The 57,671-nt window shown below is 43.5% G+C and carries 59 protein-coding genes; 50 read left to right on the plus strand and 9 right to left on the minus strand.

Annotated elements, in window-relative coordinates; all coding sequences use genetic code 11:
• The first annotated feature begins 359 nt into the window (after nucleotides 1-359).
• The 12 genes from R7E78_RS09525 (at nucleotide 360) to R7E78_RS09580 (ending at nucleotide 6,626) form a co-directional block, all read left to right on the plus strand.
• Nucleotides 360-1,142, plus strand: a complete 783-nt coding sequence (locus tag R7E78_RS09525) for a ParA family protein (protein WP_041154764.1) — start codon at nucleotides 360-362, stop codon at nucleotides 1,140-1,142.
• Nucleotide 1,143: 1 nt separating this feature from the next.
• Nucleotides 1,144-2,334 carry a ParB/RepB/Spo0J family partition protein gene (locus R7E78_RS09530; RefSeq protein ID WP_140055747.1) on the plus strand — a complete coding sequence of 397 codons (1,191 nt, stop codon included), beginning with the start codon at nucleotides 1,144-1,146 and terminating at the stop codon, nucleotides 2,332-2,334.
• 12 nt (nucleotides 2,335-2,346) lie between these two features.
• Complete coding sequence (locus tag R7E78_RS09535) at nucleotides 2,347-2,619, plus strand: helix-turn-helix domain-containing protein (RefSeq protein WP_014386681.1); 273 nt, start codon at nucleotides 2,347-2,349, stop codon at nucleotides 2,617-2,619.
• Between the two features lie 141 nt (nucleotides 2,620-2,760).
• A complete protein-coding gene (locus R7E78_RS09540) occupies nucleotides 2,761-3,036 on the plus strand; it encodes a hypothetical protein (protein WP_014386682.1) in 276 nt (91 codons plus the stop codon).
• 17 nt (nucleotides 3,037-3,053) lie between these two features.
• Nucleotides 3,054-3,356 carry a hypothetical protein gene (locus R7E78_RS09545; protein WP_014386683.1) on the plus strand — a complete coding sequence of 101 codons (303 nt, stop codon included), beginning with the start codon at nucleotides 3,054-3,056 and terminating at the stop codon, nucleotides 3,354-3,356.
• Nucleotides 3,357-3,662: 306 nt separating this feature from the next.
• Nucleotides 3,663-4,097 carry a hypothetical protein gene (locus R7E78_RS09550; RefSeq protein WP_138221965.1) on the plus strand — a complete coding sequence of 145 codons (435 nt, stop codon included), beginning with the start codon at nucleotides 3,663-3,665 and terminating at the stop codon, nucleotides 4,095-4,097.
• A 56-nt stretch (nucleotides 4,098-4,153) separates the two neighbouring features.
• Nucleotides 4,154-4,312 carry a hypothetical protein gene (locus tag R7E78_RS09555; protein ID WP_153274585.1) on the plus strand — a complete coding sequence of 53 codons (159 nt, stop codon included), beginning with the start codon at nucleotides 4,154-4,156 and terminating at the stop codon, nucleotides 4,310-4,312.
• Complete coding sequence (locus tag R7E78_RS09560) at nucleotides 4,309-4,665, plus strand: hypothetical protein (protein ID WP_318057871.1); 357 nt, start codon at nucleotides 4,309-4,311, stop codon at nucleotides 4,663-4,665. Before R7E78_RS09555 ends, R7E78_RS09560 begins: the two co-directional genes overlap by 4 nt.
• Nucleotides 4,655-5,407: a hypothetical protein gene (locus R7E78_RS09565; RefSeq protein ID WP_138221967.1), complete on the plus strand. Its 753-nt coding sequence runs from the start codon at nucleotides 4,655-4,657 to the stop codon at nucleotides 5,405-5,407. Before R7E78_RS09560 ends, R7E78_RS09565 begins: the two co-directional genes overlap by 11 nt.
• A 17-nt stretch (nucleotides 5,408-5,424) precedes the next feature.
• Nucleotides 5,425-5,718, plus strand: a complete 294-nt coding sequence (locus R7E78_RS09570; protein ID WP_032073016.1) for a hypothetical protein — start codon at nucleotides 5,425-5,427, stop codon at nucleotides 5,716-5,718.
• A gap of 13 nt (nucleotides 5,719-5,731) precedes the next feature.
• Complete coding sequence (locus R7E78_RS09575) at nucleotides 5,732-5,935, plus strand: hypothetical protein (protein ID WP_014386690.1); 204 nt, start codon at nucleotides 5,732-5,734, stop codon at nucleotides 5,933-5,935.
• Nucleotides 5,936-6,149: 214 nt separating this feature from the next.
• Nucleotides 6,150-6,626: a hypothetical protein gene (locus R7E78_RS09580; protein ID WP_017086512.1), complete on the plus strand. Its 477-nt coding sequence runs from the start codon at nucleotides 6,150-6,152 to the stop codon at nucleotides 6,624-6,626.
• A 127-nt stretch (nucleotides 6,627-6,753) separates the two neighbouring features.
• On the opposite strand, the gene R7E78_RS09585 is transcribed toward R7E78_RS09580, so the two are convergent.
• The 8 genes from R7E78_RS09585 to R7E78_RS09620 form a co-directional block, all read right to left on the minus strand.
• A complete protein-coding gene (locus R7E78_RS09585) occupies nucleotides 6,754-7,470 on the minus strand; it encodes an LPP20 family lipoprotein (RefSeq protein ID WP_181382984.1) in 717 nt (238 codons plus the stop codon).
• A gap of 96 nt (nucleotides 7,471-7,566) precedes the next feature.
• Nucleotides 7,567-7,971 (minus strand): hypothetical protein, encoded by a 405-nt coding sequence (locus tag R7E78_RS09590; protein WP_017085193.1) that lies wholly within the window; start codon nucleotides 7,969-7,971, stop codon nucleotides 7,567-7,569.
• Between the two features lie 8 nt (nucleotides 7,972-7,979).
• On the minus strand, nucleotides 7,980-9,188 hold the full coding sequence (locus tag R7E78_RS09595) for a hypothetical protein (protein ID WP_140326759.1): 1,209 nt from the start codon (nucleotides 9,186-9,188) through the stop codon (nucleotides 7,980-7,982).
• Nucleotides 9,189-9,493: 305 nt separating this feature from the next.
• Nucleotides 9,494-10,255, minus strand: a complete 762-nt coding sequence (locus R7E78_RS09600) for a hypothetical protein (RefSeq protein WP_181382985.1) — start codon at nucleotides 10,253-10,255, stop codon at nucleotides 9,494-9,496.
• Between the two features lie 112 nt (nucleotides 10,256-10,367).
• Nucleotides 10,368-12,575: a DNA topoisomerase 3 gene (locus tag R7E78_RS09605; RefSeq protein WP_181382986.1), complete on the minus strand. Its 2,208-nt coding sequence runs from the start codon at nucleotides 12,573-12,575 to the stop codon at nucleotides 10,368-10,370.
• Nucleotides 12,576-12,878 (minus strand): hypothetical protein, encoded by a 303-nt coding sequence (locus R7E78_RS09610; RefSeq protein WP_014386701.1) that lies wholly within the window; start codon nucleotides 12,876-12,878, stop codon nucleotides 12,576-12,578.
• Nucleotides 12,860-13,636: a hypothetical protein gene (locus tag R7E78_RS09615; protein WP_128740496.1), complete on the minus strand. Its 777-nt coding sequence runs from the start codon at nucleotides 13,634-13,636 to the stop codon at nucleotides 12,860-12,862. The genes R7E78_RS09610 and R7E78_RS09615 overlap by 19 nt, the downstream gene beginning before the upstream one ends.
• Nucleotides 13,637-13,640: 4 nt before the next feature.
• A complete protein-coding gene (locus R7E78_RS09620; RefSeq protein ID WP_014386703.1) occupies nucleotides 13,641-13,880 on the minus strand; it encodes a hypothetical protein in 240 nt (79 codons plus the stop codon).
• Nucleotides 13,881-14,043: 163 nt separating this feature from the next.
• On the opposite strand from R7E78_RS09620, the gene mobH reads away from it, so the two are divergent.
• From mobH to R7E78_RS09735, 23 genes are all read left to right on the plus strand, one after another.
• Nucleotides 14,044-17,118 (plus strand): MobH family relaxase, encoded by a 3,075-nt coding sequence (gene mobH / locus R7E78_RS09625; protein WP_014386704.1) that lies wholly within the window; start codon nucleotides 14,044-14,046, stop codon nucleotides 17,116-17,118.
• 6 nt (nucleotides 17,119-17,124) lie between these two features.
• Entirely contained in the window at nucleotides 17,125-18,993 is a 1,869-nt protein-coding gene (traD, locus tag R7E78_RS09630; RefSeq protein WP_014386705.1) for a conjugative transfer system coupling protein TraD, read from the plus strand.
• A 48-nt stretch (nucleotides 18,994-19,041) separates the two neighbouring features.
• On the plus strand, nucleotides 19,042-19,587 hold the full coding sequence (locus R7E78_RS09635) for a hypothetical protein (protein WP_318057872.1): 546 nt from the start codon (nucleotides 19,042-19,044) through the stop codon (nucleotides 19,585-19,587).
• Nucleotides 19,544-20,173, plus strand: coding sequence for a DUF4400 domain-containing protein (locus tag R7E78_RS09640; RefSeq protein WP_014386707.1), 630 nt, complete (start codon nucleotides 19,544-19,546; stop codon nucleotides 20,171-20,173). Before R7E78_RS09635 ends, R7E78_RS09640 begins: the two co-directional genes overlap by 44 nt.
• A gap of 16 nt (nucleotides 20,174-20,189) precedes the next feature.
• Nucleotides 20,190-20,591 carry a hypothetical protein gene (locus R7E78_RS09645; RefSeq protein ID WP_014386708.1) on the plus strand — a complete coding sequence of 134 codons (402 nt, stop codon included), beginning with the start codon at nucleotides 20,190-20,192 and terminating at the stop codon, nucleotides 20,589-20,591.
• Between the two features lie 168 nt (nucleotides 20,592-20,759).
• The gene (locus tag R7E78_RS09650) at nucleotides 20,760-20,903 is read left to right on the plus strand and encodes a hypothetical protein (RefSeq protein ID WP_153274586.1); all 144 of its coding nucleotides are present in this window, start codon (nucleotides 20,760-20,762) and stop codon (nucleotides 20,901-20,903) included.
• Between the two features lie 157 nt (nucleotides 20,904-21,060).
• A complete protein-coding gene (traL, locus tag R7E78_RS09655) occupies nucleotides 21,061-21,342 on the plus strand; it encodes a type IV conjugative transfer system protein TraL (RefSeq protein WP_014386709.1) in 282 nt (93 codons plus the stop codon).
• On the plus strand, nucleotides 21,339-21,968 hold the full coding sequence (locus R7E78_RS09660) for a TraE/TraK family type IV conjugative transfer system protein (protein ID WP_014386710.1): 630 nt from the start codon (nucleotides 21,339-21,341) through the stop codon (nucleotides 21,966-21,968). The genes traL and R7E78_RS09660 overlap by 4 nt, the downstream gene beginning before the upstream one ends.
• A complete protein-coding gene (locus tag R7E78_RS09665) occupies nucleotides 21,958-22,908 on the plus strand; it encodes a type-F conjugative transfer system secretin TraK (protein ID WP_014386711.1) in 951 nt (316 codons plus the stop codon). Before R7E78_RS09660 ends, R7E78_RS09665 begins: the two co-directional genes overlap by 11 nt.
• A 3-nt stretch (nucleotides 22,909-22,911) precedes the next feature.
• Complete coding sequence (locus R7E78_RS09670) at nucleotides 22,912-24,261, plus strand: TraB/VirB10 family protein (protein WP_014386712.1); 1,350 nt, start codon at nucleotides 22,912-22,914, stop codon at nucleotides 24,259-24,261.
• Complete coding sequence (gene traV, locus R7E78_RS09675) at nucleotides 24,261-24,809, plus strand: type IV conjugative transfer system lipoprotein TraV (protein WP_014386713.1); 549 nt, start codon at nucleotides 24,261-24,263, stop codon at nucleotides 24,807-24,809. The genes R7E78_RS09670 and traV overlap by 1 nt, the downstream gene beginning before the upstream one ends.
• Nucleotides 24,810-24,823: 14 nt before the next feature.
• Nucleotides 24,824-25,198, plus strand: coding sequence for a TrbC/VirB2 family protein (gene traA, locus R7E78_RS09680; protein WP_014386714.1), 375 nt, complete (start codon nucleotides 24,824-24,826; stop codon nucleotides 25,196-25,198).
• A 94-nt stretch (nucleotides 25,199-25,292) separates the two neighbouring features.
• Nucleotides 25,293-25,667 (plus strand): TraA family conjugative transfer protein, encoded by a 375-nt coding sequence (traA, locus tag R7E78_RS09685; protein WP_109320306.1) that lies wholly within the window; start codon nucleotides 25,293-25,295, stop codon nucleotides 25,665-25,667.
• A gap of 207 nt (nucleotides 25,668-25,874) precedes the next feature.
• A complete protein-coding gene (locus R7E78_RS09690; protein WP_101905925.1) occupies nucleotides 25,875-31,295 on the plus strand; it encodes an Ig-like domain-containing protein in 5,421 nt (1,806 codons plus the stop codon).
• 155 nt (nucleotides 31,296-31,450) lie between these two features.
• The gene (locus tag R7E78_RS09695) at nucleotides 31,451-32,155 is read left to right on the plus strand and encodes a DsbC family protein (RefSeq protein WP_014386716.1); all 705 of its coding nucleotides are present in this window, start codon (nucleotides 31,451-31,453) and stop codon (nucleotides 32,153-32,155) included.
• Entirely contained in the window at nucleotides 32,152-34,602 is a 2,451-nt protein-coding gene (gene traC / locus R7E78_RS09700) for a type IV secretion system protein TraC (RefSeq protein WP_014386717.1), read from the plus strand. Before R7E78_RS09695 ends, traC begins: the two co-directional genes overlap by 4 nt.
• Nucleotides 34,603-34,616: 14 nt before the next feature.
• Nucleotides 34,617-34,940 (plus strand): hypothetical protein, encoded by a 324-nt coding sequence (locus tag R7E78_RS09705; protein ID WP_014386718.1) that lies wholly within the window; start codon nucleotides 34,617-34,619, stop codon nucleotides 34,938-34,940.
• Nucleotides 34,937-35,452, plus strand: a complete 516-nt coding sequence (locus R7E78_RS09710) for a S26 family signal peptidase (protein WP_069541826.1) — start codon at nucleotides 34,937-34,939, stop codon at nucleotides 35,450-35,452. The genes R7E78_RS09705 and R7E78_RS09710 overlap by 4 nt, the downstream gene beginning before the upstream one ends.
• Nucleotides 35,415-36,683, plus strand: coding sequence for a TrbC family F-type conjugative pilus assembly protein (locus R7E78_RS09715; protein WP_014386720.1), 1,269 nt, complete (start codon nucleotides 35,415-35,417; stop codon nucleotides 36,681-36,683). The genes R7E78_RS09710 and R7E78_RS09715 overlap by 38 nt, the downstream gene beginning before the upstream one ends.
• The gene (locus R7E78_RS09720) at nucleotides 36,680-37,384 is read left to right on the plus strand and encodes an EAL domain-containing protein (RefSeq protein ID WP_014386721.1); all 705 of its coding nucleotides are present in this window, start codon (nucleotides 36,680-36,682) and stop codon (nucleotides 37,382-37,384) included. The genes R7E78_RS09715 and R7E78_RS09720 overlap by 4 nt, the downstream gene beginning before the upstream one ends.
• A complete protein-coding gene (locus tag R7E78_RS09725; protein WP_014386722.1) occupies nucleotides 37,381-38,388 on the plus strand; it encodes a TraU family protein in 1,008 nt (335 codons plus the stop codon). The genes R7E78_RS09720 and R7E78_RS09725 overlap by 4 nt, the downstream gene beginning before the upstream one ends.
• 195 nt (nucleotides 38,389-38,583) lie before the next feature.
• Nucleotides 38,584-41,364: a conjugal transfer mating pair stabilization protein TraN gene (gene traN / locus R7E78_RS09730; RefSeq protein WP_014386723.1), complete on the plus strand. Its 2,781-nt coding sequence runs from the start codon at nucleotides 38,584-38,586 to the stop codon at nucleotides 41,362-41,364.
• A gap of 227 nt (nucleotides 41,365-41,591) precedes the next feature.
• A complete protein-coding gene (locus R7E78_RS09735; RefSeq protein ID WP_181382972.1) occupies nucleotides 41,592-42,920 on the plus strand; it encodes a hypothetical protein in 1,329 nt (442 codons plus the stop codon).
• 100 nt (nucleotides 42,921-43,020) lie between these two features.
• On the opposite strand, the gene R7E78_RS09740 is transcribed toward R7E78_RS09735, so the two are convergent.
• Complete coding sequence (locus tag R7E78_RS09740; RefSeq protein ID WP_014386731.1) at nucleotides 43,021-43,695, minus strand: DUF1845 domain-containing protein; 675 nt, start codon at nucleotides 43,693-43,695, stop codon at nucleotides 43,021-43,023.
• A 296-nt stretch (nucleotides 43,696-43,991) separates the two neighbouring features.
• On the opposite strand from R7E78_RS09740, the gene R7E78_RS09745 reads away from it, so the two are divergent.
• The 15 genes from R7E78_RS09745 to R7E78_RS09815 all read left to right on the plus strand — a co-directional run bounded on the left by R7E78_RS09745 (nucleotide 43,992) and on the right by R7E78_RS09815 (nucleotide 57,418).
• Entirely contained in the window at nucleotides 43,992-44,315 is a 324-nt protein-coding gene (locus tag R7E78_RS09745; protein ID WP_138221980.1) for a hypothetical protein, read from the plus strand.
• A gap of 165 nt (nucleotides 44,316-44,480) precedes the next feature.
• Nucleotides 44,481-44,702: a hypothetical protein gene (locus R7E78_RS09750; RefSeq protein ID WP_014386733.1), complete on the plus strand. Its 222-nt coding sequence runs from the start codon at nucleotides 44,481-44,483 to the stop codon at nucleotides 44,700-44,702.
• 261 nt (nucleotides 44,703-44,963) lie between these two features.
• A complete protein-coding gene (locus R7E78_RS09755) occupies nucleotides 44,964-45,281 on the plus strand; it encodes a hypothetical protein (RefSeq protein WP_138221981.1) in 318 nt (105 codons plus the stop codon).
• A gap of 372 nt (nucleotides 45,282-45,653) precedes the next feature.
• The gene (locus tag R7E78_RS09760) at nucleotides 45,654-45,830 is read left to right on the plus strand and encodes a hypothetical protein (protein WP_153274587.1); all 177 of its coding nucleotides are present in this window, start codon (nucleotides 45,654-45,656) and stop codon (nucleotides 45,828-45,830) included.
• Nucleotides 45,831-46,043: 213 nt separating this feature from the next.
• On the plus strand, nucleotides 46,044-47,015 hold the full coding sequence (locus tag R7E78_RS09765; protein ID WP_069541831.1) for an AAA family ATPase: 972 nt from the start codon (nucleotides 46,044-46,046) through the stop codon (nucleotides 47,013-47,015).
• A gap of 9 nt (nucleotides 47,016-47,024) precedes the next feature.
• Nucleotides 47,025-47,906, plus strand: coding sequence for a hypothetical protein (locus R7E78_RS09770; protein WP_014386737.1), 882 nt, complete (start codon nucleotides 47,025-47,027; stop codon nucleotides 47,904-47,906).
• 65 nt (nucleotides 47,907-47,971) lie between these two features.
• Nucleotides 47,972-48,976, plus strand: coding sequence for a phage recombination protein Bet (gene bet, locus R7E78_RS09775; protein ID WP_130268209.1), 1,005 nt, complete (start codon nucleotides 47,972-47,974; stop codon nucleotides 48,974-48,976).
• Nucleotides 48,977-49,036: 60 nt separating this feature from the next.
• Nucleotides 49,037-50,047 carry a YqaJ viral recombinase family protein gene (locus R7E78_RS09780; RefSeq protein WP_053309197.1) on the plus strand — a complete coding sequence of 337 codons (1,011 nt, stop codon included), beginning with the start codon at nucleotides 49,037-49,039 and terminating at the stop codon, nucleotides 50,045-50,047.
• Nucleotides 50,048-50,132: 85 nt separating this feature from the next.
• Nucleotides 50,133-50,276: a hypothetical protein gene (locus tag R7E78_RS09785; RefSeq protein WP_017085247.1), complete on the plus strand. Its 144-nt coding sequence runs from the start codon at nucleotides 50,133-50,135 to the stop codon at nucleotides 50,274-50,276.
• Nucleotides 50,277-50,721: 445 nt separating this feature from the next.
• Nucleotides 50,722-52,026: a DUF3150 domain-containing protein gene (locus R7E78_RS09790; protein ID WP_138221982.1), complete on the plus strand. Its 1,305-nt coding sequence runs from the start codon at nucleotides 50,722-50,724 to the stop codon at nucleotides 52,024-52,026.
• A 68-nt stretch (nucleotides 52,027-52,094) separates the two neighbouring features.
• Nucleotides 52,095-53,855 carry a VWA domain-containing protein gene (locus tag R7E78_RS09795; protein WP_138221983.1) on the plus strand — a complete coding sequence of 587 codons (1,761 nt, stop codon included), beginning with the start codon at nucleotides 52,095-52,097 and terminating at the stop codon, nucleotides 53,853-53,855.
• A 108-nt stretch (nucleotides 53,856-53,963) separates the two neighbouring features.
• Nucleotides 53,964-54,458, plus strand: coding sequence for a hypothetical protein (locus R7E78_RS09800; RefSeq protein ID WP_014386743.1), 495 nt, complete (start codon nucleotides 53,964-53,966; stop codon nucleotides 54,456-54,458).
• Nucleotides 54,459-54,738: 280 nt separating this feature from the next.
• A complete protein-coding gene (locus R7E78_RS09805; protein ID WP_138221984.1) occupies nucleotides 54,739-55,899 on the plus strand; it encodes a hypothetical protein in 1,161 nt (386 codons plus the stop codon).
• A gap of 66 nt (nucleotides 55,900-55,965) precedes the next feature.
• Nucleotides 55,966-56,463: a hypothetical protein gene (locus R7E78_RS09810; RefSeq protein WP_138221985.1), complete on the plus strand. Its 498-nt coding sequence runs from the start codon at nucleotides 55,966-55,968 to the stop codon at nucleotides 56,461-56,463.
• Nucleotides 56,464-56,527: 64 nt separating this feature from the next.
• Nucleotides 56,528-57,418, plus strand: coding sequence for a restriction endonuclease subunit M (locus R7E78_RS09815; protein ID WP_014386748.1), 891 nt, complete (start codon nucleotides 56,528-56,530; stop codon nucleotides 57,416-57,418).
• Nucleotides 57,419-57,671 lie beyond the last annotated feature (253 nt).

The raw sequence follows: 57,671 nt of genomic DNA on the forward strand, positions 1-57,671 counted from the left end.
GTATTACGTCAGGTCTAGACGCCCAGTAATTTCAGAGAGCCCAGTAGCTATTGAGGATTTGGCTGACAATAATCCAATCCAGAACCAAGAAACTAAAGAAGACTTGCTAACCGAAAAAAACAAGCGCAAGGTAATATTGGATTGAGACAGGATGCACATTGTTCTGTCGATACAGTTCACCTAAACATTGATGATTTTTCTCGCGGCCCTTTGAGGCCGTTTTTTTATCTGTAATTGTTATGTTAGTACCACGATATGACATTGCAGTATCATAAAGTGAGTGTTAGAATCTTTCACATGTGAAAGTGGCGATGTTTCGTCACTAGGAATCTCATTTGCAATCGGAGAGCGAGGTAAACATGGCAAAAGCTATCGCCTATGCCAATCAGAAGGGAGGCGTGGGTAAAAGTACTATCTGTATCCAGCAAGCCTTCGATTTGGCAGAAAAAAAGAAAAAAGTCCTGGTACTGGATTTCGATGGTCAGGGTAATACATCTTCACGTTTGGCTCCTCGTGTGGAGTTGGAAGATGGCAGCTACGAGCCAGTATATAGCGGTACTAAAGTAGCTGAATTGTTCCTTGATAACTGCTCAAGCATTCAAGTAACGGAGTGTCCATGTGGTGTTGATTTGATTTACACGCCCAAAAACGATCCGGATTTGTTTGAGATGGAGGCAGTGCCATTGGAACAAGCAATGAACCCAGCTCGACATTTAAAAGAACTAATCAAAGACTATGATTACGTGTTGATTGATTGCCCACCGAGTCTTGGCCGTAAGCTGGTTGCTGCACTGATGATTGCGACGCATGTTGTATGTCCTGTAAAACTATCTGGCTTTGCGGTTGATGGTGTAGAGGGCTTGCTGACGACCATTATCGGTGTTCAGCAACAGCACAATCAAAACTTAGAAATCCTGGGCATTGTCATCAATGATATGGATCGTTCAGTGAACCACAACAAATCGTTTACTGAGCTGAAAAAAGCTATCCCAGAGTTGATCTTTAGTAACATTATTCAACACCGTCCACCGCTTGATTCTGCAACTACAGATGGAGTTCCAGTATGGTCTCTTCGCTATGGTCATGTAGCAGCAAAAGAAGTGCGAGCGGTGCTGGACGAGATTGTAGAGAAGGTAGGTTAAGATGAAACTAAATAACCTAAAAAACCTCAACCAGTTAGCTCAAGCCGCCCAAAAAAAGCAGCCAGATGGTAAGGTAATTCTGACGGTTCCTGTTGATGAAGTTATTTCAAAAGAACAGGTTCGTAAACGGTTCCGTAATATCGAGGAACTGGGTGATTCAATTTTGGAAGAAGGCCAGCAATCCGCGATTGTGGTCTACCCGAAAAATGAAGACGGCAAATATGTCATTCAAAAAGGCGAACGTCGCTGGAGAGCATGTAAAGCCAAAGATATTCCAACAATTGACATCGTTGTTAACGAAAAAGAACAAACGGACTTGGACGAAACAGCGGGAGAATTGATAGAGAATATTCAGCGCGATGATTTGACTGCACTTGAAATTGCTAATGCTTTACAAGTATTCATTGATAAAGGGTGGCAGCAAAAAGACGTTGCAAAACGTATCGGTAAGAACACAATTTTTGTTTCAACGCACCTTTCATTATTAAAAATGCCTGACTGCGTTCGAGAATTATACGATAATGACATTACAGCTGATACGGAAACACTCAATAACTTACGTTTGCTATTCGAACTGAATGAAGAGCGCTGCCGGGCTGTCTGTGCCGTTGCTATGAGTGATGGCATGACACGTAAGCAAAGTCGTGAGTTGTTGAATGATGCAAAACGTATCAAGAATGGTGATGAACCAACTTCAAATGAAGATGGTGCAGTAACCAATAACTCTGAGCAGGATAATAATTCGAATTCTGACTCAGAATTGGGTGAAGAGAAGGGTGGCAACTTTACACAAAGTGATGTGGAAAGTTCTGATGATACAACGGGCGATAATGTTGTTCATCAAGCTACGGGAGAGGAATTTACTTCTGATGATGCTTCATCTCAAGGCGATACAAACGCGCCGGGTGATAAGCAGGTTGATGAAAGTGATGATGCAACCGATGATGCCGAAGAAGAAGGCATTGAACCTCCTCTTGCAAAAGGTAAAGACTGGAAAGGGGCTGACCCACGTAAGTTAGTCATCACCGTGAATATTATCGGTGAGAGTGAAAATAAGCGTGGTGTACTGATGACAGATCGTATTGCTACTGAACCAAATGTGGTTTGGGTTAAGACTCTTGTTGGTGAGAAAAAGGAAGTAAAGCCAATTAAAGTAGCGGTGACTGACATCGAGCTCGTAAGCGTTGAGTAAGGTAAGTATGGAATGAAGTTATCTCAGGATATGAGTCGCAAGTTTGAACTGGTAAATGCGCTGTCTAAGTTAGATAAGCCCAGCTTGCACGATCTCCATTCAGAGACCAAGATTCCTGAGTCCACTATTAAACGCCAACTGGCGATGCTTCGTGATGAGTTTGATATGAAAATTATATTCATCCGTGAATCGAGGGGAGAGCGAGGAGCTACAGGCTACTATATGATAACGGACTGGGGTATTTTGGACCGAGAGAAGTTCATCTTGCGGCACGGAAAGCTCTGATTGTAATATCCAACCTCAAATTAGCCCTGGCATTGCGCCGGGGCTTTTTTATGCCTGTAGACTTTTAAAATTTTACAAGTATTATAAAATGATACTGTAATGTTGAGGAGGTAGCTCCTTTTAGTTTTTTGGAGGTCTCAAATGAAAGTTCTTCATCTCCCTGTGAAAGCTCTGTATTTCAGACAAATGCAAACCGGGGAAAAGAAGTATGAATATCGTCTTCAAACGGATTACTGGCGGAAACGTCTGGAGGGCCGCGAGTATGATGAGGTGCATATCAAGCTTGGCTATCCAAAATCTGGGGATACCGAGAAGATTTTAGTTCGACCGTGGAAAGGTTTTGAGGAGATGGTTATTACTCACCCTCATTTTGGTGATGCTCCCGTTAGCGTGTTCGCAATCAAGGTCAATGAGTAATAGGAGATGTACTGATAATGGATTCAGAATTGAAGCAAGAAAGCAAATTTTACCGGGACTTTGAAGATAAGTTGCTACACGTTATAGCAAAAGCCCATGTGATAAACCTGAGCTGTATGAGCAAAGGTGAAGCAATGCGACTGGTTGCTCATTTAGAAAACCTAAACCCTGAAAAATATCCAGAATTTTATGGGGTTAGCAAGTCGCTAATAAACGTTACGAGTTCAAATCTGATTGTTACATTGAACAACACTATTCAAAAAATGAGTTCAAGTCTGTCTGCGCGATTGGCTTTGATCAATCCTGAAAATACCCGCTAGTTTGTACAGAAAAGGGCAATTACTCCCATTGGTATATAGCGTAGGTAGGGGCATGATTGCCCTTGTATCTAAAAAAGTAGCGAGGCTCCGACAATGAATGAGCAAAAGAACCGGGCATTCTGTGAGCAGATGGCTGCGGCAACGGTAGAGCTTGGGACACAAGAGGCACTCTCATGTATGGCTAGGTACATGATAGCCATCGCACACGATAAGGGAATCTCATTACAGTTTGAGTGCGATCTTGGTTCTTTAGAAATCCAACCAAATGAAATACTGATAAAACACTAAAAATTACAGGAGTTGGCTATGAGCAATGCACTGAGCGTTATTACAAAACAACTTTCAAAAGAGTCTGATCCCGCGTTCTTAGAGTTTACAGCTCGGATAGTTGAATCTATTGAATTGGTTTTAGGTTATGAACCAACAGTTGAGAAAGTACGTGACTTGTTGGGAAACAAGAAAAAAACCGTAGCCTTGTTGAATTCTAGTCACAATGAGTCCGTTGTTAAGTTAGCTCTGGAGATCTCACAGTACGACGATAGACACTACGACACATTACTTTCGGCAGGTATGTCTGCTTTAAACCGATACTTGTCAAAGAATAGCGGTTCTGTTTCTGGTTGTATGTTCATGCCTGGCGATATCACTGCGAAAGAGTTGGCCGAACGATTTAACGGAGAATGGATGTTCTTTAGCGATGATAAGAAGCTTTCACTTACTACAGGAGAAATGTCGTATTAGATGGCTATAAATTGCATTCCAAAGTTAAGCGATTTTTTGTTTACGTGTTTATTGCTATGGCTGCACTGAACTTTATTCAGTTGATTGCCAATTTTTACTTACCAGAAGAGCTCTTAATTATCGCAAATGGATTCGCATTAATTTGTGCTGTTTTAAGCGTTATTGATAAGGCCCACTTGTGGGAAAAAACAAGCAGTGATGGGGAAGGCCAGTGAATCGACGTAGATTGTATTTTTTGATGGCGTTCTTGGGTTCGTTGGCATTAGTCAGTGCAAAATTGAAATGGCCTGGGTTCATTGTTGGTGGTATGAGTATTGGTTTTGCTCTTCGATGGTTTCTCATCCACCAGACTCTCAATCAAGATTCTCGCCCGTTAGAACGAATCGTAACGATCTCTGGAATAGGGCTTTTCATGGTTTTGTCCGGTGGCCTTTTTCATCTGGGGGATAATCCTGCCTTTATCGACCTTATGTTTATGTGGGGGTGTGCATCCTCGGGAGTTGCCTTAGCTGAACTGGTTAATGTGAGAAATCCGGAGCGAAGTGAGGGAACTCGAAGTGAGCACTAAGATATACAATGGGTTAATTCTGCGCAATACAACGTTAGAGCAGGCACTAACCAAATTATGCTCCTTGCGCTCTGGTTGCGTTGATACGGCCAAAAAATCCATCGCAAAACTGGGAGCTAGAAAGCTTGCATTTGATGCAGATATCTCGGCAAACGTAACCATGCTCCAAAAGGATAGAAGCTGCCAAACTCTGTCAGATCTGAGAACTATGTTTATCGAGGAAAAGCATAAAGTTTTGGTGGACGGTATTCGTAGTACGGATTGGGACTTCACTTTTAATGTCTGCTTAATTCCCTGGGGACAACATACATTAGGTTTGTACTACGTTGAAAACGATATTGGGTATCGCCAATCCTTAATCGACGTTGGATTTCAAGATTATCATTACCAAAACTCGACAGATAAACCTAACGATGTGACTGATTCAGAATGGAGACAAAGAGAACTCGCTTGGGAATCAGTGTTACCTGGTTGGACAAGACCAATAGAACGCGGTTTGTCTTACAGCGTGGTTGATTGGGATGATTACCAGAGTGCTGTTCATAGTAAAAGTCTGATCCAAGAAAACATCCCTTCACAAAGCATTAGACGCAAGCGAGTGGCGGTAAGTTTGACAGAGCTGGAGTTGACAGCGAGTTTTCCTACTTCATCTGCGTTTGAAATTGTTGAAAAAACCAGAGAGCTATATCCGGATAGAATTGATGACGTATTGCTCGGTGATGTAACGGTAGTACGTTTCTAAAATAGGGGGGGGGAGTAATGCTGGATTTTTTCTTTATAGGCCCATTAGTCATTGGTTTGGTTTGTTGGTTTAAAGCCCCAAATGAGGAATGGGAGTCACTCGCTAAAGATTTTTCAAAGCGCTGGGCGTTAAGCCTTATAGCTATGATCGCTGCTGCCGCGTTGGGAGGAATAACGATGCCAAATGGACCAGAAAGTAGTGAGTCAGCATGGCTCATATTTGTTGGAATCATTTGGTTTGTATGCATTGTTACGATGCTTTGGGTTGCCCTAACCACACTAATGCAAGCGATTAAATTGAAGAAACAATAATAAGGAACGGAGTATGGCTCACGTAGATCAATATATTGAAGATTGGTTAATGGTGTTCAGAGCTGCGGGTATAAGCGATGAAGTTGCCCAGGAGGAATTTGGCTTGTGGTGTGAAGGGCTCGATGGCGAAATTAGCAATGAGTACACCCAAAACGCACTATCTGTCATCAACGCAGCTGAACAGGCAATTGAAGAACTACAAGGAATTGCTGGGTGAGAAGAAAGCGTTCAAACTGGGTATCCGTAAGTCATTTAAGCGCCTATGCCGCTGATCCATCTAAATTTTGCCAGCACAGAGGACAAGCATACAACTCCGAGGCTGCAAACGCTGGATTAAAGGCTCACGCCCAAGCAGGAAGTGGTAACAGTCTTTTACCGTGGTTAGTGATTATTGTTGTAGCCATATTGGTTGCTATTAACTGGGATTTGTTATGACTGGGGAACTAGTGTTTTTGCTGGTGGCGTCAATCGGCCTATTGATGGTTATTCTCAGAGGGCTGTCCATTAAGAGGCAGTTCCATATGCCTTGGTACTGTATCGTGCTGGGGGCTGATATAGGCGGTTGGAAAAAGCCTTGGTTTATTAAACGCCGAGGAGTCTGCGGAGCCCCTGATGCAGTATTTTTTGATCCATTGCGTTTTAGATACATTGCAGGAGAATTTAAAAGCAGAGCGTTCAATGGGCGAATGACAATCCGCGAAAAGTACCAGCTCACACTTTATACCGGGTTAATTCAGCGATTCTGGCTACCTCAAGCACAGGGAGTCATAGCCTATGGTTGTGGGCGAGTATTGAAGCTGGACTATGATAAGACACTTTTTAAAAAGCTTATGGCTCTTCGAGGCGAAGTCAAATCTGCCAGAAAAAATTGGAGGCCAGTCGATCACAGACCTTTATATAAGCGATAGACATTATCGTCACGTCGTAAAGTGCCCAAGAGAAGTAAACTATGCTTTGGTGTTTCAATATGCTAGAAGTACAAAGAATAAGGCCAGAGTAATCTGGCCTTATTCTTTGTCACTATCAGATAAAGGTTCATGCATCTGGCTCAGTAATGACGCTATCTGTAACGTCTTGCACTTTATCGCTGGCCTTATCCAAAGTGAGCTTTGATTCTTCAATACGCGCCTGACGTCGTTTTTCTAACCTAATCTCAAGTTCATCAAATGCGTTTTTAATATCCGTGTTGGCCGCTTCACTTTTCTTTTGCTGGAGCATTGTGTTGAATTGGTCATAAGGAAGCTTCACGAGGACATAGGCGTTGATACGACCTTGTAGAGGGATGACTTCTTGCTCGATAACTCGAAAGCCCACAACAGGTACGTTGTCCACCAAAGTGTCAATTAATTGAGTGTACTGTTCTGTAAGGCCGCCATTGCCGTTGTCCTGGGTATAAGAGCGCTCATTACCTGAGAGTTCCTGTTGGTAAGCTTTAGCTAGAGCGTATTGCGCTTCGAGATTCGCTTTTTTGATCGCAGTATGCAGCTTTTGGCTATCTCCCATACCAACTGCATAAATGCCCTCAGAATCAGGCTGAGGAGGGCTTATGGCCCATTCTGGGACTGAGTTAACCATTTCCTTTGCTAGCTTTTGCTCTTGCTCCATCTTGTTAGCAGCTGCTTCTTGTCGAACTTGCTGAGCTTTAGCTTCTCGTTCAGCGATGTCAACAGAGGTGGGGCTATTAGAGCAACCAGCTAATGATAATCCGGCGCTGGCAGCTACAAGAGCTAATTTGAGTTTGTTTTTCATCATGTGTTCCTCATTACTAACCGCCAATGCGGCTTAAACGTCCAATAACTCATAGAATCATAATATGATTCTATGAAAAAGCAAAATACTTGATTTCCATTAACTGTTGCTGCCTAACCAAATACAAAAGTGTTCTTTGTTATCAATAGTGTATTTTCCCTGGGAAATGGTAGTTAATGCAGAAAGCTTTCGGCTGCTTCTAATTTCAATACGCTCAGTGAGTTGTTCTGAGGAAACATTTGAACCATCTAATTCCTTATCATTTTTTGTAAGAGTGCTGGTGGCAGTAACATGCCCACCGAACGATTGAGCCAAAGCGCCTTTGGCCTTTGTTTCTGCAATGAGTTTGGCAGTGTATGGATCGCTAGATATGGGGGCGCAAGCCGATTGAGTGTAGCGGTATGAGGGGTGAGAGTGCTTATTTAACCAATCGGGTGCATTTGATAGAGCATTTGGTGAGAGTAGTAGTATGACAACACAAAAAGTAGCTTTAATTCCATTCATGGTCTGCCTCATTTTTTTGATACCGGCTTTATAACTACATCAGCTGAAATGGTCGTAATGTAACTTAGCTCGGCTGCGGGAATGTTTTTCAATACCACTGGGTTCTCAACGTTCCTATGCACGTATTTGCGAGTAGCATCATCTGCTTTGAACTGAATTCGATGTATATAGCCATTTTGAGTGTTGAGAGTATCGAATGAATCCACAGTGGCAGATAAAGGGATATCTGCTGAGTAGCTGCCAACGGAGATACGGATGCTAATCGACTGGGAAGTTAACTCATCATAAAGGGATTTTGTGTATGCGACTTTTTGATTGTTTCCAGAGTTTTTATGTTTAGAAAGTGAAAGTTGAAAACTGTTTCGAGCCGCAGGTTCCACAACATCAAAGTGCTTGCCAAAAAATGATTTGGTTGGCCCGTAAGGCGTATTCCATGTGACGGACACCATCATGTTATATGTGCCATCACCATTGTCTAGAAACTCTGGTGTTCCAACAATAATCTCCGTGTTGTATTTGAAATAGTCAAAGATTTGCTCATGCAATGTTTGCTTCGCTCTGTCGAACTCTTTGTTATTCTGTTTTGCAATCTGGAATAGTGTGCCTTGAGCAAAAATCTGACGTACAGAGGTACGGTTTTGATCGAGTTTAAGTAACAAGCCATCTCGTTTATCAATTAAGTCAGTGCGTTTTGGAGACTGGCTATCGCTTGGATTAATTATGCCGTTAAGTCTTGATATCTCATCTCGAAGGTATTGGTTCTGCTCTTCCAGCCGTAGTATTGTTGATAGTCTGTCAGGGTCAGTTTTCAATTTAGAAAGGCCGTCTTGAACGGACTGTTTAGATAGTCTTATCACTGCTTTGGTAGTGAGAGTGACCTTTCCTGATTGATCCAAACTTCTCTGTTCTGTGGTGCTTAATACTTCAAGAAAGCCTGCCGTGAGAACGCGAATTTGTTGCTTTGTTATCTTGTTATCATCAACGACTAAGCTTTGTTCTACGTAAGTTCCAGCATAATCAGAAGCTGATTTTTTGGCTTGTTCAATAGATAGATTTCTTGCATCAATTAGAGTGTCGTTGTCCCCGAGAACGTATTTTTCCGTAACCTCAAGCGTCAAGTGTGATGGAGTATCTCCTAATGTTTTTATCTGTGATGCAATAACACTACTAGAAAGTAGCGTCAGCACAGTTGCAATTAAGTAGATTGATTTGTTCATCAGATACCTCGAAGCCTTTTAGTTAGTATCGTTTACTATCTCACGTTCTGGAACATGGGCTTATGTGGCATTGCGCCCAAAAAGGGCAGTTACAGGTGAATTTTGTAATAGTGCATGTAAGCTCTAAACGTCTCAATACTTTTTGTGTTGAGATACGGACAAGCGCTGTTAACAGGGTATTCTAGGTGCCTGACATTAGAATGGAGTAGCAGCTCACATTGGCGCTTTATCGGCAATGGGGTGGATTTAACCAGCGAACTCTTTCGCTGGGCTCGGTCTAACGACCGAGCACTTAATATACCGAATCAACTTGAAGATGCTGGCTTAAGAACCTGAAAATTATCATTAGTTTTTATTTTTTTACCTTGAAGGCGAGATATATCGAGCTGATTAGAAAGTGTTGTTTTATTTTTTTTAGTCGGCATTCCTCTACTGAAAACGGAACTATGATAGAAGAAATCACTTACAGCATTATTTTCTAAGACATAACTAATGGAGGGGGAGTCTATAAAATCCCTATATAGTATAAACTTAGGGACGTTAACGCTGTATTTAGTTTTTCCACTATGTCTAACAATTGAATTCACTACTCTTTTGGGTAAAAAATGCGTGTTATATATTAGGCTTCGAACTTCAAAATTATCATAGCCTAATGAGTGTAATTTTTTACATTCAGTCTTTAGGAGCTTCTTAATTTCAAATTCATATAGATCTAGGTAACACCTTGTAGATTTATTTAATATTCCTAAAAATAACTTTTCTACTCGTCTTACTTTACATTGTTTGTACAATGGCAGTGCTACAGCGACCCCTAAAGAACTCTTATTTGATAGTGCGTTCACAGGGAAATTGTTGTCGATTCTTGGTTTTTTGTATCTATCTACGCTATTCATGAAATCTGTCGTTGGAGTGGTTATTTCTCTACACTTTTCCTGTTTGAATTTAGCTAAGCTATATAAATAAAGGCTATTAATCACTCTTTGCCTATCATTATCCATCCAGCCTAGATTAAGATAGAGGGTGTGGTGTTTGAAAGCAGCTTTGGCGTGTTCTCGGTTATGATACATAATGGACCCTTAAAAATTTAAAATGCTAAATATCACTCTGTTTAATGGATGTTCTAGTGTCAGTGAGCCTATTTGATTATCAGTTATATACCGGGGCCGAAGCCCCGAGACGTTAGTCAAATAACTCTTCCAGAGATTTTTTCTTCCGAGAGTATGGCATCGTCGATTTACAATCAGGATACCCAGTACAACCCCAAAAAGAGCTAGCTCGCTTTTTACCTGGAGCCTTGCCTTTACGTAGGCGCATTGGCTTGCCACAGTCAGGGCAATCAGGACAATCCTCAGCAGCAATACGCTTTTCTGGTTTCCCACGATTGTCAGGAAAAGTCTTTTTACATGTCTCGTTCTGACACACCCAAAAAAATCCATTTTTCCCTTTTAGTCGCTTCAACTTACCACCACAATTGAAACAATCATGAGTAGGACCTTCCGCATTTTTGAAAGCCTTAGCTAAGATGCCTTCTGGTTGAGTTAGGGTTGGAGCATTCTGCTTGAGTTGTTGGATCATTTGAACAATCCAACCTGAGATTTGCTGCATAAAGACGGACATGTTTCCGTTCCCTGTCGCTATCTTCTCCAGTTCCTGTTCCCAAGCCGCCGTCATGCCTGGGCTTTTGATCGCTGCTGGTACGACAGCAATAAGTGCGTGAGCTTTATCCGTGGCGATAAGGAGCTTTTTCTTTCTCTGCAAGTACCCTTTATCGACCGCACCCTGAATAATGCCTGCACGGGTAGCTGGGGTGCCGAGGCCAGCGGTGTCTTTTAGGACTTGCTTAAACTTTTCTTCTGTGACAAAGCGAGCAATGTTTTCCATCGCGCTTAGTAGTGTGGCTTCGGTGAAATGAGGTGATGGCCGAGTCATTTTGTCAGTGATTACCGAATCATTGATCAAGGCTGGTTCACCCTGGCTAACTTTCGGTAATTTCTCTTGCTCTTTTGGTCCATCAAGATCATCGCCTTCATCTTGAGGGGATGATTCTGCATCATTGTTGAATAGTACTTTCCAACCTTGACGTAAATGTGTTTTGCCGTTGGCCGTGAACGAATGATTGCCGCATTGAACATCAATTGTAGTTTTGTTGAATTCAAAAGGACTGTAGAACTGGGCGATGTAGAAACGACGAATTGCATCGTACAGATTGAACTCTTTTTCGCTCATGGCACTTATGTTGGTTTTGGCCGGAGTTGGAATGATGGCATGGTGAGCGGTGATTTTTTTGTCATTGAACGCTCTTGATGATCTCGATTGGTCTGCTCCAGCCACCAGCCCTGAAACACGCTGATCCGAAAGAATCAGAGCTTGAAGAATATCGGGGATATCCTCTTTCTGTGATTCTGGCAGGTATCTGCAATCTGTACGGGGGTAGGTGGTTGCTTTGTGCTTTTCGTACAAAGCTTGTGCTGCATCAAGTGTTTCTTGCGCACTGTACCCCCAACGTTTGGCCGCGTATTGCTGTAAACTAGTCAAATCAAATGGAAGAGGGGCTGATTCCTTGCCAGCTTTTGTTTCAGCCTTACTTATAAGTGCTTGCGCTCCTTTTACTTGAGCGGCTACTTGCTCTGCATAGGCTTTGTTTGTACATCGCCCTTGATCGTCAGAGCACTCTTCTGGCGGCACCCAGTGAGCAAGGAATTGACCGTTTTGAACAGATACACCGACGTCCATCGTCCAGAACGGTGATGGTTTGAAGTTGGCTATTTCACTGTCTCGCTGGCACACAAGGGCGACCGTGGGGGTGATTACTCGTCCTATATGGAGCGTTTGCCCGAAGCCAACCTCTCTTGCAAGTACTGTATAACAGCGAGACATGTTCATACCCACTACCCAGTCAGCTCGCTGGCGAGATAGGGATGCGTAATAAAGGGGTATCGTCTCCTTGCCATCTTTGATGTTTCGAAGTGCTTTTCTGATACTGCTTTCATCAAGAGCAGTTAAACAAACTCGTTTTACGGGGCCTTGGTATCGGAATCTATCGAGTAGGGAACGAGCGATCGCTTCGCCTTCTCTGTCATAGTCAGTCGAGATATAAACTGTGCTGGCTTTTTTCACCAGCTGCTCGATCACTTTATATTGCTTGGAAGAGCTACGCCTCACCTTGCTACGCCATGATTCAGGAGAAATAGGCAGTGTTTCAAGGGACCATGCTTTATATTTCTCGTCATAGTCATCGGGCATATAGAGTTCTAATAGATGACCAAGAGCCCAGGTTATTGCCCGGCCACTTCCATCATGAATAAAACCGTCGCCGTGCTGAGTTACTCCCATCACAGCTGCGAGGTCTTTTGCTTGGGATGGCTTCTCACAAATGTACAGATCCATTTAAGCGCACTCCTTTGGTTTGAGCGCGATGTCTTGAATACCGTTTTGCTGCGTAGAAAGGTTGGTCAGCTGTTTCCAGTTTTCGGAGGCATCGGCTATTAAGGGGGATTTCTCTGTGCCAGCAATAAAAGCTAGGTTGGCAGAGATAACGACTGCTGCTTCTTCCGGAGTGCCACTTTGTCCGGCCTCAACCAGCATGATGTTCAGCTCATCAAAGAGCTCAGCTTTAGCTTGAAGAACGAGAAGCTCTTCTTCCGTCAACTGAGTATGTGATGAGCTGGTGGTTACTTTATGGCTTTGCATGGGTTTACCACTGTAAATGGGCGAGTAGAACTGCGAACGATCTTGCGCTGTTCATTCGTCATTTTTTGTGATGTGCAAAATTGCGTCCAAGCGGTGAGATAATCTTGGTAAGTGTGTTGTGGCGGATTGCACTGACCAACCAGATCGCTTGGGATACTGCCTGTTTCGCCTTTTTCTTTCTCGATGAACTGCCAATCGCGTTCATCCATGCCATTACCGCTATCACAGAAACGCTCCCAGCGTGATAGTTCGTATAAGGAGTACCCTTTGCCTTTCACACCAGAAGAAAGTTTTTTGTATGCGGAAATGGCATCTTCCATGTTGGAACCATTTTTATCCTTCTGCTGTTTTATCAATGCGCTTTCATTATTCGCGCCGAGACTACTTGTTGGACCTAATACATGGATGTAATCGGGTTTGCGAAATGCTGCTCCACCCAGTCCTAAATCTTCATAAGAAACATTGAGACCACGATCTACACGATCTTGCTTCTTATGTGCTTCGATATCAGCACTGCCACGATTTTCAGCAATATTCAAAAGGAAGTAATAGGCATCGACATCATCATCAGACGCAAGCAGTTTGTCAGCCTTCGCTTCGTAGATAGGAAGGTTCTCTTGAATCCATTGATCTGTCGGCTGCTGAGGAATGCCGTAGCGTTGGTGCAATTCTGCGTTTGTTGGTGGGATATCTTTGGTTGAGGAACACCCAGCCAAAATAGCTAACCCTACAAGTACTACTAATTGCTTTTTAATCATCTGCTTACCCATTGAATTGTTGCTCCAACCATTGTTCATCAATGGTGTCGATTGTCCGGCCATCACTGTTGCTTAAAAGCTTACGAGTAATGACTGTTGTCCAGTTATTAACAAGAGACATGTCAGACTGAGCCTGATGCAAAGCCTCTTTGTCTCCCTGCATGTTGTTAGCGGTTACTGCCTGTGCTTGGCGCTTTAAAGCATCAAGTGCCAAATAGGCAGCATCGGGCAATGTTCTTTCCATACAACTCTCCTGATACCAAATAATGATGCTGTGTATTTTATCTGGTCACTCAATCATCTCTGACGCCTCAAACTGCCCAAAATGGACAGGAGGGGAGATATGAGAAGACAAAAGGGTCTGCGAGCATATACGCACGGAAAAAGCGCAGGTAAATAAGAACCAGATGATAAGTAGTGCCTTTAAAAAATTATTTGGTGGGCGCGGTGAGAAAAAAGTAGAGGTAGTAGCTTCCCAGGTTAGGGATTTAGCTGACGAAGAGATACCTCGATACCCGCCGTTTGCCAAAGGGCTACCAATGGCCCCAGTCGATAAAGTGTTGCAGACACAGAACGAACTTATTCAAAAAATCAGGAGCACTTTAGGTTTTACTCAAGAAGAGTACGACCGTTTAGTCATGCCTGTAATTGGCCGTTACGCGGCGTTTGTTCATTTATTACCAGCATCCGAAGCTCATCATCATCGGGGAGCTGGTGGATTGTTTCGTCATGGGCTGGAGGTTGCCTTTTGGGCGACACAGGCATCTGAGTCAGTTATTTTCTCAATTTCAGGCTCCCCTCGTGAACGAAGAAACAATGAGCCGCGATGGCGTTTGGCATGTTGTTTCTCAGGGTTATTGCATGACGTTGGTAAGCCATTGTCTGATGTTGTGATCACAAACAGCGATGGTAGTAAAACGTGGAACCCATATTCAGAAACTCTGGTTGACTGGGCTAAGCGCCATAATGTGAGTCGTTATTTTCTTCGTTGGAGAGATAGAGAACACAAACGGCACGAGCAATTTTCGCTGCTGACCGTCGAACGAATTTTGACTCCAGAGGCTTTGGAGTTTCTAGCTGATCCCGGTAAAGACATTGTTGAATCCATGCTACAGGCAATATCAGGTCTTAGAATCAATGACCCGGTAACAAAGTTAATGCTTAAAGCTGATGGTGAAAGTGTTTCTCGTGACCTCAAACAGAATCGCCTAGATGTCGATGAGTTTGCTTACGGTGTTCCTGTTGAGCGTTATGTATTTGATGCTTTACGTCGATTGGTTAAAACGGGCAAATGGAAAGTCAATGAGCCTGGCGCGAAGGTGTGGCATTTACATCAGGGTGTGTTCATTACATGGAAGCAGGGAGCCAGTGATATTTATGACTTGTTAACGGAAGATAAAATTCCTGGCATTCCTCGTGATCCAGATACCTTGGCTGATATTTTAATTGAGCGTGGTTTTGCTCTGAAAAACGTATTACCAGAGCATGGCAAAGATGTTTTCTATCGTTATTGGGAAGTTATCCCTGAATTACCTCAAGAAGGGGAAGAAGTCACAGGGAAAATCAAAATGCAGATGCTGCGTCTTGAATCGTCGGAGTTGGTTTTTACCACTGAACCGCCTGCGGCCATCGCGGGTGAAGTTATTGGCGATGAGGACGAACAGGAACTTGATGCCAGTGAGCTTGATGACGATGCACCGGAAGATGGAGATGAGAACTCTGATTCGCTCACCGCTACACCAGAGCCTATTGGTTCTCTTGATGATGGATTCGAAATTCCAGATTTTATGGCAGCACCGCCCTCAACGGACTCTCAATCATCGGAACCGAAAGGTGGCACTTCCACCGATACCAAAACAAGCAAGAATGACGATAAAGCTGATGCCCCAAAAGAACCATCAGCACAAGAAATCGCTCAAACCGCAGCACCATTAGCATTAGACGATCCATTGAAAGGGCTGAAAGATGCTGGTGGGGCATTAGGAGTTTGCGATTTTCCATTCGATGCATTTGGGCTCAATACCGAGCCTGATACAACACAAAAAGACAAAGCTGAAACGCCAAATGTTCCAACAGAACAAAGCGAAGAAGACACATCTTTACCCGGCATAGACAACATTCGCTCGGGCAAGAAGCGTCAGCCTAAAGCATCCGCAAACACGGCAGCATCCTTGTCACCGAATGAGTTTTTTGGCCCTGAACCGAGCGCAATATTTGATGCCCCACCAATGCCGCCAGAGGATATGTTTGCACCAATAGATGCTGTCCCTTTGGATGCCTATGACTACTCCCATGAGATGGAAGAGCGTGAAGAGTTTGTTCCAACAGAACATTTCCAAGATGCAGAGACATATTCTTTCAGCCAGCAGGATAAATCGAGTGATGTTGATGTGCGTGGTCATTTGGAGAATGTTCTAAGTGGATACGGCGCGGCAGAAAGTATTTTAAAAGAAGCCATTATTCCTGTGCTGGATGGACACAAAACATTAGGTGAAGTGCTTTGCTTTATGAAGAAAAAAGCAGTGATCCTTTATCCAGAAGGTGCCCGAGCGCTTGGGGCTCCAGCCGAAGTCTTGAACACGTTATTTGACGCTGGCGCTATCGTGCCTGACCCAGTTCATCCAAACCGGAAGGTTCATGATTTTAGTGGCATTAAAGGGTTGTTACTTTCTTCTGATATCTCAGATGTTATCAAAGCTGCGATAGAACAAGCTGAGAAAGACTTTGACCCAATTCGTGAAGTTAGTGCGCTAAATGATAAACGCCAATCTGGCAAGAAAGCTGAAAAGGCACACTCAGAAAAGAAAGTTAAGAGCCAGAAAACCAACCAATCTACGCCGAAAAAGCCTAAACCTGCAATGGATATTTCAGCATTACTGCCCGGAGAGCAAACAGGTGGCCGCTCATCTGAGAATAAAAGAATCGCACAACAAACGGCACAAGGTAAGAAGGGCACAGCAGCTAAAACTCAAACCGAACAGCACAAAAATGAGAGTGAAAACAGTGCTTCTAATGAGGAAAAGCAAAATGTGTCACGTTTACCTAAGCGCCAAAAACCAAAGACAACGGTAAATAAACCACCAAAAGAAACGCGGCCAGTGAGTCTGGATTTCGATTCTGATTTAGAACTGCCAATGACAAAAGTGGTCGGGCAAATAGATCTAGAAGACGAGGAACCTAAAAAGCCTCAGAAGGCGAAAGAAATTAGTGATGAGGACTTTTTACCTCCTCAGTCTGACATTGATGCAGAGGAGGCCATTAGGCTTCTGAAAGAAATGATAAAAAACCAAAAAGGACGATGGTTAGTCGGTCCGGTCATTAAGGAGGATGGGTGTTTGGTAACAAGCGATAAGGCTCTGGAGAAAGTAACTGGTGAGTGTACGAATCTTAGCAAATCTATGCTGAGAGCATTACTCGCTAGTGGGCAACGACGCCCAAGAATGACTATTCGCCAGGGGAATTTAAGGTTAGAGGTGGAGTAAAGATAGATGAGCATGGATTATGACCCACTTGGGTATGAAATGCCGTGGAGGCCAAATTTTGAAGGTCGTGCAGCGCTAGGGTGGGCAGCTGCCAGCGGTGTGGCCTTGACGGTTAATCAAATGGCAGAGTCAATGCCTCCGGAACCGTTTTATTGGATGACTGGTATTTGTGGTGTTATGGCAATGTCCCGAATCCCAAAAGCCATGATGTTACATCGTCTCCAGAAGCATCTATTTGGTCGTGAACTGGAATTTATCTCTTTAAAAGAGCTAGAAAAAATGATGGCTGGCTCAGAAGATGATATGTGGCTTGGTCATGGTTTTGTATGGGAAAAGCGTCATGCTCAGCGTGTATTTGAAATCATCAAACGTGACTGGCACACCTTTACTGCTCAAGAGCCTTTAATCAAGAAGACGGTTCGCGTCCTTAAAGGCAAAAAGAAAGAAGATCCAATGGGGCAAACATGGATTCACGGTGTTGAACCAAAAGAAGAGAAGTTGATGCAACCGTTGAAGCATACAGAAGGCCACACGCTTATTGTAGGTACAACAGGTTCAGGCAAGACTCGTATGTTCGACATTATGATCACGCAAGCTGTCTTGCGCAATGAAGCAGTGATCATTATCGACCCTAAGGGTGATAAAGAAATGAGGGACAATGCAAGGAGAGCTTGCGAAGCTATGGGCCATCCAGAGCGATTTGTTTCCTTTCACCCTGCGTTCCCAGATGAATCCGTGCGATTGGACCCTCTACGTAACTTTAGCCGTGTGACGGAGATTGCGAGCCGTTTGGCCGCGTTGATACCTTCGGAGGCAGGTGCAGATCCATTCAAATCATTTGGTTGGCAAGCACTGAACAATATCGCTCAAGGTCTTGTACTGACTTATGAACGTCCTAGCATTGTTCTGTTGAAACGATTTTTGGAAGGTGGTGCCGCAGGTCTGGTTATCAAAGCCGTACAGGCTTATTCAGCACGAGTTATGGAAGACTGGGAATCAAAAGCAGCACCATATTTGGAAAAAGTGAAAAATGGCAATAGAGAAAAGCAAGCTTTTGCCATGATGAAGTTCTACCAAGATGTTATTCAACCAGAGTTTCCTCACTCAGATTTGGAAGGCTTATTGTCGATGTTCCAACATGACTCGGCACACTTCGGGAAAATGGTTGCTTCACTGCTTCCTATCATGAACATGCTTACCTCGGGTGATTTAGGAAAGATGCTGTCTCCCGATTCAAGCGATGTCGATGATACCAGGCCAATAAGTGACTCAGCCAAAATAATAAACAATGGCATGGTTGCATACATTGGTCTGGATAGTTTGACCGACAGTATGGTTGGTTCTGCAATCGGCTCTCTTTTCTTATCTGACTTAACAGCTGTTGCTGGTGATAGATACAACTTTGGTGTCAACAATAAGCCCGTCAATATCTTTGTGGACGAAGCCGCAGAGGTGATCAATGACCCATTCATTCAGCTTCTCAACAAAGGTCGTGGCGCGAAACTTCGACTATTTGTTGCAACACAAACATTCGCTGACTTTGCCGCTCGGATGGGGAGTAAAGATAAAGCACTTCAGGTTCTGGGAAACATTAACAACACATTCTCATTGCGTGTAATTGATCCTGAAACACAAAAGTTCATTACAGACAACTTACCGAAAACACGTTTGAACTACGTCATGAGAACGCAGGGCCAAAATACGGACGGTGAGCAGCCGATTATGCATGGGGGCAACCAAGGGGAACGGCTTATGGAAGAAGAAGCTGAATTGTTCTCTACGCAACTCCTGGGGATGCTGCCCAACCTTGAGTACATAGCCAAAATCTCTGGGGGGAAGATAGTCAAGGGACGGCTACCTATCTTGACATCTTAATGGCGAAATATGAGTGCGAATAAGTATAAAAATTATGAGGTTACTAGAGTGGTTGATGTGAATCCGCACAAGAAAGTACTAAGCGTGATCCGAAAGCGTGATCGAAAAAATGCACACACACTGGCACTGCTGTTTTTTGATTGGCCTGCAACCAATGATGTGATTGAGCAACTATGTTGTCTCATCACTGATGGGATCAAATCGGATAAGGAGCCAGTGATTTATCCGATTTTGGAAGAGGCATTAGATAAATATAGCGGTGTAGTGTTCCATGCGAACAAACGTAAGTACGAGGACCCGGTAAGACTAGGGGTTTTCTTGGAAACCATCATCACTGAAACAGCTAAAGCGCTAGAAATTGAGATTGAAGATTCACTAGGTAACAAGTGGTCTGTGGAGAAAGGTGAGCCTTTTTCTCACTGGCTTGCAGACCATAAAGGTGAATTATTCATTGTTCCACATCAACATCAGAATGAATGCAAACTTCGCAAGGCTTTGTATCAGTTAGTCGCTAGCGAAAGTGTAAAAACAGTATTAAGGAGAACCAATTATGAAGAAGCCGTTGTGGCTGGTCGCTTGGTTGCTAGTCATTGAAGTCTTGGTGATTCTTTTGCTAGTACCTGGTGATTGGACAGATAAAACAATTCAGCGTGAATCAGAGCTGGTGGAGCAGAACTTAGGCTATGAAGCTAGACAGTGGATTAGTGATACAGCTGGGGACTGGTACAAAACTAGTGTGCTTGATTCTGGCTTTTATGCTGCTATGTATCACACGTTAATTCCAACAGAAGAGGAACGTAGAAAGTCGAAAGGAATGGAGAATATGGGCCAAGCATGGTTCGTTTGGGTGGAGGGGCGAATTGAAGCCTTTACCAATGTAATTTACCAGTTCTACACGCGGTTAGCACTTTTGTCCTCCTGGGCACCGTATCTGCTCATCTTGTTCATCCCGGCGGTTTATGACGGTTTGATGAGTTGGAAGATCAAACGAACCAACTTTGACTATGCGAGCCCTGTTGTCCACCGATATAGCATTCGAGGAACGTTCTTCCTAAGCATGGGGCTGTTTATTACCTTTTTTGCTCCCATAGCTCTAAATCCAATTGTAATCCCCGCTGTGATGATGCTCTGTTGTGTGTTGTTGGGACTTGCATTCGGCAATTTACAAAAACGAGTTTAACCAAAGGATATTCAATATGAAAAAGACTGCTCTAACAATCATTGCCGCATTCATGCTTGCAGGTCCAGCAGTGGCGAAGACAGATAAACCCTATACGGAGGAAGTGGAAACTTTCTTTGAGACCTTCGAACTGATGTGTGAAAGTTGCGCCGAAGTTTCGGAGTTTATGGTTCAGACACTAGAAGAGAAGTGCGATCAACCGATAACCATAGAAAATATTCAGAATGTAACGAAAACACATCCTCTCTATGCATTTCTTCTGGCTATGGGGAACATGAACCCAGATGGAAAACCTCTTAGCTTTCAGTCTGCCGCTGACAACGTGGACTGTAACGATGGAATGAAGTGGGTAGAAAAGACCCAAAGCGCGATGAAAGCAGCATATCAAGAGCAGAAGAAGCAAGCGCAAAACGGATAAGTCACATTACATTGCAAAGGCGGCCATTTGTTGGCCGCTTTTTTGTGTCACTCACTTTCACATGTGAAAGTCTTAATGCTTCCCAAATGGACAAATACAGCGCTGTGAAATGAGCACGAGATCAGGTGAGAATAAAGAAAAATTAAATAGCAATCAGTTGGAGGTTATATGTCTTCTCATACACATACAGCAAATAGCTCTGAACGCTCTGGAGCATCATGGGGCGTAGGGCAAATTATCCTTTGGCAGTTAATCTTTGCCGTAGGTTTCTTTTTTGGTATTCAGTATGGCGATCTTGTTCGCTTGTTTTAACCTTTCACATTACCCGCTCTAAAAACGGCTTTATGCCGTTTCTCTCTTTATAAGACCACTTTTCGCCCAAGTTGCCCAAAAAGGGCGTTAGCCCGTGGCGTGTTTGTTGAAAAAATCTTCCAGAATTGGCGACATTGGAAATTGGAAGAGATATGGAATGAAGCCCGTCAAAATCCCACGTCGTATAGACGAACCGCCGCACATGCTGCTCTGGAGTGCAGATGAGCTGGCTCCTATGCTTCTTGGCCTTGTCATCGGAGTGATGATGGGCAAAGCCTTGATTTTTTTCTTAATCGGCTTGGCCGTGACCAATTTATATCGTCGATTTCGTGATAACCACCCTGATGGCTACATGCTTCACATGCTGTATTGGGGGGGATTCATCGCAACAAAAGCAAAATCTTTGAAAAACCCATTTATCCGGAGGTATTTCCCTTGAATTTAAAGGTGTATTTAAAAACCTGGGAGGGCACTCAGGCTGAAAATAAATGGGGGCGAGTCTTCGTCCTCGGTCTGATCTTCACCGTCTTGCTGCTAGCTGTGAAGTTGTTTAGCAAAGAGACCATTGTGACCGTTCAGCCTTGGACTTTGAATGAAGAAGCTTGGGTATCACAAAAAAATGCCTCTCAATCATACAAAGAGGCGTGGGGATGGGCTCTTGGAACGCTGATGGGTAACGTAACTCCCGGCAACGTTAACTTCATCAAAGAACGTATGGAGCCAATTCTAGCACCGACTATTTATCAAGAGTTTATTGATGCACTTGAAATCCAAGCGCAAGAGATTCAAGCAGACCGAATCACTATGCGATTCGAACCTCGTTTCGTCGAATACGAAGAAACGACTGACAAGGTTTTTGTGTATGGGCACTCCTTTGTTAAGGGGGCTGCTTTTGACGCAAAAGAGCAACGTACAGACAGAACATACGAGTTTGAGCTCCGCGTTTCGAACTATATGCCTGTCCTTGATTATATGACCACGTATGAAGGTCGCCCTCGAACGAAGAGTGTTTTAGACAAATTAGAACGTAAAGAAGAGAGCCGGAGAAAGCGTAATGAAGGTTAATTCGATTGTTTTGGCGCTTTCAATTGCGCTTGGTGTTTCAAGTGCAGTGAATGCATCAGATGATGAAATACCAGTTGTTCCTGTCAGTGTTATGAAGAACAACGTTCCAGCCCCCGTAATCCCTGATTCAGTAGCAAAACAAAGAGCTACAACTACTCAGGCCAATAGCTCGAATTTGGCTGGTGGTTACACTGAAAACTCACAACTGGTTATGGAGCCTGGGGTTAATCAGATCATCCCTATTGCTATCGGTCATCCCAACCGAATCGTTACTCCATTTGGTAAGCCGGAAGTGACGTCAACATCCTTACAGCCGGGGCAAAATAAAGGTGAATGTGGGGAAATATGCATCAAAGAGAATGTTATCTATGTGGCTACGGCAAAAGAATACCCAGTAACCATGTTCATTACAGAAAAGGGCTCAGAAGCTCGTGCGCTGAGTTTAACAATGGTTCCTCAAAGAATCCCACCTCGTGAAGTGTTTTTGAAGCTCGACAATAACAGCTTAATACCTGGCATGTTTGCAAACAACAAAGCTAAAAGCTGGGAGCAAAGTCAGCCATATATCGAAACACTTCGAACAGTATTCAGAAAACTGGCTCTTGGTGAAATCCCTAATGGCTACTCCATGAATCGAACTCCAAGCAATGTTCAATTACCTCAGTGTGCGCAGCCTGGTATTTCAGTCAATTTTGCAAATGGACAAATGATGATGGGGCATCATTTGACTGTATTTGTAGGTATTGCTCGAAACGTCACAAGTGAACCTATTGAGTTCAAAGAGCAATCTTGCGGAAACTGGAGTGTTGCTGGTGTGACTTCATGGCCGCATAAGGTTCTTGAGCCAGGTCAGAAAACCGAAGTGTACGTGGCAGTAAAACAGCGCGAGAAAACCGAATCGGCTACTCGTCGTCCTTCACTGTTGAGCGGAGGAATGTAAACGATGATTAATATGAATTGGTGGAACGAGCTCGATCCAAACAAAAAGCGTTGGGTTGCTGTTGCAGGTGGTGTTTTCGTTCTGTTTGTGGCTGTGAGTCTTTTTTCTGATGAAGGTACAAGTGACTCCAGCAATAAAAGTCGTAAAGAAACCATCCGTCACGTATTAACTGACAAGGGCACTCGTGAAGCGGGTATGGATGCATTGGTTGGCAATCTTAAAACAACGAAAGCTGAACAAGAACAACTGCGACGTGAACTGGACAAAGTAAAACGTGAACTGGAGAACACTAAGTCGAAGGCTGGTGCATCAGTTGATATAGGTAAGGAACTCGAACAGCTGAAACGCGATGTTAAGGAGCTTTCTCAAGAAAATAGAAACTTAGCGCGAGATTTAGAAAAAGCTCAGAAAGACGCTGAAAAACGTTCAGGGAAGCCTACAGCTGGTGGCGCTGAAACTGGTTTGACAGAGGAACAGGGCGCTCAACAAGCTGGTGGATACACCTCTACCGAAAAGCTTGATTACAAGGACCCTAATGAGTTCTTTAAGAAAGCTCCACTACCAGCTAACTCTCACAGCAAACCAACGGGTAAGGAATCGGATAGATCAGGTAAACCTACCGCTCAACCGGGCATTCGAATTGTTAACTACACAGAATACAACGAAGCAGAAGAGAAAGCGGCGGAAGAGCAGGAGGACCAAGACAACTCTATCTACTTACCTGCGGGTTCAATTCTTACTGGTGTAACGATCACTGGTATGGATGCTCCTACCGCAAAGGGAGCAAGAAAAGACCCTTTCCCAGCAACAATTCGACTCCAGAAGGAAGCTATTTTACCTAACCGATTCAGAGCCGATGTTCGTGAGTGTTTCTTGATTGTATCCGGTTACGGCGATCTGAGCTCAGAAAGGGCATATCTACGAGGCGAGGTTATTTCCTGTGTTCGTGAAGACGGCGGCGTAATTGAGTCTCGCTTGGACGGATATGCAGTGGGTGAAGATGGTAAAGCTGGTGTACGTGGCCGCTTAGTATCTAAACAAGGTGCAATGATAGCCAAATCTTTGACGGCTGGTTTCTTGAGTGGCTTTGCTCAAGCGCTTGATACAAACCCAGTTCCAGTTATCAACACTAATCCAACAGACACACCTGTATATCAACACGTGTTCAATGAAAACACTATGCAGAGTGGTATATCAAAAGGCGCATCAAGTGCGATGGAGAAGGTTGCTCAGTTTTATCTTGATATGGCTGAGGGAATGTTCCCTGTAATAGAGGTCGATGCAGGTCGTCAAATTGACGTAATTATCACCAAGGGGCAGCAACTAAAACTTAAATCGCAGGGGACAAAATAATGACGAAAAAAACACAAAAGCTGACCAGAAAGGGCAGTTTCACAGGGGGCTTTCCAATGGTTAAGCCCATAAAATCTACAGTGTCGATGATTTTGGGCAGCGCTTTATTGCTATCAGGCTGTACCTCAATCGGCAGTGATGAGTATAGCTGTTCAGGTATTCCTGATGGTGTTCAGTGTATGTCAGCGCGAGATGTCTATGCGGCGACAAACGATGGCAATATCCCACGCTCAGTAAAGCCTGGAGAAGAGCCTGTTTCTGTTCCAGGAGAGATAGCCAACTCATCATCGACGGGAGATTCAGTGATAGACAATTACGTCACACCGCGCCTCCCGAATCGTCCGGTGCCTATTCGTACTCCAGCACAGGTCATGCGCATATGGGTAGCCCCTTGGGAGGATACCAATGGTGACTTGATTGTGACTGGGTACGTTTACACCGAAATAGAACCGCGCAAGTGGGTAATTGGGGAAGGGACTCAACAAGATGTACCTATGCTCAAACCCTTGCAAACGATAAAACCCAAAGCTAATTCAGAAACTAAATAGGAGAACTTAGCAAAATGAACGTCACATCCACATCAAACAATAAAGTCAACCTTTTGTTCTGGGTGGCGTTGGCTCTGGTGATCAGTTTTATGTTTGCCAATCAAGCCCACGCTGGTACAGGCGGTACAGAATTTGATGATATCTGGACCACCATTACTGACTGGACTCAAGGTACGCTTGGCCGAATCATCGCAGGTGCAATGATCTTGGTAGGCATCGTTGGTGGCATCGCTCGTCAAAGCTTGATGGCATTTGCGATGGGTATCGGCGGCGGTGTCGGCTTGTACAACAGCCCTACCGTTGTTGAATCTATCATGACAGCAACTCTTGAAACTGCTGACAAAGTTGCCCCAGTTGCAATTCAACTAAGCAACGGATTAGGTATGTGATTTCATACGTAACAGTACTTTGTAAGTACTTGATATAACGGGCAGTTGAATATCTCAACTGCCTTTTTTAAGATTGAAAATCAGGAAAAAAATCATGGAAATCACAAATAAGGCTAACAATAAAGCCAATCTTCTTTTCTACGTCGGTTTAGTAATGATCGTTGGACTTATGTTTGCGAACCAAGCTCACGCTGGTACTGGTGGTACAGAGTTCGATGACATTTGGACCACCATCACCGACTGGACTCAAGGTACACTGGGTCGCATCATTGCTGGTTCAATGATTTTGGTAGGTATCGTTGGTGGTATCGCTCGTCAAAGTATCATGGCATTCGCAATGGGTATCGGCGGTGGTGTTGGTCTATACAACAGCCCTACGGTTGTAGAAGCGATTATGACAGCTACATTAGAGTCAGCTGAAAAAATTGCTCCAGCAGCTATTCAGTTCAGTAACGGCTTAGGGCTATAAGGTCTCAATACTCACTTTAACCCCTCCTTTTATACTTGGCATTTTTGGTTTCAGTCGTCAGAAAATGCCAAGTGATTTCCCTCCCAGAAAAACGCTTTAAAAACGCTCAAATTGGGCAGTTACACAGTCTGTGTATAGCCGATTACTCCAGTAACCTCCTGTATTGGGTTCTTGTAACCCTATTCAATAGCTATTGGAGAAAACATTATGAATAAGTTCAAGCTAAGGCTACCAGTCTTGCTTGGTGCGATGGCCGCAATTGCTGCACCATTAGCTCAAGCGGAATTGTTAGAATACAGCTTTAATACACCTGATGGTGCAGAACGCACATTATCTCCAAGCACCGTTTACGCCAACCCAACAGGGAACATAAAGTTCGCGTTGAGTGCAGGGATCGACCGTAAGGTTAAAATCTCTATCGTAAGGCCAGACGGTTCAGTGGTGAATTCGGCTACGAGTCACCTGCTTGGAGGCGCAGACCGTATTACAGTTAATGGAAAGTCCTATTATGGTGCGGAGTTAGAACTAGCCGCTCCGGGGGAGGGCGAGTACTCATTTAAGGCAGAAATTCTTACGTCTGTTGGAGATTCTGTTCAAACAGATACATACCCAATTATTGTAGATATCACACCTCCTGTTATTTCTGGGGAGATTCAGTGGGTCAGAAGTGGTTTTAGTATGGGTAGTATTGATGTCTTTAACCACGGTTATGCGGGTAAAGAGTTGAGATTGGAAGGGATTGATGATGATAGCGGTATATCGTCAGCAAAATTCTTTACCATCGACTCTTCTGGGCAAAAACGAGAAACGAACGCATCCTTGGATACAGTTCAGGGAGTGGCATCTTTACCTGTCGGCAGTGCAGTCAGTAGCTCGATGGCTCCTGAAAATCAAGCAGAGTATACTCTTGGTTTTTCAATCAGTGACGAAGCAGGAAACCAGACAGAAATCAGTAGAGTTTCAACGATTGATAAGGTTGTTCCCCAGGTCTGGACGGAAGTATTCGATAGTTCCGAAGGCATTTGGAAACCCTACACATCGGGTATGAATGTTTATGAAAACCCTGTTCAAATTCGTTACAAACGAAGAAAGCAGGAACATACTGCATTTAATGGAACAAAATATGGATGGGGAGATACAACCTATGATTCGGAAGATAATGAATTTATTTACCGAAATGTAAGTTTAAACTACCCTCAAAAATACTCATATTTCCATTTCTTCACCCAAGCTGGTGGTTACTCAACACATCGTTACGCAGATTTTAATTTTAATCTAGCTGGTGGGGCTTCTCTTGGTCCTAAACCAATAAAGCTTGAATATCATCTAAGTGATGGTGGGTGGGTCTCAAGTGAAAGACCACGCTACTCTCACCCTTACGTGGTGGATAAGGTCCGTATACATTCAGAAGCAAGGCCATATAACCAGAAAGCTTGGCTTAGTGGTTTTGGAGCTTGTGTGATCCCTGCAAATGAAACGTTTTGTGAGGCTGAGGTCAATGTAAGTAGGACATCAGGGCGAGGATACAGCCCAATTCAGTATTATGTAGCAAAAGAAGATGGATCATTTTCAGTGCATGGTGGGTATCTGTACACATTTTGGGATATGAATCCACCAACAATAGATAATGTCTCTGTTGATAAAACATTAGGCCAAATGACAGTACGGGTTATTGATAATGATAGAGTCAATAACTGGCAGATAAGTCATTGGGACACTAATGTGTTTAAAGCATATGCTGATAATGGTGAAGAACGGATCGAGCTGCCGCGTTCATCGTACACTTCACCTGACTATAAAACTAAAATTGCGACGTTTGATTTTGCTAGTCTGACCGATGGTAACTATTCCCTGTCTGCCGAAGCGATAGATACCTATGGGAACAGTGCTACGCAAAGTTATGGTGAGCAAATCTTAGTCGATAACACGCCACCAACGTTATCTGTCAATGTTACTGATGATGTCCAGTCTTTGGATGACGTTGTTATCAATCTTTCTGATAACTTAGACAGTACACCGAAGGTAACGTCGATTGCTTTAGTCGGCGGTCCGGCGGATGAATCTGTTCAATTGTCATGGCGTGAAGAGTCAAATGGTCGATTCCGTTTGGAATACCCTGTGATGTTCCCTTCGCTGGCAGAAGGTGAGAGTTATACTCTTACCGTAAAGGCTGTAGATAACCAGAGTAACGAAGCGACAAAAGCCGTAGTGTTTAACTATAAACCTCGTGAAATTACGCTTTCAGGCGGATTTAACGGCAATATGGCTATTCCGGCAGTTCCGTATGAGTTTACCTATGCAGACGGTAAGAACATCATCGAAACTGAACCTCTAACGTTAAGTGATGGTTCGGTCGTAACTGGCTCATACGACGTAATGGTGACATTGCGAAGTGATGCTCAAATTCCTTTGGTGGTAAACGGTATTCGAGTTGAACCAGGCCAAACTGCTGACATTATGAAAAATCATAGCTTTGCTTCTACTGGAGGACGATTAAGTATTCCAGTTCGAGCTGTTGATGGTGCAGATGCTGGCACAGCAAGCCTTTTGGTTATGACTACAGCGCCTAACTCACCAGTTTTGGTAGCCAATATCAAAACATGGAAAGCGAGTGAAAGCTTAACGGCCAATACCTGGGAAGTTCGACAAGTCATCGACAACTTCAATGTCCAAGTCTCTGCCGACTCAGGTGTACCATGTCGCTATTCGACGAACCTGCAAGAAGCTCAATCATCAGATCCTATCAAAGACCCTGTATGTTTTGTTGAGTGGGAGCAGATTCCAGATGAAGCCGAAGTGGTAAACAGTAATCGAGTTGCTGGTATATCTGGTCAAGCATTGCAGATCGGTGAACAGGATGTCACTTATGGTGTATATCTGTTTAACGGCGAAGATAAGGTAAAAATCGGCGGCGGTAACAGAAAGCTAAATGTGGTCTCTGCTTTGGGTTCAGTAACTTACTTACCAGAGTCAGATATTGCTCAAGTAGACCGTGTTATCCAGAACTTAAATGTTCAGTTACGACAAACCTCAGGTCCAAGCTGTATCCTGACGATGGATGCTGAAAAAGCCAAGCAAGATGAGAGTGGACGTGTATCCGAAGCGGCGCACAGAAGCTGCTTATTTGAGTGGAAAGAAGTTCCAGAAGGGCTGCTACAAGATACTCGATACGACACACCAACACTAATTGGTTCATTGGCAGAAAAAGCAACGGTTCCTTTAAGTTGGCGCGTTAGCATTTTCTCTCGTAGTGGAGCTCGTGTAGCGTTAGCGGATGAGACCTTTAACATCGAGGTTGTTGACCCAGCGGTTCCTCAAGTTGATCTGATGACCGATTATCACTTCAAGGACAACATCTACATCGTTCCTATGACTGGTGATTATTTCGGTGATGTCCAAGTGAATGCGAAGCCATCAGACTTGAGGGTTTCTATATCTAGGAACAATGAAACACTTGAGTCAGAAGTGCATTCATCCGGTATGGGTACAGCGATGAAGGTGAATCGTCGTATTCGAACAGATGACCGCAAACTGTGGGAAGAAGTAACTTACCAAGTTGACTCTTCATATGAAAAAGTACCTGAAATTAAGAGCACTAAAGAATATCGACTGATTGCAATGCCAAGCAAAGGTATTCGTCCAATGCTGTCAATGGATGGTAATACTGTTCTCGATATCCAAACGCTGAACGTAAAAGTCGATATACGCGATTTGTACCGTGGGAACGACGAATATGATGAAGCAACTATGGGGCAGTGGAAGGTTCGTCTGTCTCGTCAGATCTCTCCAGGAGAGATTGAACCAATGTCAGAATGGGTGGATGCAGAAAACGGTTCAGCTGAAATAGCAGTTGAAATGTCGAAAGTAGACTCTAGCTACATTCGATTTACCGCAGAAGCGAAGCTTGTTAGCCCAGTTGAAGGATATGAACGTATCGAGGCATCTCCAAGCCCAATTTTTGCTACGGTTCTTCGTGGTAACAAAATTGATGGTGAGGTTACAACTCGTCGTTTATCAGGTGCAGCTCCTTTCAATGCCGCTTTTAAGTTAGGTATTGTCGATCGGCTTGATTATCGTTCAGTTGGAGATGTCTTCTGGGAAGTGAGTAATGACGATGGTCAGACATGGAATGAACATGCTACAGAAGAGCGTAGAAAGTACAGTTTCGTAGAGAGTTTCGGTGTTGGTAAATATCTAGTTCGAGCTAAAGTTGTAAACGTAAACTCGGGCTTAGAAAAGTACACTGAAAATGTAGAAATTGTTTCGTATGAAGCGCTTGAAGTTGATGTTCCTGGTCCTGATACGCTCTTGGTGGGTAGTTCTTCTGAATACTCAGCGACCATTATGGATGGCGAGAACGCATTTGATGCAAGTAAAGCTGTGATTGAGTGGTCAGAAGATGGTGGTAAGACTTACACTACTGCGGCTCCACGTATCACGCTAACCAGAGAAGAACCACAACGAGTTAAGCTAATTGCTCGTGTACGTTCGACGATGGCTCCAGAAGATGATGCGTATGCGTATAGCCAGGCCAAGAAAACCGTAGAGTTTAAAGCTGTTAAAGCTCCGCGTATTCGTATTGATGGACCTCGTTTAGTAGAGAAAGACTTTACTTACAAACTAACCGCAGATACTCGACTGCCTTATCGAGATTTGGATGCCGAAGTTAAGGGTTTCTTCACGCTTCCTGATGGAACCATTATTGAAGGCAACACTGCTGAGTACGTTCCAAATCAAGCAGACTTGGATCAAGCTCGTGTTGAAATCAAATACACAGCATGGATCGACGGTTACAAGGAGTCTTCTACATCGGAAACGGTATACAAAGCTCGCGTATGGCAATATGTCTGGCCTGAGTTTGCACTCAGCTACAGAGCAAATGCAGATGTAGCACCAGCTATTGTTAGCGCTTCTGTTCGTCCTGTTGGATTCCGAGGCAAGCTTGAAGAGCCTACCTACGAATGGATCTTACCGGAAGGTGCAAAGCTTAAAGATCAACGAGACACGTCTCGCTCTTTTGAAATCACAGAGCCGGGCGAGCACCTTGTGAAGGTCATTGTGCGCGATGCTCGTGGTAACGAAGCAGAAGCTCAGTTAGCGATAACGGTAGGTCAAGCTGAAAACTATAAGGTAGAACTAGAATACTCAGGTTCAAATAAGCTAGATCGTGAACCTCTGGATGTTTTGGTTCGTCCATATATTGAAGGTGGACACCCAAGAGACCGAATTAATGTGATGCAGTACACCGTTAATGGGAAGTCTCTTGAAGACACTGGTCGTTATGGAAGAATGACGCTTGACGCGGGAGAACACACAATTAACTTCCGTATTAAGTCTGAAATGGGCAAAGAAGTGGAGAAAGAGTTGAAGATAAAAGTTATCGAAAACCAAGCTCCGGTTTGTTCTATCGACCACAGAGAAAGTACATTCGCATGGCTTGTGTATGCCTCATGTGATGATGTCGATGGTCGTGTAAAAGGATTTGAATGGACGCTTAATGGTGAACCTGTTGCCTCTTCATCACGAAGATTGACGATCAGCAAACGCAGCTATGATGCAATGCCAGAAGTTACTTTGACTGGTATAGATGATGCTGGTGGTCGCAGTGATCCTGTGACCCTTCAATAAAAGTATGACTATCTAAACCAAGCCCGGCACTCGCCGGGCTTTTTTGTCTCTCCGCTCTAATTGACCAAACAGGGCAACTACAGATGCAGGCTTGTATCCATATCCCGAATAAACTGCCAACTGATGAAAAAGTAACTGACGGTTAAAGGATAGGTATGTTGAAACAAGCAATAGCACCAGTGCTCATGCTGCTTAGTACTGTAGCAACAGCGAAAGATTTTACTGCTGCTGATGTGCAGAAAGCAGAGGCAAAGATTACTGGAATGGTTGAGTTGCCAATTTATGGCATCAATGCAGTAGAAAGTGACGGTCAAATCGTGTTTTTGTCAGAGAATGGACGCTTTGTTATTTCAGGACAAATCTACGATCTCTGGCAAAAGAAGCCTCTCAGTACGTTGACAGAAATGCGCGATGTCGCTGACCGATTTAGGCTACGTGACATGAATGTCGATATAGATGCGATGAATGTGGCAAAGCTTGGGACTGGCCCAAAAGAAGTAGTGGTCTTTGTTGACCCTCAGTGTGGTGCCTGCCACCAGCTAATGGAAGAGGCGAAAGCTCTTAAAGATGAATACACGTTTAAGTTTGTCGTGATACCTATTCTTGGTGATAAGTCAAACCGTTTAGCTCGCGCTCTGTCTTGCATAACTGACCAAGATAAAGCGTTTGAAGCGCTTAGCCAAAGAAAGCTTGGTTCCTACCCAACATCATGCAGCAGTAAACGTCATGATCTCACTCTGCTTACCGCACAGTTACTAAATATTCGAGGTGTTCCTTATTTGATTGCACCTGATGGGCGAGTCAACGCTGGCCGACCACAGAATATGGACCTGAAAACATGGCTGGAGAGCGATAAATGAACATTATTACGATAAGAAAAAAGCTCCAAGAAAAGCTTATCCCAGAGCATTTAAGAGCTGCTGGGATTGTCCCCGTGCTTGCGTACTCAGAAGATGATTACACCTTCTTGATGGATGATAAAAGCATTGGCTTTGGTTTCTACTGCCATCCTCTATGCGGGGCTGACGAAAAGATTCAAGAGCGTGTTAATGGTTTTATGAACCAGGAGTACCCGGCCAAAACCACCATGCAGTTTATCTTGTTTCGATCTCCTGACTTAAACCATGAAATGTATCGAATGATGGGGTTACGTGATGGTTACAGAGATGATCTGTTGACCTCTTCAATCGAGCAGCGAATGGAGTTTCTTCAAAAACATACGACCGAGAGAATGGTTGCCAAATGTAAGAAAGGAACATTTGATCTTGGTCTAATCCACGACCTAAAACTGTTCGTCACCGTAAAAGTGCCCATCAAACATGCCAATGAACCGTCTCAGGAAGAACTAGACTCTCTGGCAAACCTACGGACTAAAGTTGAGTCTTCACTAAGAACGATTGGTGTTCACCCTGTCCCCTTAACTGCTGTCGGTTACATCAGAACAATGAATACCATGCTCAATTGGGGGCCTGAGGCATCATGGCGAACAGATGGTTGCGATTGGGAAACAGACAAGCCCATTTGTGAGCAAATTTTTGATTACGGCACAGATTTGGAAGTTGATAAGAGCGGTCTACGTTTAGGCGATTATCACGTTAAGGTTATGTCTGCGAAGAAAATGCCCGACTCTTTCTATTTCGGTGATGCAATCACCTTTGTTGGGGATCTCAGTGGGGGCAACTCAGCTATTCGTGAAAACTACATGGTCGTGACAAACCTGTTTTTCCCAGAGGTTGAAAACACCAAGAATGCACTTGAAAGAAAACGTCAGTTTACAGTAAACCAAGCATACGGGCCTATGCTGAAATTTGTTCCAGTACTTGCTGACAAAAAGCATGACTTTGATGTTTTGTATGAGTCATTAAAAGAAGGCTCAAAACCTGTCCGTGTAAGTTACTCATTGGTGCTTTTTGCTCCTACAGCTGAACGCGCTCAAGCAGCAGCAACAGCGGCGCGTAACATCTGGCGCGAGAACCGCTTCGAGATGATGGAAGACAAATTTATCTCGTTACCAATGTTTATCAATTGCTTGCCATTCTGTACCGACCGAAAAGCCGTAAAAGATCTGTTTCGTTATAAAACCATGACCACTGAACAGGCATCAGTTCTATTACCGGTATTTGGCGAGTGGAAAGGGACTGGCACTTTCCACTCTGCATTGATTTCTCGTAACGGACAGCTAATGAGCTTGTCTTTGCATGATAGCGACACGAACAAAAACTTAGTGGTCGCAGCGGAATCTGGATCGGGTAAAAGTTTCCTTACCAACGAATTGATATTCAGTTACTTGTCTGAGGGGGCTCAAGTTTGGGTTATAGACGCAGGTAAGTCATACAAAGACCTGTGTGAACTGCTGAAAGGGGACTTTGTGCATTTCGCCGAAGGCTCCAACATTTGTTTGAACCCATTTGAACTGATCACGAACTGGAAAGAAGAAGAGGATGGTGTTGTCTCTATCGTCAAAGCTATGGCATCCGAGAAAGGCTTGTTGGATGAATACCAACTCGCAGGTTTAAAGCAAATTATGAACGAGCTCTGGGAAGTTATTGGCCGTGATATGACTGTAGACCACATCGCTGATAAGTGTTGTGAGTCTGATGAGCAACGAATTAAAGACATCGGTCAACAGCTATATGCATTCACATCAAAGGGTAGTTACGGTAGCTACTTCTCTGGTTCGAATAACGTTAACTTCCAAAACCGTTTTACAGTCCTGGAGCTTGATGAGCTACAAGGCCGCAAGCATTTACGTCAGGTTGTTTTGCTGCAAATGATTTACCAGATTCAGCAGGAAATGTTCCTCGGTGAACGTAACCGTAAAAAAGTCGTCATCATTGATGAAGCATGGGATCTGCTTAAAGAGGGTGAAGTTAGTACATTTATGGAACACCAATACCGTAAGGCAAGGAAGTACGGTGGAAGTATTGGTATTTGTACTCAGTCGATCAACGACCTGTATGAAAACCCTGTGGGTCGCGCTATTGCTGAGAACTCAGCTTCCATGTACCTACTTGGTCAGACAGAAGAGTCAGTAGAATCCGTAAAACGAAGTGGCCGTCTGTCTCTTTCCGAAGGTGGTTTCCATACCCTAAAAACTGTTCACACCATTCTAGGTGCTTATTCAGAAATCTTCATTAAATCAAAAGCTGGCATTGGTGTTGGCCGTTTGGTTGTAGGTGATTTCCAAAAACTACTTTATTCAACAGACCCGGATGACATCCGAGATATCAATAAGTATGTAGATCAGGGCTTAAATATCACTGACGCAATACGTCAAGTAATGCATCAACGTGGCATGGCCGCATAACTAAAAAGGAAAGGATGATGAACTTTAAATCAATTTTAATTGCGGCGTTGTTAGGTGCAGCTGGTGGATTTGGTGGTTCTTATTACTTCATGGTCAAAGAAACCGCAGCACTTCATGACCGATTAGCGTTAACGCCTCCAGTAGTTGTTGTGGATTTCACGAAAATTGCGAGCTCATACCCATCCGGAGCTGATGAGGCTGAGATCGAACAATTGATGCTTAAAACAAACAACGCAATCTTCAAACTCAAAGAAGCGGGGTACTTGATTATTGATGGTGCCGCTACTTTAGGTGCCCCTGAGGATATTTATTTACCTTCGGAGGTAATACTGGAATGAAGCTCATTGTTAGAAAAGAATCTTGGAAGCGATTTGCTTTAAAGGCTGCAATTGTACTTGCTCTTCTTTGGGTTGCTGGGACGTCCTTTGCGGGACGTTACCGAATCGGTTATGACCCTCAATTAGAGCGATGTTTACCTAATCATTCTGTCTACCTTATCGACCTAAAAGATAAAGAACTCCATAGAGATGCTATTTACGCCTTTTCAGCAAAGGGTATGGAGCCACTTTATGATGATGGAACAAGGATGTTAAAAGTCCTTTCCGGGATGCCAGGCGATACTGTTGAAGTCAATAAAAACTGGGAAGTTGTAGTGAACGGAGAGGTTAAACAAGTAGGGTTACAACTGGCTAATAAGTTGAATGTTCCTGCTAGTCATTTCTTTGGGAAAGGTGTTCTTCCAGAGAAACATTATTGGTTTCTCGGGGAAAGTATATCGAGTTTTGATTCACGCTATTGGGGAGCTGTAAAAGATGAGCAAATCATTGGCCGCGCATATCCGCTTTTCTAAATTGTCTGTATTAGTTGCGGCCCTCATTTCAAGTTCTGTTTTTGCTAGTAACAGTCCTCTAACTAGCGAGGATATGGCTATCATCGAGCAAGGAAGAGAGTTGGCAGAGAAGGCTCGCCAAATGGAAGAGCTTCCTGATTGGGCGAAGAATAAAAATCTAGATCAATCTCAGGTAGAAGCACGTCAGTTTTTTCAGCAATTACAAGAATCTGACCCCACGCTGAAAGCAATGGCAGAAAGACAGGCCGAAAAAAGTGTCTACACAGGGCACTCCACTCTTATTTTTGCATCTTACTCATTGGGAAAAGAAGGGCTGAAAGACGTCCTTGATACGGCATCAGGTGAAGATGATGTGGTAGTGGTTTTCCGTGGAATTCCGGATGGTATGAGCATTGGTGATGGCATCAAAGCTGTTCAAAAATTAGCAGAGCAAATGGACCCAGTGCCTAATGTCGTTATCAACTCTGTTTTGTTCCAAAAACATAATGTCACGTCAGTACCAACAATAGTCGTGCTTGAAGAAGAAACTAAGCCTGGACACGATCCCAAAGAACTCGCAAAAGTTACAGGTTTATCGACGCTGGAGTGGATAAGAAAAGAGGTGGATGCTGGTGAGTCTGGCGACTTCGGAGTTCGAGGTCCAGCAGTTGAAATTGCGGAGCAAGACTTTATCGAGAGAGCTAAAGCTCAACTAGCGGGTATTGACTGGGAAGAAAAGAAAGATCAGGCAGTAAAGCGGTTTTGGCATAACCAGCAGTTCAACGAAAGACCACGGGCACCACGATATAGAGAGCGATTGCTTGACCCAAGCATATACCTATCGAAGGACATAAGTACCGCTGAGGGAGTTGTGTTTGCTCGTAAAGGTGAGGTTATAAATCCACTTTGCGCTCACGGCGAAGAGTGTAAGCCGGGAACTCGTCAGTTTACTCAGGCCGTTATCATTTTCGACCCTTTAGATAAAAAGCAAATGGAACTGTTGACTGAACTTGTCCCTAAAGTGCAGCAAGAACGTGGGGTTCAAAGAGTCACATATATTGCTACTCAGTTTGAGCGCGATAGTGGTTGGGATTCATATAAACATGTTACGGACACAGTTGACGCTCCTGTTTATCTGCTTACGCCGGATGTAGTTAATCGCTTCCAAGTCGAGTACACGCCAACAGTAATTACAGCTCAAGGGAATAACTTTTTGGTAAGGGAATTTGATGTTAAGGAGGCTGTGGAATGAACCTGATCCCTGCATTTCAGACGATTACCTCAAATGGTAGCAATACTGTTGGAGCAGAAGTACTTTCTAGATGGCACCATCAAGGTCAAGTCTATGGTCCAGCAGACCACAAAACACCGATTAATTGGGGTATGGTGGATTTAGAGATAATGAAATCTCTGATTCCCCTTGTCCCTGTTATCGAAAGGCTTTACCCCAGTATTTTTATTAACGTATCGCCACAGACATTGAGCTTTTCAGACATGCGAATGAAGTGGTTCAAATTGTTGAAAGAGCTTACAGATAAAGCCCCATTCCAAGTAGTTATAGAAATCACGGAAAAGGTAACACCAGAACAGTTGGATAACGCATGGTCCTTACTTAGTCAGTTCAATGTTGCTTTAGCTATGGATGACTTTGGAGAAGATCACTCATCAGTTAGTCGCCTAACATCTTACTCTTGGCAATTTTGCAAAGTTGAAATAGGACAATTGAAGGGTTTGGCAGGTAACGCGGCGGTTCAGTATTGTCGTCTTAACAACATAACACCGATTGCAGAACGAGTTGAAAGTGTAGCTCAATCAGAAGTGGCAAAACTTCTTGGATTAGAGTGGCAGCAAGGTTTTTTGCATGGCAAACCCGTCACGTTCGACCTTGAAGTGAACTCATTAATAAAACAAGCACAAGTATCTGAGCCAGTTAGAGTTGGAGTTATGTCGTGAATAAAATATTGAATTCAATTTTATTAGTGGCCCTATTTGCCTTGGCGGGGACTGCTAAAGCTGATCCAGGATGCCAGAATGCAGAAGTCATTGGCCCTAAACTTTTTACTGATATCTGTTGGTCATGCATATTTCCGATTCGAGTGGCAGGGGCAACAATGAGCGGAGGTGGTGGTTCTTATCCGTCTGATGCAGTTGGGAGCCCTTTGTGTGCTTGCCAAGATAACAATGGGATACCACGACCAGGTGTAACTACGTCAATGTGGGAACCTGCTCGTTTGGTTGAATTTCAACGAGTTCCAGGGTGCTCTTCTGTGCTTAATGGAACTAGATTCCCCTTTGACAGAACGTTCCAAGGTCATCATGGAGAAGGAACGATGGACGGTGGTGATGGCTCATTTATGCATTATCACTTTTACGCCTTTCCTCTTATGACAATGTTGGAACTGTTCGTGAAGAAGACCTGCAATGCTGATGGTTACTCTGATTTAGATATTATGTACCTGTCCGAGTTAGACCCTACTTGGAACTCTGATGAACTTGCATTTTTTACTAATCCCGAAGCTGCTGCTGTCGCTAATCCTATAGCAGCGGCAGCATGTACAGCTGACGCTGCGGCTGCGAGTATTGGTAAGCCTCTCAAGCAGTTGTTTTGGTGTGCAGGTAGTTGGGGGTCAATTTACCCTTTAAGTGGAAACCAAAATGGTGGAAAAGGGGTGATCAAAGACAGTAGTCTACTTGCAACCCGTGTTCTAACAGCTTTGCATCGTCGAGGTTTGTCATGGAAGACGATGGGTTCTGATGCAATGTGTAATGGTGTCATAAGCCCAACATTACCCAAAACACAATACAAATTTACCTTATTGCATCCAGTCGCAGAAACAAATTCTTCACATGTTATCGGAGAGTCAACGTTAACGTGGGGGATAGGGAAAACAATTCCAGCAATAGGTCAAGATCCTATTTACACGATATGGCGCTGGAATGATTGTTGTAATAACTAAAGCTCAACAAAGAAATCACTAATAACTAGCCCCGTTTTGGGGCTTTTTCTTTATATGGAGGACATGAGCAGCGTAGGTAAACGACCCCAGTGTTGTCCAAAATGGACAGTTCCACAGTCTAAAGAAACTCGGTCGGGCGACTATCATGGCGATATATGTTGAGGGGTAATAAGAACGGGTTACAGGAATAAAGTAATGAGAAATTATACAAGGTTGATGAGGGCTGTCGCTTCTCTGCTAATAGTGACAACCCCTTTCTTGCCGATACATGCCTATGCTAACGGCAATAGCGCTAGTGAGGCAGGACGAGAAGCGCAAGTTTTAGCAAATGATTTAGTGTCTTCGTTCAAGTCCGCTCCAGGAGGAGTTAACAACGGAAATATTAGTTTTCCAACACTTGAAAATGGTCAATTTCAAAATGGTGGTGGAACTATAAATGTAAATGATTTATTTCCGGGTACAAGCAGCTCCAATAGTGACCCTTCAAGTTATTACTTCCCAGATGGAAACCCGAACTTAGGTGAACTAGAAGGTGTCTATAATGACAACAATGGTATGGATTCTATTGGTGGTAATGCAAAAAGCTCTCTATGGAGTGATGCTAATAGTGGGAGCCCCACCATATCAGGAGCAGCCTACAAAGTTCTCTTGGATGCAACAAACCAATCAAAGCCTGATTTCAGCAATGACCCCTTGATGAACCTTAGTAAGAAAACCTATGAAGACATTGATGTGATATCAGAAGGTTTTGGTGATTGTTCTGCTGAAACAATCATTAACAACAATACAATTGCAACGCATATACCAGATTATAGAACTTGTGAAAGGGTAACGGATAAAAGTGCCGATTGTGAAGTGTTGCATGAGTATGACGCTGAAATCATAAAATACCATGATGGCCCATTTAACATTAAGCCGTGTGGGGATGATTGTATTGAACTTTGGATCGGTAAAGTTGGCGATAACTACTGGTCAGGCTGGTGTACAATCTATGAGCAGGCAACACAGGTTAGAGTTGATAATCCTGATGCAATCATTTCAGCGACACTAGAATATGCTAAGTGGGATGACTATATGCAAGTATTAGTAGGTCCTCCTGGCAGTGAAAACAAAGTATGGCAAGGTCCGAATAGTAACTTCCCCCCAGAAACTCCCGGTGCATGTGAGCTAAGTACAAGTTGGCAAACTAACCCCAACACTGATGTGACGTCTCACTTTAAAAACACAAAACCAGGCGATGTGGTTAGTTTTAAAATCAGAGTTTCTGTTGCTGGTAATGGTGAAGGTTTTGGTCGGATAAAAATTAAGTACGATCGTTCAAAAGCAGTATTCAAAGACACATGGACCCCGCAGAGTTGTCTCGATGCAGCTGTAGGTATCCGAGATGGTTTTGCTTCTGGTCAATTCTCTTGTATTGAGCAACCATCTGATGTAAATGCGTCTGGTTGTGTAGTAAAAAATGGATTTAAAGTTTGCGAGGACATGTTGAGTGAGCCTCCTTTGCCTGGGATACCTAAGTTATGCACAAAAGTCAGAGTAAAAGCTGACTATGACTTCTACAAGGGGCAAATGGAGTGTTGGACTGACCCACAAGGAGAAATACAGTGCCCAAATAATCAAGGTGGCAACCTTGATTCATGTAAGGTTCTGGAAGATAACCCGCAGTGCGGTTTTGTTAGTTCTAAGTGTGTGGAAGGTGCTCAGGGAAGTTCAGGAACATGTTATGTGCAAGAAGATACCTTTGATTGCGGGACGGATGTTGATGTACCTACTTTAGACAAAGAAACAAACTTTACATGTGGTGGGCCAATAAAATGCATGGGTGACGAGTGCTTAGACGTTAATAAGACACAAAGTACCGACTTTGCCAGAGCTGCCGCACTGCTGAATGCTGCTCAGTTTATGACACAAGATATGGCGTGTACTGGTACTGATGGTAACGATAACCCAACAGGTACAGAAAACGTTATTTGTAAGGCTTTTGGTGGCGATCCAGGTGAATGTAAAAAAGCTGTTGGGGGGGCTCAGGATTGTTGTGAGAAACCAAGCGGCCTATCTATGGGAGACTATCTGACTCTTATGATGTCAGTTCCTAAACTGGATGGTGCCATTATGTCACTGGATAACGGCAGTGCAATTAAAGGTGCTTATCAAGCCATCCGTGATCCAGCCATTAGTGGTTGGACCGAAATCACCAAGCCGTTCACTTCATATATTGAGAACATTACAGGTGCGATTGACAACTTTACTAAACCAATCACTGACTTGGCAAAAGAGGCAATTCAGGCTCTCAAAGATGAAATCACCAAAATAACCAGTAAAGCTCTAGGGAATGCATCTGCATCAGGAAGCGCTGGTGTACCAGCTGGCGCATCGGAAGGTATGATGGAGCAAATGGTAGGACAACAGGCAGCGAGTGTACTAAGTGGTATTATGGCCGCGTATACCGCTTATGTTGTGGCTATGATGATCATTCAAATAGTTTGGAAGTGTGAAGAAGAAGAGTTTGAATTGAATGCAAAAAGAGCATTGAATAGCTGCACTAAGGTTGGTTCATATTGCAAATCAAAAGTGCTGGGAGCATGTATCGAAAAACGCGAAGCATACTGCTGTTTTAGCTCTCCACTATCACGAATTATTCAGGAGCAAGTAAGACCTCAGTTAGGAATGAACTTCGGCCCTGCAAAAGCTCCTCAGTGCGATGGTATTCCACTGGATCGTTTATCTGAGATTGACTGGACACAGGTAAATCTGGATGAATGGTTAGCTTTGCTGAGAGTTAATGGTCACTTTGACGATCCTGCTGGTATGACTTTAGACCGCCTTACTGGATCTGGTAGTGCGTTTAATGTTGATGGAACTCGACTTAATGCTCAAGAGCGAGCTGAGGAGAGATTGAAGGGGTCTGATCTCGATAAAACAAGAAAAGATGCGGGAGACTCCATCCTTCCAGATACAGGTGCTCCAGGTTATTAAAAAGACCAGTTGTATACACATTAAAGGCGCTCCCATTTTGAGCGCCTTTTTTCTTGTTTGAAATATTCGCTGAACCTGTTAGATTAAATCCATGAGGTTTGAGCGTTTCCCTCGGCATCCACCAGTGCCAAAACGTGATACCGCAAACCAGTTAACCTGAAACTAATGGCTGTGTTTGCGCGAGGTGGACGTAGCAAAAATTTTAAGCCAAGTGAAGGGATTAACTTATGGATACTCCATACCCAATTTATCCGTCTCAAACGGATGCATTCAAAAATATCGCCAAGTCATTTGCATCTCTTATAGCAAAAGAGTCCAAAACCAAAGTTCTGAGCGCATTCAAACGTAATGACTGGCTGGCTCAGTCTTTAGGCTATAAAGGACACGCAGATTTACTTCAATCGACTCAGTTTCGAAAGCAGGCCGACCAAGGCGAACCTTTAAGGTGCTTTCTTCACGAGAGCATTCGAACTGCGATCAGTCAAACATTCTCGTCAAAGATGCCAGATATACCTCCTCAAATTATTGAAAGGGCAAGTTTAGAAATGAATGACGCCGAAGTGGTTTTGTCTAATACTCACCCAGAAGCAAAATTGCCTATGATGCTTGATGAAGGGAGTAAGTATTTTTCTGGGTCATTCGAGAAAATACGAGATGAAATAAACGCTGCGGCAACGCGAAAAAATTATGTGCCTGTTCTAAAGCTCGATTTTTCAGAATCACCATTCAATGTATACGCAGTACTTATGGAACATTCTGCCCTAAAAGCATTTAAGGTAGATCCTAATCGCCGCGATGTAGAATTGATTTATCTCAAGCCCAAAGGTGATACATCTAGTAGTAATTGGAAAATTAGAGCTTCACTAGATGTTTGGGGAGCGGAAACGATCCCTGCTGACGTGCTAAATGACTGGTGTGTTTTCCGTGACTGGTTATTGCAATTCAATCTCGTTGGCCGTACTCATATCTCTGAGAGATTGAAAGATCATAGATTTATTACTTTCCACACGCAGAGTCATCCTGAATACACACTTGAAAAGTTGTACGGAGATCTGAACAGTGAAGAAGATAAAAATCTGTTGTACGCATTGTTAAACCCTAACAAACTATTGATGAATGATGAATCGTCACGAATTGATAGTCGTGGTAATGGCTTCAACAGTACATTGAAATACTCATCGGAAATTTTAAAGATGATTTCGGGAGAAAAGGGTAGCAACAACCAGCGAGGCTGGACAATTGATGGTGTGTTTGAAAATGAAGCGATAGAACACTATGAGCCCATTCAATCAGGTTATGCTTTCCGATTAAAAGGTATGTCCACGGTAGTTACAGTGACATTGACGCCGAACGCAGAGACTGGCTGGGTCGATTACAAGCTGAGTCACTACATTAAAACTCCAGAACAAATGAGCAAATATGTTCCAAGTAGACAATCGGGTGACTATCTTGAGTATGCCTTGCAACGTGGAGTAACAACGATTACCGATTTTTATAAAATCGCAGTACGCAATGGTCACATTCCAGATGACTCGTGGCTAATAGCGAATAGTTAAAGTTAATGATGACATTTTTGACTTTCACATGTGAAAGTGAGAAACACAAAAAAGCCCTTCTGTTGTAGAAGGGCTCTCAATAGATAACCGACATAAAGCGTTAAGCTGCCTTTTCATCTTCCCCAGATTCAGCATTGTCGGCTTCGGATGCAATTTCTTCATCAGTAGTTTCTTGAGTTGGAGCAGCTGCTTCAACTTCATCTTTCTTGCCTTTGGAGTGCGCTGAGATACGAGCTCGCTTCTCAATACCAATAATTCGGCCAGCAAGTTTGATTAAGCGTTGTTGCCATTGATAAGTGGCGTCTTTGCGCTGTTTGCTTGTGAGGATACTATTTAGCCATAGAGTATCGACTAACAACATCAAGTTATCTAACTTGCGCACTAGGTGAGCAAATTGAGCTACTTGTGGTGAGTTGATCTCGATATCGTACTGGTTTGGGCTTGTATATTCTGGAGCGCCTTCAATTCCGTTGTCTTCCATCAGTTTTTGTAGCTGATTAGTGGCGGTATCAAGATCAACGGATACTTTCTCGATGTGCTCCTGGATGATGCTTTCTACTTGGTCAATTTCATCTTGTTCACCAATGATTCGCAAAATAACATCAATCGAAAACAGTGAATCGGAAACGCGCTGAAAGCTGCGTTCGACTACACGTTGAGCTTGCAGACTGTTCACTTTCAGCACTCGTTTGAATACAGGGCGAGAAAGGTCCGCATTGTTGCGCTCTTTTTTGGTTGGTTGTTGTTCCAAAGAGGTTTCTGCTAAGTCTGTCATTTCTTTCTCCTTCAATTGAATACAGATACAGATAAACGCAGATACAGGATAAAAGGTCTATTGACGAATCCTTAGCTACAAATGTGCCCAGAACGGGCAGATAGAACGATTTATTACATTTTACGAGAAGTGCTATAGTAAAGACTCTTTAGTCGCTCTGCGGCTTTATGTGAGATAGCTGGTCTCCACAAACAATCAGCATTAATCATATGCCGTATGGCATTTCAAAACCCAATCGGGGGAACAATACCCCGACCAAGGGTGTTGCTCCCCTTAGTTTTATAAGGAGTAACACCATGCACATCATCACTTTCGTTTTTGTTATCGTAGCTAGTCTTGGCGCATTGTACGTAGGAGCAATGGTATTTGCGAAAGCATTTACTTTTCTTGCGTTGCAGTTCCAGAACTTAGGTTTGTTCTTTTGGAACAAAGCGAGTAACAAAGCGCGGTCTGTACAGGCCGTTATTAAAGAAAAAGCTGAACAAAAAGCGAAAGCTGTTCAGACTGCTGTTGTTCCTGAGCCTGCTCAAGAACAACCGACTCCGTCTAAACCTGTCGATGAATATGCTTATCTAGAAATTCCAACGTATATCCGTAAAGGAAAAACGCTGGTTTGGTAAGTAGATCTTTAAGGGTATAGCTCAACCAAAAGACTTGACTGATGAGATGTACAACACGTACATCTCATCAGTCATCTCTAAAAATAAAAACCCTGACGGGGGCAACTACCCCGTAGGGGTGAGTTTGTCTCTGTCGTTTAAAAACGTTCAAAAAGGAGACAAATCATGAACAAAATTACATTTACTTTCTGGAAAGCCATCTTGAATGTAGTGCTGGGCTTAGGTACTGGTGCTGTTATTACTGGTGGTATTGGTCTTATGACTGGTGGTGTACATCCCGCAGCTGTGCTCGGAGCTAATGTCGCTGCTGTTGTTATGGGATTAGTTTTCATGGCAGCTTACGTTGTTGGTTCTATCATTCTGGTAGCATTTAGTGACAGTGGATAAATAGGCTCAATTTTGAGCTTAATTTTCGTTAGGATCTGAATGACACTTTGAGGACAGAATAATGACAACAGGAAGCCTGTTATATTTTTCGCTCATCTTGGGGGGCCTGATAGCTATCATTGTTATTGGGTTAATAACCAAGAAGATTGTAGAAAAAAAGTTAAACAAAAAGCACGATAATCGTGATCAGTAATTTAACCCTGGCGGGGGACCTACCCCAGAAGGGATAGGGTATCTCTGCTTAACAAAGCAAGGTAACTTATGAATACTGTACACTTTTGTGGATATGATTGTGATGTAAGAAAGATCCAATATCCAAATCAACAATTAGCTCTAGAGCTGGTGGCCTCGGACACAAAGAATAATAGTCAGCAAGGTATTATTCCTGGAGAGCCAGTTTGTGTTGCAACGGTTTGTTTGCCTGATTTCAAGTTCAAGCCAAACCAGTCAGCGATCAGAGATTACTCTGAGTTGGCTGGTATTCTGGATGTACTTGAAGAAGCAAAAATTGTTAAACGCACAGGTCAGCAATTACCAACGGGGTATGTATCTGTTCCTGTTGTGAATGTGTTGATTTAGCTTTATAGCCAAAATAAACAAGCTCCAATGGGGCTTGTTTTCAAAGCATGTAGTGGTACGTGTTTTGAAAACAAGCGTCATGGGAGTCATGTATGGTAAAAAACATGCCAGTATCAGGTATTGCTTTTAGCGGTACTCAGGTATTTGGCGTTTCAAATTCAAAGCCTCCATAACCTGGCTCTTTGTTACACAATGAAGGACACAGGCTAAGGAGGACAGTTCATGCCAAGTAAAATCCAATACAAATTACGTCCCTTTTTATACAGCAATAGTTCACTGTCTCTGAGTAGCGTGTGTTTCGTTTTCCATTATGGAAATGTTCATTCAAAGCAAATTGGGTCAGGAGAAATATTGCATTGGGGATAAGATAGTATGAGAGTTCACTTGTATGATGATTGCGCGGGTGTGTTGTATTTAGCCAGTGGCCGAACGATATCTATCAATCCACGACAATTTTGTAGTGTTATTGAAGCTCAAGAAGTTATTACTGACTGGGCTAAGCGTTTAGGTATTATTGGTCAAAATGACACTATATCCGCGTGTTCATAATCAAATTCGGCCCAGTTTAGGGCCGAACTTACCAAGTCTTTTTAGGCATACGACAATTATGCCTAAAAAGATTTTTGCTCTCATCTGAGAGTGAAGATGCGATAGCTGGTCGCTAAAAACAAACAGCAATTAACGTTAATTGAAATAGCCCAACCGGGCACACTTAGCCCGGTACGGGTCTAGGTGTGCCCACAACCAATTAGGAGCGCACCTATGTCTCAACAATATGCAAACTTCAAAGTACGTGATGTTTTTGGTATGCCGGATATTCCGGAAAAGGTTCTCGCCAAAGGCTATGCCGATAGCAGCAATCCTTTTATTCCACAAACTCACGCCGATTACGTTTTCCGTAAGGAATTCTTGAGAGAATGCTTGGCATTTTTGAAAGATCCCAGCGGTGATGCGTACTATGTCACCGGACCAACAGGTTCTGGTAAAACTTCTGGCATTACAGAAATTACAGGGCGTCTTAACTGGCCTGTGCAACAAATTACGGCTAATGGTCGTTTAGAGTTCACAGATTTAGTTGGACATCATGCCTTGATTTCACCAAAGCCTGGAGAGACTCCCGTCATGCAATTCATGTATGGCCCTTTAGCAATCGCTATGCGTGAAGGCCATGTCCTCCTCATTAACGAGGTCGATTTGGTTGACCCAGCAGAGCTTTCCGGTTTAAACGACATTCTTGAAGGTCGTCCACTGGTTATCGCTCAGAATGGTGGAGAAATCATCAAACCACATCCAATGTTCCGCGTTATTGTCACTGGTAACAGTACAGGCTCAGGTGATCCATCAGGATTATACCAAGGCGTAATGATGCAGAACTTGGCCGCAATGGATCGTTATCGTTTCTCTGTTGTGCCATATATGGCAGAGCAAGATGAACGCGGCGTTCTGGAGCGAGTAGTTCCTCGTCTTCCTGACAACATTCGTAATGGTATGGTTCGAATTGCTAATGAAATTCGTAAACTATTTATGGGTGAAAACGGGGATGATGGACAAATCAGCATCACAATGTCTACGCGGACACTTGTGCGCTGGGCAAAACTAACGTTGCAATTTCGTGGTGCGCCAAATGCCATTGAGTATGCCTTACAACAATCATTGCTAATCCGAGCCTCAAGTGAGGAGAAAGAAGCTGTCATTCGCATAGCGAAAGACGTTTTCGGTGAGCAGTGGCGATAGGGGGATCTCATGGATACGCAAAACATGATTTGCAAACGTTACATCCGTGAACGTGGAACGACTATCGACAAGGTAATGCTTGGTTACAAGCCAGTTCAATGGTCCATCGATCCTGATGGGCCAACTGAATACCAATTGGTAGAGTTCTTTGAGTTAAACGGGTGGAAAGAGACTATCTTGCTCGATGGGCAGATAATCAGAGCCACCAGCTTAGATACGATTCCTGTCACCGTGAAAGAGAAAGAAAATCAGCATGTTGATGATCTGCTTAAAGAGGGGTACTCCTTCCTCGATGAAGTGCAGGTAAACGCCACAACAAAAGCTGTGTCTTCTCTTGAAGCCGAAACAGAATCAAAAGATGGTTACTCACTGAGCTGGTTGTTGTCATCACCTGTTGATGCTTCAAATCATGCTCTACTCCGAGGGTTTATTGTCGGGGTCTTTACTGATGGTGCATCAAAGCTTGGCTTCGATGTTGCCAGAGAGAAAGGATCTCAATCTCAATTACCTGATGTTTTAATGAGAACCAATAAAGGGTATGAGCTAACTGTAAAAAGCGGCGCTAGCGAAAACACCATCTGTCCAACGATGTTGGAAGGTGCTGGGACGCTAACTGCTTCGGATGGCTATGAGCCTTTGCTGATGTTCATTTATTTACAACGCAGATTTGAGCAGGAGTTTTTTAAAGATGATGAAAAACGCTTGGTTAAAATCTGTGGAGAAGATGGTGATCTGTTTATTTATGACGGATTTGATTCTTTGGAAGGAATATTTTTTGAGTTCGGATGGAATTACAACGAAGTTAGAGAAGCGGCAGAACGTCTTGGTTTAGTCGCCGAACTATTTCGATTGGATAACATTGATTGCGAAACCGAAGATTCCTATTTTTAACCCCTAGAGGGGCACTGTGCCCTAAGGGGTCATGGTGTCCCTTCCATCTCAACGGAGAGAACACCATGTCTACAAAACCAGAAACAAAATCATTAGTTGAAAGAATGGCTCAGCGGTTTGGGGTTGATGCTAAGAAGTTTTTTGAAACTTTAAAGCTAACAGCCTTTAAGCAGCGAGACGGAAGCGCACCAACTGATGAGCAGATGATGGCATTACTCATCGTAGCGGAGCAGTACAATCTGAATCCGTTTACGCGAGAAATATACGCTTTCCCCGATAAAAGCGGCGGCATAGTACCTGTTGTTGGTGTTGATGGCTGGAGCCGGATTGCCAACGAGCACAAGCAATTTGATGGGGTGGAGTTTGAATACTCTGAAAATCTTATTGAAATGCCCGGAGCAAAGGTGAAATGTCCAGAATGGGTGGAGTGTATCGTTTACAGAAAGGACCGTACACGGTCTATACGTATTCGAGAATATCTTGATGAAGTCTATCGTCCACCAGTCGAAGCAACGGGTCAGTACGGTCCTTACACTGTTATTGGCCCTTGGCAGACTCACACGAAACGACAGTTACGACACAAAGGCTTTATCCAAGGTCTGCGTATCGGTTTGGGGTTTTCTGGAATTTACGATCAAGATGAAGCTGAACGCATAATTGAAGGTGAAGCGCATGTTGTATCGTCAGAACAAACCACAAAACAACCAGCTGTCATTGAAGCCTCAAGTCCATTGGCCTTGGAGCATAAAAAGAAAATGGACCCACTTTTAAAACAACTTGCAGATAGAGCTATTGCGCAAAATGCGTGGTCAGCAACTCACGAGTATGTTGAAAGTCGGTTCTCTGGTGCCGAGTTGGAGTATGCGGTTCAATATTTGCGTGATGCAGAGATTGATAGCATGGAACCAGCTGTAACCCAAAAAGCTTCTATCCAGGAAAAGGGAAATGTTGACGATGTTCAATCTGAGTTACCAGATGAGCCGATTCAGCATGATCCTGATCCTCTAGAAGAAGGTTTGCATGAACCTGATCCTGAACTGGAAGAGGGTGGTGACGGCAACTACTTTTAACCCCTTGCGGGGGAGTTCCCCCGCGATGGGGACTCCTCCTGTTAAATACAGGAGAGAGCTATGAAAATCGTCAATCTATCTCAAAGGAGCGAACAATGGTTGGAATGGCGTAAAGGTGGTATTACTGCTACTGACGCCTGCATCCTACTAAATCGTTCTCCTTATAAAACGGAATGGCGACTCTGGGCTGAAAAAACAGGCTATGCTCGTGAAGTCGATCTAAGTCTAAACCCTCTGGTGCGCCAAGGGGTTGAAAACGAAGATAAAGCAAGACGTGCATTTGAGGAGAAGTACAATGATATTCTCTTACCTGTTTGTGTCGAGTCAGTTCAATATCCATTGTTTAGAGCATCGCTCGATGGTCTACGAGGCAATGGTGAACCTGCTGAGCTGAAATGTCCTAGCGAAACGGTCTGGAACGATGTTTGTTCTGAACTAAAAAACAGCAAGGCTTATCAGTTATATTACCCTCAAGTTCAACATCAGTTGTTAGTTACTGGTGCAAAGCAAGGGTGGCTAGTTTTCTACCGAAATGGGCAACTCAAGGAGTTTGTTATCACCCGAGATGAGCCTATGATAAAAGAAATTGTGGCTAAGGGCACAATCTTCTGGAAAAGAGTCACTGAGCGTAAAGAGCCTGAGAAAGACCCCAAGCGAGATCTTTTTATACCGCAAGGTAAGGAAGTGAACGAGTGGATTTACGAAGCGGAGCAGTACCGACTTTATGACGCAGAAATTAAGCAGTTGGAAGATAGGTTGCAAGCGTTGAAAGATAAGCGGCAACCTCACCTTGATAAAATGAAGTCTTTGATGGGTGAATATTTCCATGCGGATTATTGCGGTGTAATGATCACTAAGTACAAAGCCGCTGGTCGGGTAAATTATCAAAAGCTACTTGAAGAAAAAGGTTCGAATATCAAGCCTGAGGATCTTAACTCGTATAGAGAGGAGACCTCAGAACGTTACCGAGTAACGGTTACAGGCTCTGTTAACCCGAGGTACATTCAAGATGAAGAGGTTTTAGCCCCTTTAAACGATGTGTCTCTAGAAGTAGAGTCAGCCTATTTTTAGGCATAAATAACAAGCCCTTTGGGGCTTGTTTCTAAAGCATATCGCGTCAGTGTGTTTTAGAAACAAGCAACAAAGGGCATCTACAATGAAAACACAGAACTTCAAGCTCATGTACCTACATGGTGGCCGCTGGCTAGAACGTGTCTACAAAGATACGATTTATGCCAATGTACAAAGAGTGGCAAACTCTTTCCCAAAAAGTGTTACCTGGTACATTGAGCCTATGTGAAATGTAGACATGAAAGGGGGAATGTATTCCCCCCTTTTCCATTGAAGATTGCTTTTTCGGTCTTCAACGGAAAAGGACGAATTCTACTCTCATCGAGAGTGAAGACGCGATAGCTGGTCGCTAAAAACAAACAGCATCAAACTCATTTCAATTTAACCCAACAGGGGAGCTTCTCCTGTTCGGAGTTAGCCTCCTGTCTATTGCACTAGGAGGCAACCATGAAAAACTACAAGCTATGTTATAAAAAGAAAGGTTCTCCGAACTGGATGACCCGAGTATTTAATGACACCTTGTACGACAATGTTCAACGTGTTGGAAATTCATTTCCATCCACCTTTACCTGGATGATTATTCCTGCGTAACTCACTTTAACTTTATAGCCCAACCGGGCACATCATGCCCGGTTCGGGACATGGTGTGCTTTCACTTTGCTGGAGAATAAACCATGTCAAAAGTTAAACATCTCGAAAATCTATGCGTTATTAATGCTGATTTTGATATCTGGAGTGGGCAAACTCGTTTGTCTGCATCTGACTTTAAATTGGGTGCTGGTGGTGAAATTCCACCAGAGAAAGTAGCTCAATTAGGGTCGAAAAAAATCTGTGATCCAGCGAAGCTGAAAGGCTTTCATCGCTTGAAAACAGAAACTCGACGTTTTTTGCTTAGCTATGGTATGCCATTCATGAATGGCTATGCTGTACCCGTAGCAAAAACTGATGAGATTTGCGCCAAGTTGGACAAGATTGACGTCGAAGTTCAACAGTTAAAACACGAGTTCGTTACTGGCTACAACAATGCCGTTGATGAATGGTGTCGAGAAAACCCTGAATACGAGACTGCTATTCGTGCTGGAGCTCTTCCTCGTGAAGAAGTAGAAAAACGAATTGGTTTTGAATATCAGGTGTTTATGGTTCAACCTACTCAAGATGAGCAAAGCGCACACAGACTTAATCGTAAGGTTGAGGAGTTGGGCGATGATCTCATTGCTGAGGTGGTAAATGATGCCAATGATTTTTACAACAAACGTTTAGCTGGGAAGATGCATGTAGCAACAGCTACAGGCGCAACGCTAAAAAACCTACGTGATAAAGTGGATGGACTGTCATTTTTGAACAGCGCATTCACTCCGCTCGTTAGCCTGCTCGATCAAACACTAGCAGGGTACGAAAAGCACGGAGCTGGAAAGCGTAATATTGAAGGTATGTTCGTCTTTCAAATTATGGCCGCTGTATTAATCATGTGTGATCGCAAACGTATTCAAGAATACGCTGGTGGTTCGCTTAGTGTTGATGATGTAGCCAAAACCTTGACCAGAGATGAACTCAGCTCATTAGAGTCTGGAGCTTCTGATCAAGAAGATGAAAGTGAAGGTGTTGAGAGTGATGAGGCACTGGAACAACCATACGTTCAAACACAAAGCCAAGAAGTTAACCAAGAAGATGGTGAACAAGTTAATAACTTAGAACCTGAAACTATTTTGGATGACTTCGAAGCGTTTTTAGCCAACCGCACATCCAGTGCAAACCAAGATGACGAGGAAGATGATGCTTTGGAAGACAAAAGCGATGTCTCTTCTCAGACTCTGTGGGATGCAGACCTAAATTGTGATGACATTCCAGTGGAAGACTATAGCCAAGACCCAGCAGATTATGTTGGCAAGGACTTTGGTCAATCTCACTCTAATGATCATGTTGTAACTCAACCTGAACAGCAACCAACTGAGCTTGATGATCAGGATTGTTATTTTTAACCCCCTCGGAAGGGACAACCACCTTTCCGAGGGTGGTTTGTTTCTTCTGTCCAAATTGGAGAAGAAATATGTCTAAAAAACGTACTGTTTATAATGCTTTACCCATCGTAGCTGCTGCTTATGGCGAGAAGTTTGGTGTGAAAGTTGCCTTGGGGTCAGATACCGCAAGCACTGATGGTCAAACTATCGTTATTCCAAATGTTCCAGATGACTATCCAAATATGGATGCTGTTTGGGGCTACTTGGCACATGAAGCTGCACACGTTCGGTTTACGGACTTCAATGTAGAAAGGCGACGCGGCTTGCACGCTCACCTAACAAACGTCATTGAAGATTGTCGTATTGAAAGAGCAATGCCTGGGGTCTATCCAGGAACAGCTTTGACACTGCACGAGATGGCTCGATACATGCTTCAAGCAGGCCATTATGAACCCGTGAGAGATGAAGACCACCCTGCATCCATCCTGTCTGCATACTGCTTGTATTGGTTGCAAACAGTTGGTGTAGGTCAAACTGCATTGCAAGAGCGTTTAGATGGCGCAAAAGCTGTGTTTGAAAGAGTTTTCCCTCAAGGTGTTGTTGTAAGGCTTAATGCCTTGCTACGTAAATGTGTGGACGCCAAATCAACTGCAAACGCTGCATCTCTTGCTGATGACATCATTAAGATGATCGAAGAAGAGAAAGATAGTGAAGAGCAGCAAAATCCGAAATCTCAACGTGAGCAATCACCTGAGCAGAAGGATAAAAGTAGTGACGACTCTCAAAGTCCAAATGGGCAGGAACAGTCGTCATCTAATGGCAATGATGAAAATAGCCAAGAACAACAGGGTGGCAGTAGTGGAGCGCAAAGTGAGCAAAATGAAAATAGTCCCGAAGTTCAAGGTAATAATAGTGAAGAGAACGCGAGCGGTAACAGTTCTCCTCCTAATGCTTCTCAATTGCTACAACAAGTACTAAGCGCTGGAAACAGTGATTTGCCTAAAAATGCGCAAGACGCTTTGAAGCAAGAGCTGAATCTGGTAGCCCAGCAAGAAGGTGATGATCGTTACCAAACAGTACGGTCAGCAATGGATATCCATGATCACAAAGAAGCTGGGCAGCGTCTCAATGGAGATGTGAAAAGTACAACTTCAAAAATCCGACAGCAGCTTTATGGATTGGTGCAAGCCAGCCAAAGAACTGCTCATAGGAACCAAAGAAGTGGAAAGCGTGTAGACACTCGTCAACTACATAAAGTTGTCATTGGAGATACTCGTATTTTCCAGAGGCCAGAAGCTAAGAAGCGCCCTAATACAGCGGTTCACATTTTGGTCGATATGAGCTCCTCAATGGATAGCCCTGCCGGAAACGGTAAGCGCAGGGAAGATATTGCAAGGGAAGCCTCTTTAGCTATTGCATTAGCTTTAGAAAGCATTCCAGGGGTTAATCCAGCAGTAACGTTTTTCGGTAACAACTCCAATGTTCCTGTGTACAGCGTTGTAAAGCATGGTCAAAAAGTACAAAACCAAACTGGTAAATTTGTCTTCAATTCACGCGGTGGTACACCGATGGCTGAGGGCATTTGGTATAGCGCATTTGAGCTAACCAAAACCAGAGAGGAACGTAAAATGATGATAGTTGTGACAGATGGTGCGCCGAACAATGCACTGGCCTGTCACAAAGTTATCGGACTGTGTGAAGCCAGTGACATAGAAATGATTGGTATCGGTATTGAAACTACAGCCGTTAATCGACTGTTCAATACGAACATTGTCATCGAAGATGCTGCGGATCTACAAAAAACACTGTTTAAGTTAATGGAGCGATCGTTGACCGCTTTTTCTGCTTAATCAGTCCATGTATTGGCCCTATCCCGTCAGGGACGGGGCCTATTCATTTTAGGCGTCTAACTCCCTGATAGGGGGATAGCGTTGTATATTATTAGGGAGTATTTAATCATGATTATTGGGTATCAAATTGAAGATAAGCATGGTCGTAATTGGCATGACAACATTGACCGCGCTGACAACCCCTGCACGGTTCTAAGTGAGCAAAGTGCCATTAAAGAACTTAAAATACTGCAAAAAACCAGACCTGAACGCGACTTTAGAATGATTGCTGTATTAGAGGGTGACATTGAGTATCCATTTTTTGAATGGTCACTTACTGCGGCTAACGATCAGTATAAGACGCTTGGTGTTAGCATTTGTCATATTCCATTAGATGAGCATGAAGCACTAAATGAGCTATCCTATGCTCCAGACTGCAATATGATAATGGGTCGAAATACTGGCTGGCTCATCAAACTGTACGATGAACCTGAGAACAATCTTGGATATAACGGTATGGGGGAAGAATTTCACAATATCTTAGTTTCGGCAGTTAAAGCTGGGTATCGCATGATTGAAATTGATGCTGATGCTCAAGTTCATGACCAGTTCCCAATATTTTAATAACATTTAATACGCCCAGTCTCTTATCTGGGCTTTTACTTCACACCCATTTTGAACCTGGTGGGCCAACTACCAGAAATAGGCGTCGGGTTTCCCGGCGCTTTCCTTGAGCCTTTCACTTTCACATGTGAAAGTCGAGAGATTCAAGGAAAGTGCCTTGTGCGCTGATGTGCGATAGCTGGTCGCCAAAAATAAACAGCATTAATTCACTTTTTATCACAGCCCTCGGGCACATCTTGCTCGACGGCATAGGTGTGTCCAATTTTTATGGAGAACAACCATGACTATCGCTCACACCGATACTGACTTGAAAATACAATCAGCTTTCCTTTGCGTTTTGACAGAGGGTTTTGATTATCCTACTGCACAAGATGCCTATGAGGCATATCGTGTGGCCGCAAACGTAGCAATCAAAAATCCAGAGAAGAAAATTTCTGATATGGGAATTAGCCTTTCTGGCCGACTGTTACCATCTCATCTCAAGACCTGCGCAGAGCTTGTCGATAGTGTTGACTATCTGGTTAGCACTATCAGTCTAGGGGTGGAATATTTTCTGGATCTTGCACAAGGCAAACACAGCTTGTTAACGGACCCAGAAAGCCTCATTGAATTAGATGGGGATGTGTTCAGAATCCATGAAACTAAACTTAGTTTGATGTCCATTGAAACTCCGTTGGAGCGTCGTATTCCCGTTACCGACCTAGAAACCCAAAAAGTTTATGGTTGGACTATTGATGGGGTTCTCGATGTTATTAACCGAGATAGAAGTCCTGATTGGAGTGATTACACTGAAACAGATTGGGTTGACGGTTGGAAGGAGTGGGTGGTTCCGGAAGGATACTATCAAATCCAAGAAGAAGACTTGAGACCTGACTACTTCACAGATAACAGTTCTGAATTGTCGGATGAAAAAGTGTTTACACGTATTAAATCTGTCCAAAAAGAACCAAATGGTACTTTGACGGCAGGTGATGTATACGACGCAATTCATGACGATATGAAGGCTGTAATCGACGGACCGTATCTGATTAAAGCTAATGGTGCATTAGTGACAGATACGGAACTAGAGGAGGTTTGCTTGACACTCTATTTTGGCGAAAAATACAGCCAAAGTATCATGATCAACTTTGATGAAATCTATAACGGCGTATTCCATGATGATACGACAATAAGTTTTTATTCAGGTTCTTTAAGTGAGCGACTCACATTAACTGTTGAAAAAATGCAGGTTGGTGTGAAGGCGAGCGGAAACATTCTTTCAATAGGTGAAGTCCACTACAACGTCTTTGACGCAACAGGGGAGTATGGAGCTGAAAATGCACTTGAGGCAATGAAAGCTTTGGGTAAACCAATGTTGTCGGCAGAGCAACTGTATAGCTCTCTCAAAGAGTTATGCTCAGAGACAAAAGGGCAGTTCCAGATTATGGAAGCCCGAATCTAATACATTAACCCTTTCGGGGCCACTTGCCCTGAATGGGCAGTGGTCTCTATTAGCTGGAGAATCACAATGACTACACTCGCATCCTTAGAATCAACGCTTAATAACGACATGGCAATGCGCCGTTTCTTAGATACTTTAAACCGTAATGAAATGGAGCGCTTATCTGGTGAGATTCACGCAAAATTCTACTGGAATAAGCGTAATCCACAGTGGTATAGCAGTGACAATGCTCGCTTATTTGCACTGCTGAATCGTGCCAAACGCATCATTAAGAAGCGACTTAAAACAGGACGAGTTAAACCAGAACAAACAGAGCATGGTTCGATTATCGAACGTAGTCACTTTCCACTAGGAGATACACTAACCTTTTGGAATTGCTACCTGAACGACTCTTGGAGAATTGCTCATCAAGACTCGTCATATAGTGCGTTCTGGTATAACGAGCGTGAGCTCAAATTGTGTACCTACTGTGAAGGTGATGTGGTCTTTATGACAGCTCCCAATGAGGAGATATATCGTAAGGATTACGAAAACCTTGATGCATGGTACACCGACAACCTTTAACCCTATAGGGGCACCCATTGCCCCTATAGGGAGCATGGTGTGCCCACCACAAGGAGGACACACCATGTTTACTACATCTGTTTGCTCTTACCCGAATCGTGGTCATTATGGCGACAACAAGTATCGAGGTAATTGCACCGGACACATCATTAAAGACTTTATTGAGTCATATATGATGAAACCTAATGGCTTAGTTGTTGACCCTAGTATTGGGGGAGGAACCAGTACTGATGTGGCAAATGAACTCAAAGTTCGTTTTATTGGTACAGACTTGCATCAGGGGTTTAATTTGCTGCGAGATGATCTGTCTGCATTTCTTGGGGAGCCAGCCCACCTTATTTGGTGGCACCCCCCTTATGCAGACATGATCACTTTTTCTGGCAATATGTATGGTGAACCCAATAAATGGGATATGAGCCGTCTATCGTTGCCAGAGTTCGTGGAAGCTCTAGAATTAGCCATTATGAATATACATGATGCCTGTGAACCGGGAGGTCACTACGGTATTTTGATGGGAAACCTTCGACGTAAAGGCGAGTATTATAACTTGTCCAGTCTGGTTGAGCGTTTGGCTCCAGGTAAACTCGTTGATGAGATCATCAAGGTACAACACAACTGTGTCTCTGACCGGACCAACTACAGCAATAACAGTAAGCTGGTTCGTATCGCCCATGAAAAGTTACTGGTATTCAAAAAGCAAAATGCATCATCATCGCTTTCGCTTATCCCAGTAGCAGATAAACGTGCGGCCAATATGGTTGGAGTTACATGGAAAGCAGTGTTGCGTCGAGTGTTACAGGGTAAAACCTTATCGTTAGATGCCATTTACCAACAAATTGCACCTTACGCGAAACACCGACAAAACGAACACTGGCAAGCCAAGGTTCGTCAAGTGCTGCAAGATGAACGATATTTTGTTCGAGTGGATTCTGGGGTTTATACCCTAACAGAGTGAAAGCTAATGTTGACACCTAGAAAGGGCAGTTCCACATTAGAAAAATTCTCGAATTTATGTCGAAATACTCTAATACTCCGAGAAATCGGAGTACGTACCGTTTCAGGGTAATAAGCGCAGGGGGAAACGCCCCCTCGCTTTCCAAAGCAGTTTGAACTTACAAAGAGACTATTTTGGAAAGTGCCTTTGGTGCTTGAGTACGTTAGCTGGACGTCGCAAATAAACAGCAAAATCTCATCTATTAACCACCCTG

The organism is Vibrio sp. YT-19(2023), assembly GCF_033337395.1.

Coding starts and splice junctions, on each gene's coding strand:
- R7E78_RS09525 (WP_041154764.1), top strand. CDS start 360: ATGGCAAAAGCTATCGCCTATGCCAATCAGAAGGGAGGCGTGGGTAAA.
- R7E78_RS09530 (WP_140055747.1), top strand. CDS start 1,144: ATGAAACTAAATAACCTAAAAAACCTCAACCAGTTAGCTCAAGCCGCC.
- R7E78_RS09535 (WP_014386681.1), top strand. CDS start 2,347: ATGAAGTTATCTCAGGATATGAGTCGCAAGTTTGAACTGGTAAATGCG.
- R7E78_RS09540 (WP_014386682.1), top strand. CDS start 2,761: ATGAAAGTTCTTCATCTCCCTGTGAAAGCTCTGTATTTCAGACAAATG.
- R7E78_RS09545 (WP_014386683.1), top strand. CDS start 3,054: ATGGATTCAGAATTGAAGCAAGAAAGCAAATTTTACCGGGACTTTGAA.
- R7E78_RS09550 (WP_138221965.1), top strand. CDS start 3,663: ATGAGCAATGCACTGAGCGTTATTACAAAACAACTTTCAAAAGAGTCT.
- R7E78_RS09555 (WP_153274585.1), top strand. CDS start 4,154: ATGGCTGCACTGAACTTTATTCAGTTGATTGCCAATTTTTACTTACCA.
- R7E78_RS09570 (WP_032073016.1), top strand. CDS start 5,425: ATGCTGGATTTTTTCTTTATAGGCCCATTAGTCATTGGTTTGGTTTGT.
- R7E78_RS09575 (WP_014386690.1), top strand. CDS start 5,732: ATGGCTCACGTAGATCAATATATTGAAGATTGGTTAATGGTGTTCAGA.
- R7E78_RS09580 (WP_017086512.1), top strand. CDS start 6,150: ATGACTGGGGAACTAGTGTTTTTGCTGGTGGCGTCAATCGGCCTATTG.
- R7E78_RS09585 (WP_181382984.1), bottom strand. CDS start 7,470: ATGATGAAAAACAAACTCAAATTAGCTCTTGTAGCTGCCAGCGCCGGA.
- R7E78_RS09590 (WP_017085193.1), bottom strand. CDS start 7,971: ATGAATGGAATTAAAGCTACTTTTTGTGTTGTCATACTACTACTCTCA.
- R7E78_RS09595 (WP_140326759.1), bottom strand. CDS start 9,188: ATGAACAAATCAATCTACTTAATTGCAACTGTGCTGACGCTACTTTCT.
- R7E78_RS09600 (WP_181382985.1), bottom strand. CDS start 10,255: ATGTATCATAACCGAGAACACGCCAAAGCTGCTTTCAAACACCACACC.
- R7E78_RS09605 (WP_181382986.1), bottom strand. CDS start 12,575: ATGGATCTGTACATTTGTGAGAAGCCATCCCAAGCAAAAGACCTCGCA.
- R7E78_RS09610 (WP_014386701.1), bottom strand. CDS start 12,878: ATGCAAAGCCATAAAGTAACCACCAGCTCATCACATACTCAGTTGACG.
- R7E78_RS09615 (WP_128740496.1), bottom strand. CDS start 13,636: ATGATTAAAAAGCAATTAGTAGTACTTGTAGGGTTAGCTATTTTGGCT.
- R7E78_RS09620 (WP_014386703.1), bottom strand. CDS start 13,880: ATGGAAAGAACATTGCCCGATGCTGCCTATTTGGCACTTGATGCTTTA.
- mobH (WP_014386704.1), top strand. CDS start 14,044: ATGATAAGTAGTGCCTTTAAAAAATTATTTGGTGGGCGCGGTGAGAAA.
- traD (WP_014386705.1), top strand. CDS start 17,125: ATGAGCATGGATTATGACCCACTTGGGTATGAAATGCCGTGGAGGCCA.
- R7E78_RS09640 (WP_014386707.1), top strand. CDS start 19,544: ATGAAGAAGCCGTTGTGGCTGGTCGCTTGGTTGCTAGTCATTGAAGTC.
- R7E78_RS09645 (WP_014386708.1), top strand. CDS start 20,190: ATGAAAAAGACTGCTCTAACAATCATTGCCGCATTCATGCTTGCAGGT.
- R7E78_RS09650 (WP_153274586.1), top strand. CDS start 20,760: ATGTCTTCTCATACACATACAGCAAATAGCTCTGAACGCTCTGGAGCA.
- traL (WP_014386709.1), top strand. CDS start 21,061: ATGAAGCCCGTCAAAATCCCACGTCGTATAGACGAACCGCCGCACATG.
- R7E78_RS09665 (WP_014386711.1), top strand. CDS start 21,958: ATGAAGGTTAATTCGATTGTTTTGGCGCTTTCAATTGCGCTTGGTGTT.
- R7E78_RS09670 (WP_014386712.1), top strand. CDS start 22,912: ATGATTAATATGAATTGGTGGAACGAGCTCGATCCAAACAAAAAGCGT.
- traV (WP_014386713.1), top strand. CDS start 24,261: ATGACGAAAAAAACACAAAAGCTGACCAGAAAGGGCAGTTTCACAGGG.
- traA (WP_014386714.1), top strand. CDS start 24,824: ATGAACGTCACATCCACATCAAACAATAAAGTCAACCTTTTGTTCTGG.
- traA (WP_109320306.1), top strand. CDS start 25,293: ATGGAAATCACAAATAAGGCTAACAATAAAGCCAATCTTCTTTTCTAC.
- R7E78_RS09690 (WP_101905925.1), top strand. CDS start 25,875: ATGAATAAGTTCAAGCTAAGGCTACCAGTCTTGCTTGGTGCGATGGCC.
- R7E78_RS09695 (WP_014386716.1), top strand. CDS start 31,451: ATGTTGAAACAAGCAATAGCACCAGTGCTCATGCTGCTTAGTACTGTA.
- traC (WP_014386717.1), top strand. CDS start 32,152: ATGAACATTATTACGATAAGAAAAAAGCTCCAAGAAAAGCTTATCCCA.
- R7E78_RS09705 (WP_014386718.1), top strand. CDS start 34,617: ATGATGAACTTTAAATCAATTTTAATTGCGGCGTTGTTAGGTGCAGCT.
- R7E78_RS09710 (WP_069541826.1), top strand. CDS start 34,937: ATGAAGCTCATTGTTAGAAAAGAATCTTGGAAGCGATTTGCTTTAAAG.
- R7E78_RS09715 (WP_014386720.1), top strand. CDS start 35,415: ATGAGCAAATCATTGGCCGCGCATATCCGCTTTTCTAAATTGTCTGTA.
- R7E78_RS09720 (WP_014386721.1), top strand. CDS start 36,680: ATGAACCTGATCCCTGCATTTCAGACGATTACCTCAAATGGTAGCAAT.
- traN (WP_014386723.1), top strand. CDS start 38,584: ATGAGAAATTATACAAGGTTGATGAGGGCTGTCGCTTCTCTGCTAATA.
- R7E78_RS09735 (WP_181382972.1), top strand. CDS start 41,592: ATGGATACTCCATACCCAATTTATCCGTCTCAAACGGATGCATTCAAA.
- R7E78_RS09740 (WP_014386731.1), bottom strand. CDS start 43,695: ATGACAGACTTAGCAGAAACCTCTTTGGAACAACAACCAACCAAAAAA.
- R7E78_RS09745 (WP_138221980.1), top strand. CDS start 43,992: ATGCACATCATCACTTTCGTTTTTGTTATCGTAGCTAGTCTTGGCGCA.
- R7E78_RS09750 (WP_014386733.1), top strand. CDS start 44,481: ATGAACAAAATTACATTTACTTTCTGGAAAGCCATCTTGAATGTAGTG.
- R7E78_RS09755 (WP_138221981.1), top strand. CDS start 44,964: ATGAATACTGTACACTTTTGTGGATATGATTGTGATGTAAGAAAGATC.
- R7E78_RS09760 (WP_153274587.1), top strand. CDS start 45,654: ATGAGAGTTCACTTGTATGATGATTGCGCGGGTGTGTTGTATTTAGCC.
- R7E78_RS09765 (WP_069541831.1), top strand. CDS start 46,044: ATGTCTCAACAATATGCAAACTTCAAAGTACGTGATGTTTTTGGTATG.
- R7E78_RS09770 (WP_014386737.1), top strand. CDS start 47,025: ATGGATACGCAAAACATGATTTGCAAACGTTACATCCGTGAACGTGGA.
- bet (WP_130268209.1), top strand. CDS start 47,972: ATGTCTACAAAACCAGAAACAAAATCATTAGTTGAAAGAATGGCTCAG.
- R7E78_RS09780 (WP_053309197.1), top strand. CDS start 49,037: ATGAAAATCGTCAATCTATCTCAAAGGAGCGAACAATGGTTGGAATGG.
- R7E78_RS09785 (WP_017085247.1), top strand. CDS start 50,133: ATGAAAACACAGAACTTCAAGCTCATGTACCTACATGGTGGCCGCTGG.
- R7E78_RS09790 (WP_138221982.1), top strand. CDS start 50,722: ATGTCAAAAGTTAAACATCTCGAAAATCTATGCGTTATTAATGCTGAT.
- R7E78_RS09795 (WP_138221983.1), top strand. CDS start 52,095: ATGTCTAAAAAACGTACTGTTTATAATGCTTTACCCATCGTAGCTGCT.
- R7E78_RS09800 (WP_014386743.1), top strand. CDS start 53,964: ATGATTATTGGGTATCAAATTGAAGATAAGCATGGTCGTAATTGGCAT.
- R7E78_RS09805 (WP_138221984.1), top strand. CDS start 54,739: ATGACTATCGCTCACACCGATACTGACTTGAAAATACAATCAGCTTTC.
- R7E78_RS09810 (WP_138221985.1), top strand. CDS start 55,966: ATGACTACACTCGCATCCTTAGAATCAACGCTTAATAACGACATGGCA.
- R7E78_RS09815 (WP_014386748.1), top strand. CDS start 56,528: ATGTTTACTACATCTGTTTGCTCTTACCCGAATCGTGGTCATTATGGC.